This window comes from Nesterenkonia marinintestina, from assembly GCF_025420485.1.
GTDB classification, from domain to species: domain Bacteria; phylum Actinomycetota; class Actinomycetes; order Actinomycetales; family Micrococcaceae; genus Nesterenkonia; species Nesterenkonia marinintestina.
This window is the reverse complement of record NZ_JAOEFD010000007.1, coordinates 56,964-113,447: the sequence shown is the minus strand read 5'-3', so window position 1 is coordinate 113,447 and position 56,484 is coordinate 56,964. Positions and strand designations below refer to the sequence as shown.

Genomic DNA, 56,484 nt, shown 5'->3' with positions numbered 1-56,484 from the left:
GGTGGCCGCCGGCGCTCCGGGCCCACCTGCGGGGGATGAGCCGCCGGCCGAACTCGCCCGGGCCGAGCGCATGACCCTCGAGGTGGTGGCCTCCGGTGCGGGGCTGCTCGTGCTGCCCCTCTCCACGGCCCAGGCGCTGTCCCGCAAGGACGTGGTCGTGCGCAGGATCGAGGATCACCCCGGCTTCGACGTGGGGCTGTGCTGGCTGCGCGAGCGCGACGACGACGTCATCCAGGAGTTCATCGGTGTGACCCGCGGCCGACGCGCCGACTCGGCCCGCAGCACCTTGGAACCGACCGAGGGGACCGCCCCTGGGGCCTCGGCGAGGCGTGGGGCGGCGAAGGGTGGGGTGGCGAAGCCGAACTCGGGGAAGCGGGACTCGGGGAGACGGGGCTCGGGCTCTGCCCGGACGCCGCGGCGTCGGTCGGGAGGGCCCGGGAGGCGTCGACGCTGACGGCCGGGGTCCGCCCGGCCGATGACCAGCATGCGTCCGAAGAATGAGACGTCGTGACCCCCTGTTGACCCTGAACAGCATCGTGGACACATGCTGTGAAGCATGTCGCACGCACCGAACCGCCGATCCGAGGGAGCCCGCGCCGCCGCCGACGAGTCGCCGCGCAGCGCCACGATCGCCGTCACCGTCTTCCCGCTCCTGATCCTCGGCGGCGCCGCCGCCGCGCTGATCGCACCGGCCACCTTCGCCCCGCTGGGGGCAGGGGTCACCTACGCGCTGATGATCATCATGTTCGGGATGGGGCTGACGCTCACGCTGCCCGACTTCGCGCTGGTGCTGAAGCGACCGCTGCCGGTCCTCGTCGGGGTGCTGTTCCAGTACACCGCGATGCCTCTGCTGGCCCTGGGCATCGCGACGCTGCTCGGACTGCCGCCCGCGCTCGCCGCCGGGCTCATCCTCGTCGGCTGTGTGCCCGGCGGGACGTCGTCGAACGTCGTCACCTACCTGGCGCGCGGCGACGTGGCCCTCTCCGTCACGATGACCTCGGTCTCGACTCTGCTCTCACCGCTGCTCACCCCGCTGCTCACCCTGTGGCTGGCCGGCCAGTTCCTGCCGGTGCCGGCGGGGGACATGGCCTGGAGCATCGTGCAGATCGTGCTGATCCCGGTGGTGGCGGGCCTGGTGCTGCGACTCCTGCTGCCCCGACTGGTCGATGCCGTGCAGCCGGCCCTGCCGTGGATCTCCGTCGCGGGGATCACCTTCGTCGTGCTCGCCGTCGTCGCCGGGTCCACAGACGTGCTGGCCTCGGCCGGTCTCCTGCTGATCCTCGGGGTCGTGCTGCACAACTGCTCCGGATACGCGATCGGCTACCTGGCGGGACGGCTGACCCGCGGCGACGTGCCCACCAGGCGTGCGATCTCCGTGGAGGTCGGGATGCAGAACTCCGGTCTGGCCGCCGGGCTGGGTGCTCAGTACCTCTCCCCGGAGGCGGCCCTGCCCGGTGCGATCTTCTCCGTGTGGCACAACATCTCCGGCGGACTGCTGGCCTCCTTCTGGGGACGCCGCCGCGTCTGACCGGCTGCACGGCTCCACCCCCATCGGGGGAGAGAATTTCGGGGCGAATCGCCGAGATCGGCCACGAGGTTCGCTCCCTCGATGACCGAGTTCTGCTCCTTCGATGAGGGGAGTGCGAGTCGGGCTCTGGGCAGGAGTCAGGCGGGGAGGCGCGAGCGGAGGGCCTCCGCCGCGGCACGGGGGTCGGGGGCGTCGGTCACCGCCCGGACCACCACCGCGCGCCAGGCGCCGGCCTCGGTCACCTGGTCGACGTTCTCGACGTCGATGCCCCCGATCGCGAAGAACGGCTTGGACGGCTCGACGTCGACGGCCGCCCGCGGCAGCTCCAGCCCCACGGCGGCGCGACCCGGCTTCGTCGGGGTCTCCCACACCGGACCGGTGCAGTAGTAGCTGACCTCCGGGTCCTCGGCGGCGATCTGCACCTGCTCCGCCGTGCGGCAGGAGCGGCCGATCAGCACATCGTCGCCGAGGATCGAGCGGGCCTGCTCCGGGCTCAGGTCGTCCTGGCCGATGTGGAAGACGTCGACGTCGGCGATCACCGCCACGTCGGCACGGTCGTTCGCCGCAGAGAGGCCCCCGTACTCGTCGGCGACCTGCTTCAGGAGCCACAGCGCGGAGATCTCGGTCCGGACGGAGACCTGCTTGTCCCGGACCTGGACGATGTCGACGCCGCCGGCGTAGCAGTCCTCGAAGAATGCCCGCAGCGCGTCGAAGTCCAGCTCGTCCACGGGTCCCGCCTCGGGGGCGGTGATGAACCGCTGCAGATCCGTGCACACGTACAGCCGGACGGCCATCAGGCGCTCGCGGCGCAGCTGGCCGAGCTGGCCCGGTTGGGTCTGGTGCTGATGCTCCGGGTGTCCTGTAGTCATGCCGTCAGTCTAGTGCCGCGGCAGAATCCCAGGTCAGTGGGGTGGCGGAGGGCCCCGGCCGTGCGATCAGAGTCGCTTGACGACCTTCGCCGGATTCCCTACGGCGACGACGTCGGCGGGCAGGTCCTTCGTCACCACGGCACCCGCACCGACCACCGTGTTCGCCCCGACGGTGACTCCGGGCAGGACGATGACCCCGCCGCCGAGCCACACGTCGTCGCCGAGGGTGATGGGCTCCGCGCCCTCGACGCCGGCGCGCCGTTGGTCCACCTCGAGGGGATGGGTCGGGGTGAGCAGCTGCACGTTCGGACCGATCTGGCAGCGCTCCCCGATCCGCACCGGCGCACAGTCCAGCGCGGTCAGGCCGCTGTTGATGAACGTGCCCGACCCGATGCTGATGTTCCAGCCGTAGTCGACGCTCAGTCCGGGCCGGACGTCGACGTCCTCGCCGAGCGCACCCACCAGCCGGGCGAGCACGGTCCGCGCGGCGGCCTCATCGTCGACGTAGACGCGTGAGTATTCCTCCGCCAGCTTCAGCGCGGCGCGGTGCTCGGCATGGAGCTCGGCGTCGGGGGTGTACGGCTCACCGGCGAGCATGCGCTGCTTCGCGGTGCGGGGGGCCTCGGTCATCGGTCTCCTCAGGCTCGTCTGGGCGGTGCGTGCGCCTCGACTGTGCCGGCGGCTGCGCCGGTCGTCACGCCAGGAGTCTACGACCGACCCTGGGCGGGGTCGCCGCATTCCCCCCATAATGGGAGCATGAGCACCCAATCACTGATCAGTCCTGACCTCGCACGGGCCGGTCGGGCGCTCGCGCAGGTCTCCGCCGCCGTCATCGCCGACGCGGCGGACCTCGAGCGCGATCAGGTCCGTGAGTTCGAGAAGCGCCGTCGCCCGCTCCACGACGAGCAGATCCGTCGCCTGCAGGCCGCCCTCGAACGGTTCGGCGTCGTGTTCATCCCCGAGGACGACGACCACGGCTACGGGGTGCGGCAGAAGTTCAACTCCCGCAAGGTCCGTCAGATCGAGCGCTGGGAGGGTGAGGGCGGGCCCGTCGGCGACGACGACATCTGAGCAGCCCCCGACGCCCCCGCCGCAGCACGGCTGAGGCCGCCTGGGTTTCTGAGCTGGAAGCGGCCCTAGTTGCAGCCCATATGACTCAGGTAGCCAGGTGTCCGCGAGTGCGGCCAGTATCGCTTGCGTCTCCAGCGTCGGAGGAGACCATTGTCGCCGACGGGGCGGTCCCCGCGAGCAGCCCGAACGTGAGCCAGTAGGAGAGCTGGGCTGGCTTGCTAGAGTTCCGCCTATGGTGACTGGTGACTTGAAGAGCAGGATCGACCGCGTCTGGGACGCTTTCTGGTCTGGCGGTATCAGCAACCCGTTAGAGGTCATCGAGCAGATCACCTACCTGCTGTTCATCCGACGCCTCGACGACATCCAGACCCTGGCCGAACGCAAGGCGAGAGTGACGCAAGACCCTGTCGAGAACCGGGTCTTCCAGCCCGGTGATGATCACCTGCGGTGGGCCCAGTTCAAGAACACCTCGCCCGAGGTGATGTACAAGACCGTCGCCGATGAGGTCTTCCCCCTCTTGCGCGGCCTCGGCGACGGCACCACCTACAGCCAGCACATGAAGGACGCGCGGTTCACCATCCCGAACGCGGCGCTGCTGTCGAAGGTCGTCGACATGCTCGATGGCATCCCGATGGCCGACCGCGACACCAACGGCGACCTGTACGAGTACCTGCTATCCAAGATCGCTTCCGCCGGCGTCAACGGCCAGTTCCGCACCCCGCGCCACATCATCGACCTCATGGTGCAGATGACCGCGCCACAGCCCGTGGACGAGATCTGCGACCCGGCCTGCGGCACAGCGGGCTTCCTCGTTGCGGCAAGCGAGTACATCCGCGAAACTCACCCCGACGCGCTTCTGGACGACGGACAGCGCCGTCACTTCCATTCCTCGATGTTCCACGGCTACGATTTCGACTCGACCATGCTGCGCATCGGCTCCATGAACATGCTCCTGCATGGCGTGGACTCTCCCGACATCCGCTACCGCGACTCCCTCTCTGAGGGCGCCGCCGGCGACACGAACCAGTACTCGCTCATCCTGGCCAATCCGCCGTTCGCCGGTTCACTCGACTACGAGGCGACGTCCAAGGACCTGCAGCGGGTGGTCAAGACGAAGAAGACCGAGCTGCTGTTCCTCGCCCTCTTCCTCAAGCTGTTGAAGCCGGGTGGCCGCGCGGCCGTCATCGTGCCCGACGGCGTGCTGTTCGGCTCGTCGAAGGCCCACAAGGAGCTGCGCCGCATCCTGGTTGAGGACCAGAAGCTCGACGCAGTGGTGAAGCTGCCCAGCGGCGTCTTCCGGCCGTACGCCGGCGTCTCCACGGCCATCCTGTTCTTCACCAAGACCAACTCCGGCGGCACAGACGACGTCTGGTTCTATGACGTCCGCGCCGACGGCTTCTCCCTCGACGACAAGCGCAATCTGGTGGACACCAACGATCTCCCCGACGTGCTGACCCGCTGGCAGAACCTGGATGACGAACAAGACCGCGTCCGCACCGAACAGTCGTTCATGGTGCCGAAGGCCGACATCAAGGCCCAGGGCTACGACCTGTCGGTGAACCGGTACAAGGAGATCGTCCACGACGAGGTCGAGCACCGCGCGCCCATGGAGATCATCGCCGACATCGAGCTACTGGAGGACGAGATCTCCCAGGGCCTCGCCGAGCTGAGGTCGATGCTGTCGTGACCACCCTGGCAGATGTTCTCGACGTGGCCGGAGTCCCGGAACGGATCGTGCATCCGGCCAAAGAACGATTCGTGACCGTCAAGCTCAACGGTGGGGGTGCCATCCGGCGAGTGATCGGCGCCGGGAAGACCCCCGTCCCTTTCACCGGGTACCGAGTTCAAACGGGACAGTTCATCTACTCCCGCATCGATGCGCGCAACGGAGCATTCGCGATTGTTCCTGCTGAGTTGGACGGCGCTGTCGTCAGCAAGGACTTCCCGGTCTTTGAGATCCGCCGCAATCGAATCGACGATCGCTATCTCCAGCACTTCTTTGCGTCAGGACAACTCGAACAACAAATTCGGGCTAGAAGTCGCGGTGCGACCAATCGCCGACGCATCAAAGAGGACGAGTTCCTCGGTTTCCCGATAGCACTCCCGCCCCTCCCCGAGCAGCGCCGCATCGCCACGATCCTCGACCACGCCGACGCCCTCCGCGCCAAGCGCCGCCAAGTCCTCGCCCACCTCGACGCCCTCACCCAGTCGATCTTCAACGACATGTTCGCAAGCACGCCCCAGCATGCACGGCTAAAGGACATCGGTGTAGATTTCGTCAGCGGGAAGAATGTAATAGGAACAGAACTCGACGCGCACCCAACCAACCGTGTGATGAAGGTCAGCGCCATCTCTTCTGGGACCTTCGTGTCTTCAGAGTCTAAGCCGATGCCCAGTCAATACTCACCGCCAGAGAGCCATCGCGTTCAAGCTGGCGATATTCTTTTCGGCCGGGCTAGTGGCTCACTTGATCTGCTCGGCGCAACAACCGTTGTCAGGGGCGAACCGGAGGATCTCTTCCTTCCCGATAAGGTCTGGCGGCTTGTTGTCCGGCCACAAGGACCGGTTGAAGCGCCGTATGTGCTGGGAGTCCTTAGGTCTCCGGAGACGCGCGCTTTCATCCGGCACAACGCAAGTGGTGCTGCGGGTGTTCGCAACATCGGCAAAGCCAAACTCCTGGAGTGTACTGCTCCACTACCTTCGCTCGAGCACCAGCGAGAGTTCGCAAACCGCTTGGAAGCGCATCAGAAGCTTCGCGAACGGATCGAAATCGCTGCACACGCGGACGACGAGCTCTTCGTCTCGCTCCAATCCCGCGCCTTCCGAGGGGAGCTATGACCCATGCCCGTTGAGATGAGGATGTGGCGGATCGACGGCGACGAGCCGATGCCGTTGGTGACGTCGAGGCTCCCAGCCGAGAGTGACCTCCACGAGTTCCTCAAGCGCGACCCCTCGCTGCTCGGCGAGCGGCTACTAGTCATCGGCAGTGAGGTGATCACGCCCCACGGCCCACGCCTCGATCTACTGGCTATCGACGTCGACGGCAACCTGCACCTGCTGGAGCTCAAGCGCGACAAGACGCCCCGCGAGGTCGTCGCCCAGGTGCTCGACTACGGCTCGTGGGTGTCCACGCTCTCTCGCGAAGACGTGATCGACATCGCCACTCAACACCTCGCCCAACCGTTTGAGGCCGCGTTTGAGGACGTCTTCGGCAGCGCGCCGCCAGACGAGCTCAACGGCGACCTCAACCTCACCATCGTGGCCGCCGAGCTCGATGCCAGCTCGGAGCGCATAGTCAACTACCTGCGCGACTTCGGCGTCCCCGTCAGCGCTGTCTTCTTCTCCTACCTGGAGGATGACGGACGATGTTACTTGGCCCGATCCTGGCTCGTCTCCTCCGATGACGAGTCACCGACCGCGGCCGCGGGTAATAAGAAGAGCAAGCGTGCCCCCTGGAACGGAATGGACTGGTACGTCTCCTTCGGTGGCGATCGCGTGTGGGAGGACGCTCGCAGGTTCAATTTCATCTCCGCCGGTCAGGGCAAGTTCTACTCTCAGACCATCCGGTCACTCCCCGAGGGCGCGCGCGTCTGGGTCAACGTCCCCAGTACCGGATTTGTGGGCGTCGGCATCACCGTGAGGCCAGCGACGCGGTTCGAGGAGGCCCGGGTCCGCATCAACGGTCAGTGGCAACCACTGGACGGGCAGCAGCTCGCCACGGACTACCGCTTCGCGACGGCCGAACTCGACGATGACGATGCGGAATGGGTGGTCCCTGTCGAGTGGATCGACGCCCGCCCCCAGAGCGACGCCTATTGGGAGAAGGGCATGTTCGCCAGCCAGCACAGCGCATGCAAGCTGCGTCAGGAGTTCACGCTCGGACGCCTGGCCGCCCACTTCAATCTCGACGACGGGGAGTGAAAGTACGCCATGGGCAACTTCGACTTCGTCCGCCAGACGCTTCCGTCACTGCATGACGACTGCGCCCGGGCCGAGTCGTACCTGTCATCGGACCCACGCTCGGCGTGCTTCTACTCCCGCAGGGTGGTCGAGAAGGTAGTCGGCTACCTCTATGAAGTCCTCTCACTGCAGATCCCTTACCGCAACGACCTCGCGGCGAAGATCAGCGACCCCGGGTTTAAGGCCTGCGTGTCGCGGACCATCACGGAGAAGCTGACGGCGATCCGTCGCGTCGGCAACACCGCCGTTCACGACGCCCGCCAGATTCGACCTGACGTCGGGCTGACCGTGCTGCGGGAGCTGTTCCACGTGGTCGTGTGGACGTCGTACCATCACTCCCCAGCGCCGACGGCGGTGCCGCTCCACGCCCAGTTCGATCCGGAGCTGGCTGCCCAGGCCGCACCGCTCTCACGCGCAGAGGTGGCCCAACTCGCGGAGAAGTTCAAGGAACAGGACGAGGCCCACACCCGCGAACTCGCGGAGAAGGACGACCGGCTGGCCGGCCACGAGGCCGAGATCGCCGAGCTCAAGGCCCAGATCGCCGCAGCCCAAGCGGCAGCCGCACCCGACACGCGTGACTACGACGAGGCCGCCGCGCGCGACCTGTTCATCGATGTCCTGCTGCGCGAAGCTGGGTGGGCGCTGGACGAGGAGCGCGACCGCGAGTACCCCGTCACCGGCATGCCCAACGTTGGAGGCGAGGGATTCGTCGACTACGTCCTGTGGGGCACCGACGGCCTGCCCCTGGCTGTGGTGGAGGCCAAGCGCACCGCCAAGTCCGCCGAGGTCGGCCAACAGCAGGCCAAGCTGTACGCCGACTGCCTGGAGCGGCAGTTCGGCCGTCGTCCGGTGATCTTCTACACCAACGGCTACGAGCACCGGATCTGGGACGACGCCGGCGGGTACCCGCCGCGGGAGATCCAGGGCTTCTATACGCGGGACGAGCTGGAGCTCATGATCCAACGGCGCCAGACCAGGCTCCCGTTGTCGTCAGCGCAGGCGAACACCGATATCGCCGGCCGTCCGTATCAGGTGCGGGCGATCAAGGCTGTGGGCGAGGCGTTCGACCGGAAGCAGCGCGAGGCGCTGCTGGTCATGGCCACCGGCTCCGGCAAGACTCGCACCACCATCGCCCTCGTCGACCTGCTGCAGACGGCGAACTGGATCAAGCGAGTGCTCTTCCTCGCCGACCGCACGGCGCTGGTGAACCAGAGCGTCCACGCATTCACGGAGCATCTGCCCGGCTCGACGACGGTCAATCTCGTCACCGAGAAGGCGATCGAGGGTCGGGTGTACGTCTCGACTTACCCGACGATGATGAACCTCATCAACGAGATCGACCATGGGAAGCGCCGCTTCGGCCCGGGCTACTTCGACCTCATCGTCATCGACGAGGCGCACCGTTCCGTCTACGCCAAGTACGGCGCGATCTTCGACTACTTCGACTCGCTGCTGATCGGCCTGACGGCGACCCCCAAGGACGAGGTCGACCACAACACCTACCGGCTGTTCCATCTTGAGGATGGTGTGCCCACCGACAACTACTCACTCGACGAGGCCGTCGAGTCGGGCTACCTCGTGCCGCCGAAGGGCACCAGCGTCGGCACGAAGTTCCTACGCTCGGGCATCAAGTACGACGACCTCACAGACGAGGAGAAGGACCAGTGGGACGGGCTCGACTGGGGCGAAGACGGACCACCCGAGGCAGTGGGCGCGGAGGAGCTCAACCGCTTCCTGTTCAACGAGGACACCGTCGACAAGGTGCTCGAAACGTTGATGACGAAGGGCTACCGGGTCGCCGGCGATGACCGACTGGGCAAGACGATCATCTTCGCCAAGAGTCAGAAGCATGCCGAGTTCATCGAGAAGCGCTTCAACCTCAGCTACCCCGAACTCGCCGGCCACTTCGCCCGAGTGGTCACCCACAGCACGCCGTACGCGCAGTCACTGATCGACGATTTCTCGATCAAGGACAAGGCACCGCACATCGCGATCAGCGTCGACATGCTCGACACGGGCATCGACGTGCCCGAGGTCGTCAACCTCGTCTTCTTCAAGATGGTGCGCTCGAAGGCGAAGTTCTGGCAGATGATCGGACGCGGTACCAGGCTCTCCCCGGACCTGTTCGGTCCCGGTGAGGACAAGCAGGACTTCCTCGTCTTCGACTTCTGTGGCAATCTCGAGTATTTCAGTCATGACCTACCCGGATCACATGGACAGACGCAGAAGTCGCTCTCCCGGCGCCTCTTCGAAGCGCGACTCGGACTCGTCACGGCGCTCGGCGACGAAGAACCCGACCTGCGCTCTTCCACCGTGAAGACGCTGCACGAGGTCGTCGCCGGGATGAACCTCGAGAACTTCGTCGTGCGGCCGCACCGTCGGGCCGTCGAGAAGTATGCCTCTGCAGAGGCGTGGAACACGATCGGGCCTGAGGACTCCGAGGCGCTCCTCACGCTCGCCGGACTGCCGTCCTCGATGCATGACGACGACGAGGACGCCAAGCGCTTCGATCTCCTCATCCTGCGTCGCCAACTCGCCCAGCTCGACGGCGACGCTGTGCTGGCCGAACGGCTGCGAGAGACCGTTCAGGCCATCGCCGCCGCGCTGCTCGGCAAGACCGCGATCCCGAGCGTCGCCGAGCAGGCCGAGCTGCTGGAGTCCGTGGCCGGCGACGAGTGGTGGATCGACGTCTCACTACCGATGCTGGAGCTCGCCCGGATCCGAATCCGCGGCCTCGCGCGGTTTATCGAGAAGACGGCACGCAACCCGATCTACTCCGATTTCGAGGACACGATCGGCGAAGACGTCGAGGTCGTGCTGCCGCGCATCACCCCCGGCACCAACGTAGAGCGCTTCCGTTCCAAAGCCGAGGCCTACCTCCGTGAGCACCTCGACAACCTAGCCCTTCAGCGCCTGCGCCGGAACAAGCAGCTGACCCCTGACGACCTCACCGAGTTGGAGGCGATGCTGCTCGCTTCCGGCGGACAGCAAGTCGACCTCGACTGGGCCGAAGAGCAGACCGGCGGTCTGGGGATCTTCGTCCGCGGGCTCGTCGGTCTCGAGCGCACCGCGGCCATCGAGGCGTTCGAGAACTATCTGGACGGCACGAAGTTCACCGCCGACCAGGTCCGCTTCGTGAACCTCATCGTCGATGAGCTGACCCACAACGGAGTGATGGAGCCGGAGCGTCTCTTTGAGTCGCCGTACACCGACCACGCTCCCATCGGCCCCGACCACGTCTTTCCCGACGATGAGGTGGATGTCATCGTCGAGACGTTGCACCGTATCAAGCAGAGCGCGCTTCCTACCGAGGTGGCGTGACCATTGCCCCTGAACCCACGCTGGCGCGCTCCGAAACAGCTGGATCGCGTGGCCTGTCGAGACCCACGGTCCCGTCCTCTGAGGCGCTGATCAGCCTCGGCGGCTCGTCTGAACACCGCCTGGTGATCCGCGCGCCCGTCTGGATCCGGCGTCCTGACCCGTGTGTTAGCGTGCCGGCGCGTTGCGAACCACAGGGAGGACCTGAACGTGTCGAAGAAGCTGATCACGTCGCTGGCGCTCACCGCCGCCATGGTGGGTCTGGCCGCCTGTTCCGAGGCCCCGGAGGACCAGGCCGGCGAACCCGGCTCACAGGAGCAGGGCGCCGAAGAGGGCGGCATGCAGGACCAGGATATGCCCGAGCCCGATCTGGAGGGCATCCCCGACGTCGTCGCCGAGGTCGAGGGTGAGGAGATCACCGGCGATCAGTTCCGGATGATGTACGAGTCGCAGTTCCAGCAGGCCGCCATGCAGTCCCAGATGGCCGGCGAGGAGGTCGACCAGGACCAGCTGAAGGACGAGACGCTCGAGTCCATGATCGGTGCCCAGCTGCTCGTCGCCTATGCCGAGGACGAGGGCTACGAGGCCTCCGAGGAGGACGTCGACGAGATCCTCGAGCAGACTGCGGAGAGCTCCGGGGCGGACTCGGTGGACGAGATGCTCGAGTCGGTGGGCGAGGACGGTCCCTCGAAGGAGGAGATGCGCGCCGACGCCGCCGACCAGGTGCTGATCGACGAGGTCGTCGAGGACATGGACGTCGAGGAGCCCTCGGACGAGGAGGTCGAGGAGCTCTACGACCAGCAGTACGGACAGATGCAGCAGGAGGCGGAAGGCGGCGAGGATGCCGAGGAGGACTCCGAGGACGGGTCTGAGGGCGACGACGAGGAGCTCGGCCAGGGCCCCGTCGCTCCCGAGGACGGCGACTCGGAGGGTGATGCCGAGGGTGATGCCGAGGGAGGCGACGCCGAGGCCGAGCAGCCCGAGGTGCCGGAGCTCGACGAGGTCCGCGACGAGCTCGAGCAGAGCCTGATCCAGCAGAAGCGCTCCGAGGCCGTGATGGAGAAGGTCGACGAGCTGCGCGAGGACGCCGACGTCGAGACCCACCTCTGAGCCGACGCGCAGCGCCCCAGATTGCGCTTCCCGCCTCCGCTCCATACCGTGAGCCGTGACACAGAACTCACAGCGGAGGTGCGGCGATGGCGACGTACGGATGGATCGGACTGGGCAACATGGGTGCCCCCATGACGGCGAACCTGGTCGCCGCCGGACACACCGTCCGCGGATACGACCTCTCCCCAGAGGCTGCGGCCGCGGGCGAGGCCGCCGGAGTGACCATCGTCGACGGCGTCGCAGAGGCGGTCCGGGGCGCCGACGTCGTCATCACCATGCTCCCCAAGGGTGAGCACGTGCGCGCCGTGTTCGACGGCGACGACGGCATCTGGGCCCACGCGGACACGGCCACGCTGCTGATCGACAGCTCCACCGTCGACGTGGAGACCTCCCAGTTCTGCCACGACGAGTCCGCCCGCCGCGGATTCCGGTTCGTCGACGCCCCGGTCTCCGGAGGGATCTCCGGGGCCGCCGCGGCCACCCTGGCGTTCATGGTCGGCGGCGAATCCGAGGCGGTGGACGTGGCGTTCGGGTTCATCGAGCCCATGGCGGGGAAGACCATCGCCGCCGGCGGTCCGACCACCGGGACCTCGGCCAAGATCTGCAACAACATGATGCTGTTCATCGACCTGATGGCCGCCGCCGAAGGCTCCCAGCTCGCCGACCGGCTCGGCCTGGATCCCAAGGTGTTCTGGGAGATCGCCTCGGTCTCCTCCGGGCGGTCCTGGGCCCAGCAGACCTGGTACCCGATGCCCGGCATCATCGACTCCTCGGCCGCGAACCGGGACTACGACGCCACCTTCCGCGCCGACCTCGCCCTGAAGGACATCAGCCTGGCGCTCGACGCCGGCGAGCTCACCGGCGTCACCCTCGAGGCCGCGCAGCTGGCGCAGAGCCGGTTCCGCCGGCTCGTCGACGAGGGCCTGGCCGACAAGGACTGCTCCCTGATCGCGAAGTACGTCTCACCCGACGGCACCGCCCCCGGCTACGAGGGCACAGGGACCGTCACCCCCATGCGCGACGCGGACTGAGCGGCCATGACCCTCGGCCTCGTCGGGATCATCGTCTCCCTGATCCTGCTGATCACCCTGGCCTACCGGGGCGTGACCATCGTCCTCGCCGCGCCGCTCTGCGCCCTGGTGGCCCTGCTGTTCTCGGGCGCACCCGTGCTGGCGAACTACACCGAAGTGTTCATGCCCGCGCTCGCGAACTTCATCGGTCAGTACTTCCCGATGTTCCTCACCGGGGCGATCTTCGGCCGGCTGATGACGATGGCCGGCTACGCCCGGGACATCGCGCAGACGATCACGCGGTGGCTGGGGCCGAAGCGCGCGATCCTCGCCACGGTGCTGACCACCGCGCTGCTCACCTACGGCGGGATCAGCGTCTTCGTCGTCGTGTTCGTGATGTTCCCGCTGGCCCGCGAGCTCTTCCGCCAGGCGGACATCCCGCGCCGGCTCATCCCCGGAGCCATCGCCCTGGGTGCGCTGACGTTCACGATGACGGCGATCCCCGGATCCCCGCAGGTGCAGAACATCATCCCCGGGCAGGCGTTCCAGACCAACACCTTCGCCGCTCCCGGCCTCGGGATCCTGGGCGGGACACTGATCTTCGTGCTCGGGATGCTGTGGCTGGAGCACCGCAGGCGTCGGCTGGCTCGGCGCGGGGAGCGATTCTCCGATCCGACGGCGATCGAACGCCGTGAGGGGGCGGTCGCCTCGGTCGGGGGGACCTCCACGGTGTCCACGACGACGTCCACGCCGGCATCCGGCACGTCGACGCGGGAACAGCCCACGACGACGGGATCTGAGGACGACCCGACGTCCGAGCCGACGGCGCCTGCGGATGCCGAGGACTCCGGGGAGCGGACCCTGGTGCCGCCGAACCGAGTGGTTCCGTTCATCCCGGTGCTGCTGGTCTTCCTGGTGAACTTCGGCTGCACCGTATGGCTCTTCCCGGCGATGGACTGGAGCCACCTGCAGGAGGAGCAGTTCGGCGGGATCACCCTCGACGACCGTCAGGGGATCTGGGCGGTGCTCTGCGCGCTGCTCACCGCCATCCTGAGCATCCTGCTGATGAACGCCCCGCGCCTGCGGACCCTGCTGCGCGGACTCGCCGACGGCGCGAAGAACGCGATGATGCCGATCTTCAACACCGCCTCCGAGGTGGGCTACGGCGCCGTCGTCGCCTCGCTGGCGGCGTTCGTGATCATCCGCGACGGGATCTTCGCCGTCTCGGACAACGCCCTGATCGCCTCGGCGATGTCCACCTCGGTGATCGCCGGCGTCACCGGTTCGGCCTCCGGCGGCATGACCATCGCCCTCAACGCGCTGGGGGAGGAGCTGCAGGCCCTGGCCTCCGACCAGGGCATCAGCATGGAGGTCATGCACCGGATCACCGCCATGGCCTCCGGCGGCCTCGACTCGCTGCCGCACAACGGGGCGGTGATTACGCTGATCATCGTCTGCGGTATGACCCACCGCGAGGCCTACAAGGACATCGGCGTGATCTCCCTGGTCATCCCCGTGACCGTGACCATTGCGCTGATACCTTTGGCGCTGGCCGTCGGCACCTTCTGAGGGCACACCGGACGACCTGCAGGAAGCGACGCCGGAGGGCCGGACGGTTCACCGGCGCGGGCCGACCGCCGCCGACGACCCGGAGTCCCACGGTGTGCGGACGGAGTCACGGGTCAGATCGGCGACCGAGGACGCCCCCATCAGCATCATCGAGACCCTGACCTCCTCGGCCAGCAGATCGATGACCCGATCCACGCCCTGGCGCCCGCCGGCCATCAGCCCGTACAGATAGGCCCGCCCGATCATCGTGAAGTCGGCCCCCAGTGCCAGCGCGGTGATGACGTCGTTGCCCGACATCAGGCCGGAGTCGTAGATCAGCGGCACGTCGGGACCCACCGCGTCACGGATCTCCGGCAGGGCGCGCAGCGGGACGGGGGCACGGTCCAGCTGGCGTCCCCCGTGGCTGGAGACCACGAGTCCGTCGGCACCGACGTCGAGGGAGCGGTGCGCGTCGTCGACGGTCACCACCCCCTTGACGAACAGCCGCCCCGGCCAGACCTCCCGGATCCACCGCAGGTCCTCGAGGCTCAGGGTCGGATCGAACATCGCATTGATCAGGTTCGGCAGGTCCTGGGTCGTGTCCGAGAGTGAGGCGAAGGTCAGCGGATCGGTGGTCAGCAGGTTGTACCACCACTCCGGCCGGTGGGACGCGTCGAGCAGGGTCCGCACGCCCAGCCGCGGAGGGATCGTCATCCCGTTGCGGACGTCCCGCAGCCGCTGCCCGGCCACCGGGGTGTCCACGGTGACGAGCAGGGTGTCGAAGCCGTTCGCCCACGCCCGCTCGATGAGGCCCAGGGAGGCCTCACGGTCCTTCCACAGGTACAGCTGGAACCATCGCTGGCCCATCCCGGAGACCCGAGCGACCTCCTCCACCGAACGGGTGCCCATGGTGGAGAGGGTGAACGGGATCCCATGGGCGGCCGCGGCCGCGGCGCCGGCGTCCTCCCCCTCGGCATGCATGAATCGGGTGAAGCCGGTCGGCGCGATCCCGAAGGGCAGGTCGGCACGCTGACCCGAGATATGCACAGAGGTGTCCACCTCCTCGACGCCGTGGAGCATCCGCGGAAGCAGCTCGCAGGAGGTCATGGCCTCCCGCGTGCGACGTGCGGTGAGCTCGTCGACCGCGGCACCGTCCACGTAGTCGAACGCCGGACGAGGGGTGCGCCGCCGGGCGATCGCCCGCAGGTCGTGGACGTCGGCCGCCCGGCTCAGACGGGCGCGGCGGCGATTCGGATCGATGGGGCGGAACTGCATCAGAGGACGGAGCTCCGAGACGCGGGGAAGACGACGGGACAGAGTCATAGGGGTCAGATGGACCTTTCCAGAGAGGGCGGGGAGCGGGGCCGGGATCAGAGGTGCTCGTCGCGGTTCCGGGACGCCATGATCGCCAGGGCAGAGATCAGGCAGCCGACCGAGACGACGATCGCGGCCGCGATCACCGCCCCGTCGAAGAGCTCGATGATCCACGCCAGCGTCAGCGGCGTCAGACCGGCGACGATGGCGCCGTTGAGCTCTCGGGTCATCGCGATGCCGCTGTAGCGCTCCCGCGCCGGGAAGAGCCCGGCCAGGAATGCGCCCTGTCCGCCGGCGGTCATCGCGATGACGATGCCGTATCCCAGCGAGATCATCAGTCCGGCGATGAAGGCATCCCCACCGGCCAGCGCCGAGAACAGCGGGAAGGCGAAGACGACCCCGAGCGCCGAGCCGATGCCGAACACCCTGCGAGCGCCGATCCGGTCGGAGGCCCAGCCTCCGAAGGGCGTGCCCACGACGCCGAACAGCGTGCCGATGGTGACTGCGGCCAGCGCCGAGCTGCGCTCCAGCCCCACCGCCTCCGAAGTCATCAGCGACAGGGCGAACACCGCCATCGCGTAGTTCAGCGCGTTGTGGCCCGTCATCGCCAGGAAGCCGAGGAGCAGGGGCCGCTTCTGGGTGCGCAGCAGCTCGGCGGCGGGCACCTTCTGGCGCTCCCCGCGCTCGCGGGCCTTGGTCAGCGCCTCCACGTACTCCGGGGTCTCCTCCAGGTGGCGTCGGATGAACACAGCCAGGGCGAAGAGCACCACAGAGGCCAGGAACGGCACGCGCCAGGCCCAGTCGAGCAGGACGTCGTCGCCGAGCGCTGAGACCAGCAGGAACGCACCGGTGGCCAGCGCCATACCGGCCGGCGGGGTGGCCAGGACGAATGACGTCAGCAGTCCGCGCCTCTTGGCGGGTGCGAACTCGGCGACGATGGTCATCGCGCCGGCGAGCTCGGCCCCGGCGCCCATGCCCTGGATGAGTCGGAAGACGACCAGCAGGATGGGGGCGGCCACGCCGATGGCGGCGGTGGTCGGCAGCAGCCCGATGGCCACGGTGGCGATGCCCATCAGGAGGATGGTGAGCATCATGGCCGGGCGACGCCCGTAGCGGTCGCCCAGGTGGCCGATGAGCACACCTCCCAGGGGACGGGCGACGAAGCCGACGGCGAAGGTGGCGAAGGCCGCCAGGGTGGCACCGGGTCCGACGTCGGCGAAGAACAGCGGCCCGATGACCAGGCCCGCCGCCGCGCCGTAGAGCGCGTAGTCGTACCACTCGATCAGGGTGCCTGTGACGGCGGCGAAGAGGGCGCGACGCCCGCTGGGCGTCATCCGGTCTGCGGAGTCGGACGGGCGCGCTCCCGGGTCGGCGTCGACCGGGGAGGCCCCTTCGGAGGGAGAGATACTCATGAAAGATATTTCTAGCATGCTGTGATACACTTCACAAGTGTCCCCGACCAGTCGTGCTCCCTCTCTGACGGACCGTCACACCGAGTCGCTGCGTCGGATGATCCTCACCGGCGAGCTGCGTCCCGGTGAGGTCGTCGTCGAACCTCGGCTGGCCGAGCTCTTCGAGTCCTCCAAGACACCGGTCCGCGAAGCTCTCAAGCGCCTCGCCGACGAGGGACTCATCTCGGTCCTCCCCAAGAAGGGGTATCTGGTCCGTCCGATGACGCCCCAGGACCTCGCCGAGGTCCTCGACATGCGGATGCTCCTGGAGCCCCATGCGGCGGCAGAGGCCGCCCGGCTCGCCGACGGAGCCGTGATCGAACGCCTCCGCGACCAGCTCCAGCGTCAGGACACGGTGGGGGAGGACGACCCCCTGGGGCGCACCGAGCACGCCCGCTGCTTCCATTCCGAGATCGCCCGAGCCGCCCGCAGCACCCGCCTGGAGGCGGTGCTGCTGCGGTGCTTCGAGGAGATGGTCCGCGCCCACCACGTGCTGCCCGAGCTGCGCGAACATCTGGTGCTTCCCGACGAGATCGACGAGCACGAGGAGATCCTCAGCGCCATCGCCGAAGCCCGGCCCGAGCGGGCCGAGACCGCGATGCGCAGGCATCTGCGCACCATCCACGGCTCCATCAGCGCACGGATGACGGCCGGCTCCTCCCTCTGGAGGACCTGAGGACCCGACGACGGTCCCGACGTCGTGCCCCGGCCCCGGACCGGAATATCCTGGGGCCATGCGCTCGCCCATCCAGCAGCACCTCGAGGAGCTGCACGCCGAGATCCAGGGGCACCGGGAGGGGTCGCCGTATATGGTGCACCCCGTCGGCCGGGAGCCGGACCCCGAGGACTTCGGCATCTGTCTGGCCACCGTGGACGGTCACGTGTACTCCGTCGGCGTCGCCGACGAGGAGTTCTCCATCCATTCGATCTCCAAGCCGTTCACCTACGCGCTGGCGCTCTCCGACCACGGATCGGAGGCGGTGGACGCCAAGGTCGACGTCGAACCCTCCGGCGACCGGTTCAACGAGATCTCGCTCGCCCCGGAGACCGGCCGTCCGGCGAACTCGATGATCAACGCCGGGGCGCTCGCCGTGGCCTCGATGATCAAGGGCTCGGGCGGAAAGTCCGCCCAGCGGCGCATCTACGAGACCTACTCGCGCTTCGCCGGACGACGGCTCAGCAGCAGTCCGGCGGTCTACGACGTCGAGATCCGCAGCAGCGACCGCAACCACGCCCTGGCCTACCTGCTCAGCTCCTTCGGCATCATCGACGACGACCCTACCCGGGCCCTGGAGCTCTACCTGCGCCAATGCGCGGTGCAGGTCACCTGCCGGGACCTGGCGATGATGGCCGCGACCCTGGCCGGCGGCGGCACCCACCCGCTGACCGGAGAACGCGCCGTGGACTTCGGCTGCGTCGAACGGGTCCTCTCGGTGATGATGACCTCCGGGATGTACGACGACGCCGGCGCCTGGGTCGCCGACGTCGGCATGCCGGCGAAGTCCGGGGTCGGGGGAGGCACCCTCGCGGTGCTGCCCGGCCAGGCGGGACTGGCCGTCTACTCCCCGCCGCTGGACGCCCACGGCAGCAGCATCCGGGGACTCGAGGTCTGCCGGCGACTGTCCAAGGACATGGAGATGCACTTCGTCCGAGCCGCACCCAGCGGACGCGCCGCCGTGGTGCCCTCCTCCGCGGTGGTCGAGATGCCCTCCCGGATCCGCCGGACCGACGCGCAGGACGAGGTGCTCGACCGCTTCCACGAGCTGGTGCGCATCGTCGAGGTCACCGGGGACCTGTTCTTCGCCGGCGCCGAATCCCTGGTCCGGACGGTCTCCGACCTGGAGGACGAGGTGGAGATCATCGTGGTCGACCTGCGTCAGGTCAACGACGTCGGAGACCTGGCGCTGCAGATGATCGCGACCCTGGTCGACCGGGCGGAGGCCGAAGGACGCACCCTCGCCCTCGTCGACTCCCGCGGCGTGCTGGCCGGATCCGCCCTCATCGAGGACCGCGGGCTGCCGACCTTCCCCAGCCGCGGCCCCGCGGTGGAGTTCTGCGAGGACAGGCTGCTGCACGCCTGCGGACAGCGCGTCGAGGAGCCGGTCCGGGTCCCCGTCGTCGACTCTCCGGTCCTCGCCGACCTCTCGGAGGACGACCGGCACCGGCTCAGCCGGTATCTGGAGGACCAGGACTACGCCGACGGGGACATCATCCGACGCGTCGGTCAACGGTTCGGCGGTGTGCACTTCATCGTCTCCGGGCGGGTCAACACCATCGCCGCCGACCCCGAGGGCAACAGGGTCCGGCTCAACACGCTGAGCGCCGGGATGACCTTCGGCGAGCTGGCCCTCGGCAGCGAGGACCGTCAGGAGACCACCGAGAAGGCCGTGGGCGACGTCGAGGTCGCCGTGCTCACCCCGCAGCGCCTCGACGACCTCGAATCCGAGGACCCGCAGCTCGCCGTCAGGCTGTGGCGCGCCCTGACCCGTGACGCGTATCTGCTGGTGGACCGGTATCTGCGGGAGAGCGCCGTCCGGGTGGACTACTGAGGCTCCTCGCCGAACCCCGGCCCTGCCCCCTGCTCAGGCCTCGGCGAAGCGCCCCACCGTGATCTCCGGATCGACGCCGGACAGCGCCTCCGAGAACATGCGGAAGTAGGCCAGCTCCTCACGGGTGCGCAGCGGAGGACGGATCACACCGGCCTCGGCGTCGAACTCCTCCGCGCTGACCGCCTCCTCGTAGTGGGCGCGCAGCACGTCGTCCATCCCGGTTCCCTGGCCGAACTGCTCCTTGCGACGCCACAGGACCTCGTCGGGCAGCCAGCCGTCGAACGCCCGACGCAGCAGCCACTTGGCCGGCCGCTCCTCGGTCACCAGCTTCCATTCCGGGGGAAGGGCCATGGCCAGCTCGACCATGTCCAGGTCCAGGAACGGCAGGTGGGGCTCCACGCCCAGCGCCCCGGCCACCCGGTCCACCCGCTGGAGCCCGCCGATGTGCATACCCTGCATCGTCTCGATCAGCTCCGAGTGCAGGGCGTCGCCGGCCTCATGGCGGCCGAAGTGGGTGTATCCGGCGAACAGCTCGTCGGCGCCCTCGCCCACCAGGACGATCTTCGCCTGCTGGGCGGCCAGCTGGGAGACGAAGAAGTTCGGGACCGTCGAGTGGACCAGCGTCGGGTCGAAGGACTCCAGGCGGGCGATGACCTTCGGCACCAGGTCGACGGCGTCCTCGGCGGTGTAGACCAGCTCCTGGTGCTCGGTGCCGCAGTGCTCGGCGACCAGCCGTGCGGCCTCCAGGTCGCGGCTGCCCTCCAGTCCGGCGGCGAAGGTCCGCAGCGTCTGCCCCTCGGGGAGCAGGTGGGCGGCGATCGCGGTGACGATGCTGGAGTCCACGCCCCCGGAGAGCAGGATCCCCACCGGCTGGGGCGCCTCCAGGCTGCGGGCCACCGCGCGGATCAGCGTGTCCCGCACGGCGTCGAACACCCATGCGGGCGGGTCCTCCTCCGGGGAGCGGCTCTGCAGCAGCACCGGGGCGGTGCCGGGGAAGCCGCGGATCGGGATCAGCCCGTCCTGCGGGGTCCACACGTGTCCGGGAGGGAAGGGTTCGACGCGGGGCCTGTCGTCGACGTCGAAGGCCTTCAGCTCGGAGGCGAACACCGTGGTCGCACCGTCGTCGGCCTCGGTCCTCACCCAGTACAGCGGGGCGAGCCCGAGCACGTCGCGTCCGACGGCGAAGCGGCCGTCCTCGGCGGCGAGGACCAGGGCGAAGGGACCCCAGAGCTGCTCGAAGGCCTCGGTGCCGAGGTCGTCGAAGAGCAGCAGGGCCGCCTCGAGGTCGGATTCGGTGCGGAAGCGGTCGGTGCCGAGCCTCTCGCGCAGGCGCCGGTGGTTGTGGACGGTGCCGTCGCCGACCAGGGCGATGCCGCGGTCCGCCCCGCCGGTCACCGGCTGGTCCCCGCGTTCGGGATCGACGATGGAGAGGTACCGGCAGCCCAGCCAACCGCTGTCGCAGCTCACCTCGCCGGCACCGTCCGGGCCGCGGTGTGTGAGCCGGTCGAGCATCCGGCGTCCGCGGGCGGGGTCGAAGGGACCGTGGGCTGCTGCGATGCCTGACATGAGCGTCCTTCTGTCGGCGATGGGCCGGGGGATCCTGATATCCTCGAGACGCGGTTCCGATGGGGCCGCGAGGCGGATGTAGCTTAATGGTAAAGCTTCGGCTTCCCAAGCCGACGACGCGGGTTCGATTCCCGTCATCCGCTCCATGTCTGCTCTGACTCTCAGCGACGCGCTGAGCCGGGCCGCAGGGCACGGACTCAGCCTCGACGAGGCCGGCGCCGCAGCGGTGGACTCCGGTCTCGACTTCTTCGTGGTCATGGCCTCCGACGCCGCCGGCATCCGGTGGGTGCTGCGCCTGCCCCGCCGCGACGACGTCGTCGCCTCCGTGGACACCGAGGCCCGGCTGCTGGACCTCGTCGCCGAACACCTCACCGTCGCAGTGCCCGACTGGCGCATCCGCGGCGAGGACCTCGTGGCCTATCCCATGCTCCCCGGCAGCCCCGGGCTGACCATCGGCGACGACGGCCCCGAATGGCACGTCGATCCCGGGTCCCGCCGCTATGCGGTGGACCTCGGGCGCATCCTCGCCGACCTGCACCGGGTGCCCGTCGAGGAGGCCCGCGGCACCGGTGTGCCGGTGCGCAGCCCCGACGAGGTCCGCGAGCAGTGGCGGGAGAACGTGGAGGCGGTGGCCGCGGAGTTCACCGTCGAGGACCGGATGCTCGCCCGCTGGCGGCGCTGGATCGACGACGACTCGTTCTGGCCCGAGCGCACCGTGCTCACCCACGGAGAGATCTACCCGGCCCACACCACCCTCGACGTCGAAGGGTCCATCGTCGGGATCCTCGACTGGACCACCGCCCGGGTCGACGACCCCGCCCGAGACCTGATGCACCAGCACATGACCGCGCCGCAGGAGACCTTCGAGCTCACGCTGGGCGCCTATGAGCAGGCCGGCGGACACCTGTGGCCCCGGGTGCGGGAGCACTGCGGAGAGTACGTCGCCGCCGCACCCGTGGGCTACGCGCTCTTCGCGATGACCACCGGCTCCGACTCCCACCGACGGTCGGCGCAGACCATGCTCGACGTCGGACTCTGATCCGACGGGCGGCCGCCGGCCCCTCAGCCGTCCTGCAGCCAGGTGGCCGCGGCGGCGACGATCTCCTCCGGGGTCCGGGCGACGTCGAAGACCCGGCCGTCCTCGTCCTCGGCCAGCGGCTCCAGGGCGGCGAACTGGCTCTGCAGCAGCTCCGCCGGCATGAAGTGCCCGCGCCGGCCGCCCAGACGTTCGGTCAGGACCTCCATATCCGCGTGCAGATGCACGAACCGGGCCTCCGGGGCGCCCTCACGGATCAGATCCCGGTAGGAGCGCTTCAGGGCGCTGCACGCCACGACGAGTGGACCGTCCTGGGCCCCGTCGTGCAGCTGCTCGGCGATCTCCCGGAGCCAGGGGAGCCGGTCGTCGTCGTCGAGGGGCCGACCGGCGGACATCTTCTCGATGTTCTCCGGCGGGTGCAGGGTGTCGCCGTCGAGGAACTCGCCGTCCAGCTCCTCGGCCAGCAGCTCGCCGACCGTGGACTTCCCGCAGCCGGACACACCCATCACCACCACAGGCCGTGCACCGGCGTGCGCACCGGGTCCGGGGCCCTGGGGTGGGGTCATACCAGGGACACCGCCCCGTAGATGACCAGCACCATGGCGAAGCCGACCACAGACTGCAGGGTCTGCTGCATGGTCCAGACCTTCAGGGTGGTCTTCACGTCCATGTCCATCAGGCGCCCGACGAGCCAGAAGCCGGAGTCGTTGACGTGGGAGGCGATCACCGAGCCGGCGGCCGTGGCCAGCACGATGCAGGCGACCTGCAGCTCGTTGAAGTCCCCGCCGATCACCGCAGGGCCGGCGAGTCCGGCCGCGGTGACCAGGGCGACGGTGGCCGAGCCCTGGGCGAGACGGATCGCCGCGGCGATCAGATAGGCGGCCAGGATGACCGGCATGCCCGTGCCGGCGAGGGAGTCGGCGATGGCGTCACCGATGCCGGAGGCCTGCAGCACCCCGCCGAACATGCCGCCGGCGCCGGTGATGAGGATGACCGAGGCGACCGGGCCGAGGGAGGAGTCCACCAGCTTCTCCAGAGCGGTGCCCTGCTCGCCGCGGCGGTAGCCGAGCACGATCATCGCCAGGACCAGGGTGATCAGCAGGGCGATGGGGGTGTTGCCGAGGAACATCAGCGCCTGGACCCACAGGTCGCCGTCGTCGACGACGCCGGCGGCGGCCAAGGTGTTGAACCCGGTGTTCAGCAGGATGAGGGTCATCGGGGTCAGCAGCAGCAGGACGATGGTCAGCACCCGCGGCGGATTCGTCGGCTGGTCCTCGTCGACGTCGCCGAACAGCGTCGGCACCGGGATGAGGTGACGGCGACCGACGAAGAGGCCCCACATGTACCCGGCCACGTGCCACAGGGGGTAGGCGATGACCAGGCCGACCAGCAGCACCAGGCCGATGTTGGCCTCATAGAACTCGGAGGCCGCCACCGGTCCCGGGTGCGGGGGCAGGAAGACGTGCATCACGGAGAACGCCGCGGCGGAGGGCATGCCGAAGGTCAGCACGGAGCGGGCGGAGACGCGGCGGGCGACGGCGAAGATGATGGGCAGCATCATGACCAGCCCGGCGTCGAAGAACATCGGGAAGCCGAGCAGCAGGGAGGCGATGCCGAGCGCGAAGGGTGCGCGCCGCTCGCCGAAGGTGCCGATCAGACGGTCCGCCAGGGCCTTGGCCCCGCCGGAGTGTTCGATGAGGCGTCCGAGCATGGCGCCGAGGGCCACCAGCAGTGCGACACCGGCGAGTGTGGATCCGAACCCGTCGGTGAGCACGTCGATGATCTGGTCGGTGGGCACCCCGGAGACGATCGCGGTCAGCACCGAGACGATGATCAGGGCGACGAAGGCGTGCACCCGGAAGGCGATGATCATCACCAGCAGCAGGGCCACCGCACCGACCGCGATGCCCAGCAGGGGAGCGGCCCCCAGCGTCTGTGTCCAGTCCTCCATGCGAGTCCCCCTCAGGTCTCGAGACGCGGCGGCACCTCAGTGTGCCGGGGTGTGTGAGCAGTGCGATTGTCGCACGATTCACAGTCGCGGGGATCGGTCAGCGGGCGAGGCGGTGGTGGGCCGGGATCCTGACGGTGGTGGTCACCGCGGTCACCCCCGGCGTGCGCGGGGTGGAGCTGAAGCCGAAGCGGGTGGGTGGGTCGACGTCGACGAGACCGCCCATGTCGGCACCGTCCCAGCGCGCCCGGGAGGTGCGCAGGGGGTGGAGGTCCGTGGCGGCGTACCATTCGAGCCGACCGTTGCCGGCGGAGCCTACTGTCCGGACGCCGGGCATGATGCGACGGGCGACCTGGTCGGTGACCCGTGCGGTGGGCAGCGCCCGGGCGACGGGGCCCGGGATCGCGCGGAACAGGTGCCCCAGGGGCGCCCGCGCGCCGATCGTGAACCTCCAGTCCAGCGGGCCGGCCGTGAGTTCCCACACCGAGCCGCGCCGGGTGCCGCTGCGGGTCAGGACGACGTCGACGATTCGGACCTCGTCGAAGCGATAGGTGGTGGAGACGAACTCTGCGACCCACTCGTCCGGGGCCAGCAGCGTCCGACGACCGTCGGCGCGCTCGACCATGACATCGGCGAAGGGACCGTGCGGAGTCCGGGACCAGCAGCCGAGCACGAGCCGGGTGCCGGAGGCGGTGCCCGCACCGACGATGTGACCGTCGAAGCGCAGGTCGGTGCGGCGGCTCATGGACGGATCCTACCGAGCGGGCGGGAGACGTCGGCGAAGCTCCTCGCGGTGAGCCGACCCACCCGTCGTCCCACGACTCACGCCGAGCGGGACACCAGATGTCTCGGCAGGTCCTCCGGGGTCACCAGGACCGCGTCGGCGATGCGTGCGGCGGTCGGACTGGCCCACTGGCATTCGGTGATCAGCCCGAACTCAGGGTCGTGGTGGGAGGGCATGCGCGAGAAGCCCGTCGGATCGAGGATGTAAACGACTCCGGGTGAGAGACGCGGAGCTCCCTCGTCGTCGACGTCGAAGTCGAGCATGATTCGGCGCCGCTCCGGTGTGCCCACGGCGGCCCCGGGGTAGAAGCAGGCGCTGCGGAAGTGCCGCGACTCCTCATCCCGGACGGCATAGGCGATCGCCCAGGTGGGATCCTCCGTCGCGAAGACCGCGGTCTGCTTCGAGTAGTCGTCCGCGCTGAGGTCGAAGGGTGCTCGCGGTTCCAACTGGGTGAGGCCCGGCGTGCGGGAGCCGTGCAGTAGGGCGCCCCCATCCGCAGCGGCAGCCAGGCGCCGCCACCGGTCGCCGCCGGAGGTGGGCGCCGCCGTCGTGCGACTCTGCGAGGACATGGGGCGACACTACTCAACCGAGGACGAGACCGTCACGGCCTACCATCAGGACATGAAGTCCTCACCCGAGCATCGGCCGCGCAGCTGAGGAGAGGAGCATCGTCGATGGACACCGTCGTCTATCCCGCACGTCTGATCCGCACCATGGATCCGGCCGTCCCCACGGCGGAGGCCGTGGCCGTCCGCGGGGACCGCATCCGCGCGGTGGGCACCGTCGAGGAGCTCATGGAGTACCCGCACGCCCGCCTCGACCGGCGCTATGAGGACGCGGTGCTGCTGCCGGGGTTCGTCGAGGCGCACAGCCACGCCGGCACCGGCACCGTCTGGCAGGACGTCTACGTCGGGATGCTGGACCGCACGGACCCTGAGGGCCGGTTCTGGCCGGGCTGCACGACCGTCGACGAGGTCCTCGACCGGCTGTGTCGGGCCGCCGACGAGCTGCCCGACGCCGAGACGCCGCTGCTGGGCTGGGGGCTGGACCCCCTTCACCTGGGCGGAGCCCCCTTGGCCGCGGCCGAGCTCGACCAGGTGTCCGACGTCCGGCCCATCCACGTGATGCATGCCAACGCTCACCTCTGCGCCGTCAACAGTGCGACGATGCGTCGCTTCGGCATCGATTCCGGCACCGACGTCCCCGGCGTGATCACCGACGACCGCGGAGAGCCGACCGGTGTGCTCCAGGAGTTCGAGGCGATGGCGCTGGTCGGCGAGCTCCTCGAGGGGCGAGGGCCTCTGACCATCGATGCGACGGCGCTGCGCCGGTTCGGACAGGCCGCGGTCAACACCGGTACGACCACCCTCACCGACCTGGGCACCACACGGCTGATGGACGACGACGGGGTCGCGCTCTACCGCGACGTCGTCGACGAGAGCTACCCGGCCCGGCTCAGCGTCTTCCACTTCGGCGCCGGGGTGGGCGACCCCTCACGTCCGCTCCCGGAGGCGGCCGCCCGGCTGGGCGAACTGGCCGGCACGAACACCGACCGTCTCCGATTCGGCCATGCCAAGCTCATGCTCGACGGCTCCATCCAGAGCTTCACCGCTCGGCTCATGGAGCCCGGCTACTACGGCGACCAGCCCAACGGAATGTGGAACGTGACCGCCGAGGAGTACTACGAGGCGTTCGCGGCCTTCCACCGCGCAGGAGCACTCATCCACGTCCACTGCAACGGAGACGAGGCCACCGAGCTCTTCCTCGACACCCTCGAAGCCGTGCTGACAGAGCACCCGCGCCCCGACCACCGTCACACCTGCACGCACTCACAGATGACGACTCCCTCCCAGTACCGGCGGATGGCCGCGCTCGGTGCCTGTGCCAACGTCTTCGCGAACCACATCTGGGCCTGGGGCGACCAGCACCTCGACATCACCCTCGGCCCGGACCGGGCACGACGGATGAACGCGGCGGCGACCGCGATCGCCTCCGGGGTGCCGATCTCGCTGCACTCCGACAGCCCGGTCACCCCGCTGGGACCGTTGGCCACCGTGAAGCACGCGGCGACCCGACTGACCATGTCCGGCCGGGTGATGGGGCAGCGCGAGCGGATCAGCGTCCAGCAGGGACTCGAAGCGATGACGGTCGGTGCCGCACACATGCTGAAGATGGACCACGAGGTCGGGGCGATCCGACCGGGCATGTACGCCGACTTCGCAGTGCTGGAGCAGGACCCGCTCGATGTGCCTCCCGAGGACTTGGGCGATGTGCCGGTGAGGGGCACCGTGGTGGGTGGGGCCCACCACGCGGCCGCCGGCGACTCGCACCTCTGACGTCCCTCGGCCGACTGTCTCGGGCCCGGTCGACCTCTGCGGCGCCTTGACCGTCGCCACTAGACTGGAGGACGGACAGAATTCCGTGGGAGCCCGGGACGGCCGGGCTGAGAGGGCGAATCCGCCGACCACTCGGACTCGATGCGGCTAGGGCTGAGGACGCCCGAACCGTCGTGAGGAGGAAGCCATGCACGTCGCAGTCGTCGGCGCCGGCGTCATCGGCCTCCTCACCGCCTGGGAGCTCATCCGCAGCGACCACCGGGTCACCGTCGTCGCCCCCGAGATCGGACACGAGGCCTCCTACGCCGCCGCCGGGATGCTCGCACCCGTCAGCGAGGTCCAGTACGGGCAGGACCGACTCTGGGCCATCATGGCCGCCGCTCGGGCGGAGTACCCCGACCTCCTGGCCTCGCTCTCCGAAGCGACCGACGCACCCACCGGGTTCCACGAGAACGGCACCCTGCTGCTGGCCGCCGACCGCTCCGACCGCGACGCCGTCGCCCGACTCGTCGATGTGCAGCAGGCCCACGGCATGGACGTCGCCCCGCTGACCGGCACCGCGCTGCGCCGCCGGGAACCGAGCCTCGCCCCCGGCCTGGCCAAGGCCTGGGAGGTGCCCTCCGACCACCAGGTCGACCCGCGGATGCTCATGCGCTGCACCGTCGACGCCCTCACCGACGCCGGCGCCGAGTTCGTCACCGCACGGGTCACCGAGGTCGGCACCGTCGACGACGGGCTCCGGGTCTCCCTCGCCCCGGCCGACGCCGACGTCGCGCCCCTCGACCGCACCGGATCCGAGACCCTCACCGCAGACAAGGTCCTGCTGGCCCCCGGGCTCGGCTATGGAGACATCGCCGGACTCCCTGACAGCACACCTCTGGACCTCCGTCCCATACACGGCGACGTGCTCCGGCTCCGCGTGACCGAGGACCAGCTCATGTCCGGCGAGCAGCACATCGTGCACGCCACCGTGCGGGCGCTGGTCGCCGGCCGATCGGTGTACCTGGTGCCGCGCGCCGACGGCGGACTCGTGGTCGGAGCCTCCTCCCGCGAGGACGGCCTCACCGGGACCCGGACCGGCGCAGTCCAGGAGCTTCTCGACGACGCCGTCCGCGTCCTCCCCGCCGTCCGAGAGACCGAGCTCGTCGAGGTCACCACCCGCGCCCGTCCCGGCACCCCCGACGACATCCCCTACCTCGGCCGGCTGCCCGACCACGACGACGTCGTCGTCTCCACCGGCTACTCCCGCCACGGCATCCTGCTCGCCCCGCTCGCCGCCCGCCTCGGAGCCGCACTGCTCACCGGGGCCGCGCTCGACGAGGACGACCGCCGGATGCTCGACCACATGAGCCCCACCCGACGCACCCGCGGCTGACCGCCGCAGACCAGGAGCGCACGATGCCCACCATCACCCTCAACGACGAGACCGTCGACCTGCCCGCCGAGGCCACCGTGGCCGACGCGGTCACCCACACCACCGGACGCGAGCTCCACGACGACGGACGCCCGACCGACGGACGCCGCCTCGGCGTGGCCGTCGCCCTCGACGGCGCCGTCGTGCCCCGCAGCACATGGGCCACCACCGCCGTCGAGGACGGCCAGACCCTCGAGGTCGTCACCGCCGTGCAGGGCGGCTGAGCCCCGCGGCCGTGAGCCCTGCGCCCGAGTAACCCGCCGCCGAACCGTCCCCCTGGAGACCCCATCGATGACTGACATGACCCCGCCGCCGGTGCAGATCGGTGACTACACCCTCGAGAAGCGCCTGATCATGGGCACCGGCGGCATCACCGACCTCGACGCCCTCGAGACCGCGCTCATCGCCTCCGGCACCACCCTGACCACCGTGGCGATGCGCCGCTACAGCCCGGAGACCAAGACCTCCGTGTTCGCGATGCTGGAGCGCCTGGGCATCGACGTGCTGCCCAACACCGCCGGCTGCTACACGGTGCGGGACACCGTGCTCACCGCCGAGCTCGCCCGCGAAGCCCTGGAGACAGACCTCATCAAGGTCGAGGTCATCGCCGACGAGCACACCCTGCTCCCCGACGTGATCGAGACGCTCGAAGCCACCGAGCAGCTGGCCGACCGCGGCTTCACCCCGCTGGTCTACACCATCGACGACCCGGCCACCGCCCTGCGCCTCGAGCAGGCCGGCGCCGCGGCCGTCATGCCGCTGGGCTCCCCGATCGGTACGGGCCTGGGGATACTCAACCCGCACAACATCGAACTCATCGCCTCCCGCGCCTCCGTGCCGGTGGTCCTCGATGCGGGCATCGGCGCGGCCTCCGAAGCGGCCGAAGCCGTCGAGCTCGGCTGCGACGCCGTGCTCGTCGCCTCCGCCGTCACCCGGGCCGAGAAGCCCGCCGCCATGGCCCATGCCGTGCGCCTCGCCGTCGAAGCCGGGTACCACTCCGCCGCGGCCGGACGGATCCCGCGGCGCACCCACGCGGTGGCCTCCTCCGCGATGGAAGGGCGCATCGGCACCGTCGACGACCTCCCCGAGGACAGGACCTGAAGGACCCCATGACCACTCACCACAGGCTCGTCACCCCCACCCGCACCGTCGAGGACCTCTCGGCCTCCCAGCTCGAGCGCTTCCAGCGGCACCTCTCGCTGAACGGATTCGGCGTCGAGGCCCAGCTGAGCCTCCTGGACGCCCGGGTCCTCGTGATCGGCGTCGGCGGCCTCGGCGCCCCCATCCTCACCTACCTGGCCGCGGCAGGCGTCGGGACCATCGACGTGGTCGACCATGACGTCGTCGACCGCTCGAACCTCCACCGCCAGGTCATCCACTCCGAGCACGTCATCGGAGAGTCCAAGGCCTCCCACGCCGCCGAGGTGATGCGCGGGCTGCACCCGGAGATCGTGATCCACGAGCACCACGAGCCGATCAGCGCGGCGAACGCCCTGACACTCGTCGCCGACTGCGACGTCGTCGTCGACGGCTCCGACAACTTCGCCACCCGCTACGTCGTCTCCGACGCCTGCGAGATCGCCGAGAAGCCGCTCATCAGCGGATCCATCCTCCGCTTCGCCGGCCAGGTCAGCCTGTTCTGGTCACGCCCCCGGCTGCCCGGATGGGACGACGGACCCGGCCCCACCTACCGCGACCTCTACCCGGAGGCCCCCGACCCCGGGGAGGTTCCCACCTGCGCCGAAGCCGGGGTCCTCGGCGTGCTGCCCGGAGTGGTCGGCACCCTGATGGCCACGGAGACCATCAAGCTGATCGCCGGCATCGGGAGGACCCTGCTCGGCCGAGTCCTGGTCTACGACGCCCTGACCGCCACCTTCCGGGAGATGGCGCTGACCCGAGACCCGGACCGCGAACCGGTCACCACCATCGGCGCCGACGTCGCCGCCCCGGACGAGCCGCACGAGTCGGACGAGACCGACACCCAGGAGGACGCGATGCGCATCAACCCGTTCACCGGTGACCCCTTCGCCCACGACGAGGTCACCCCGCGAGAGGCCGCGACCGCCCTGCGCGACGGGCGCGCCTCCGGAGTGCTCGACGTCCGAGAAGGGTGGGAGCACTCGATGGGGCACCTCGACGGCGCACAGAACCTCCCGCTCAGCGAGATCCGCCGAGGCCTCCCCGAGATCCCCGGGCTGGCCGAGGCCACCGAGGAGAAGCCGCTGTATGTGCACTGCAAGGCCGGCGTGCGCTCGCGGGAGGCCGTGGACACCATCCTGCGCGCGCACCCGGAGGCTCCGCTGCGCAGCATCATCGGCCCCTACACCGAGGTCCAAGACGCCCTGTAGTCCCACCCCGCACATCGAGTCCCCGATCTCTGCAGCATCTGAGGCCGATTCCGGCCCGACACGCCGCTGAGATCGGGGACTCGATGTGGGTCAGGAGGGGATCACCAGGAGATCGCCCGCGGCTGCGCCACCGCCTTCAGGCCCTCCACGCCGAACTCCAGCCCGAACCCGGAGCTCTTCGCCCCACCGAAGGGCACGCGCGGATCGATCGCCCCGTGCTTGTTGATCCACACGGTCCCCGCCTGCAGCCGAGACGCCACCTCGCGGGCCCGGTCGATGTTCGGACTCCACACCGAGGCGCCGAGGCCCACCTCGACCCCGTTCGCCCGGGCGACGGCGTCGTCGAGGTCCGAATACCGCATGATCGGCAGCGCCGGACCGAACTGCTCCTCGGCCACCAGCGGGTTCTCGTCGTCGACGTCGGCGACCAGCGTCGTCGGGTAGAAGTTCCCGGCCTGGGACTCGTCCGGATCGCCGCCGAGCAGGATGCGGGCCCCGGAGCTCCGGGCGGCCTCCACCAGCCGGGCGACGATCTCGTACTGGGACCGGTTCTGCAGCGGGCCGAGCACGTTCTGCTCCTCCAGCCCCACCCCCATCGGCATCTGCCGGGCGATGTCCACCAGCGCCTCGCAGACCTGGTCGTACAGCGAGTCCGGCACGTAGAGCCGCTTCATCGCCGCACAGGTCTGTCCGGTGTTGATGAACGCCCCCCAGAAGAGCCCCTCGGCGATGGCGGCCGGGTCGGCGTCGTCGAGGACGATGCCGGCGTCGTTCCCGCCCAGCTCCAGTGTCAGGCGTGTGAGGTTGTCGGCGGCGGCACGCATGATCGCCTGTCCCGTGGACACCGATCCGGTGAAGGTGATCTTGTCGAACCCCTCGTGCGAGGTCAGTGCCGCGCCCAGCTCACCGTCGCCGGTCAGGACCTGCAGCACGCCCTCGGGGAGGACCTGGTTCATCACCGCCGCCAGCGCGAGCACCGAGAGCGGGGTGTGCTCGGAGGGCTTGAGCACCACCGTGTTCCCCATCCGCAGCGACGGGGCGATCTGCCAGATCGAGATCAGCATGGGCCAGTTCCACGGCCCGACGGCTCCGACGACGCCCAGCGGCATCCACTCCAGCTGGGCCGTGCCGGAGTCGTCGTCGACGAGGGTCTCCGGTTCGATGGGGAAGGCCGCGTTGGCGCGGGTCCAGGCCGCGCAGCCGCCCACCTCGAAGCGGGCGTTGGGTCCGTTCAGCGGCTTGCCCTGCTCGCGGGAGAGCAGCTCCGCCAGCGCCTCGGCGGAGGCCTCGATCGCATCGGCCGCCGCGTTCAGCGCAGCGCTGCGCTCCTCGTGGGTCTTCGCCGCCCACGCGGGCTGCACCTCGCGGGCCCGGACGACGGCGGCGTCGAGGTCGCCGACGGAGCGCTGCGGCACGCCGCCGATCACCTCACCGGTGGCGGGGTCCTTCGACTCCCAGCCGCTGTGCGCGTCGGTCACGGCCTCCAGCAGGCCCTGGTAGGTGGTGAGGTCGGGAGTCTGGGCGTTCATGGGTGTCCTTCCGTACTGTCGTTCCTGGGGTGGTCGACGCGGGCTCGGCGTGCCGGCTCGGAGCGGATTCTGTGACGGACATCGTGGCCTCCTGCGCAGGATGTCGGGCATGTGATCTGTGCCACATGGTCGTCACTGTAGACCCGGAGGGGAGTGCTTGTCACTGTTTCTCTCCCGATGGAGAAGAAAATTGTCCGCTCTGCTCCGCGGTCGTCAGCTCGTCGCGGCGGTCAGGAGTCTCAGCTGGAGCTGCAGCTGAGACTCCAGCTCCTCCGGGGAGTAGCGTTCGGGCTCCATCACGGCGGTGATCTGGGCTCCCAGCATCCACGTCAGCAGGGCGTCGGACACGATCTCGAGGTCGAGGCTTCCGAGCAGGGGTGAGTCCTCACGGGCCTCGCTCAGCCAGGAGATCAGCCAGCGACGCCACTGACCCATAGCCGCGTTGTTCGCCGCGGCCCTCTCCGGCCGGTGTGCGGCCTCCTGCCAGAACGGGATGACGACCCGGGCCTCGTCGAGCCGGGTGTCGTCGAGCGGGAGCACCTCGCGGACGAAGGCTTCGACCGCCTCCAGTCCGCTCAGGCCTGCGGTGCTGCGCCGGGCACGTTCGTTGGTGCGTTCGAAGACGTAGGTGTAGGTGGCCTCGATGAGGTCCGTCTTGGTCGGGAAGTAGGGCTTGAGCGCCCCGTTGGCGAAGCCGGCCTCGGTGGCGATCTGGCGCATCGTGGCTCGGTCCAGGCCGTGGCGGGCGATGATCCGCCAGGTGGTGCGCACCAGCTCCTCCCGCCGCGCCGCGTGGTCGACGATCTTCGGCATCCCGCGCCCCCTCTCTGGTGGGATCTCGGCCCATCCTGTCATCCGGGCGGGCAGGCATTGTGTTCTACACCCGTAGAGAATACTGTGAGCCAGACCACAGAGGCTTCATCGGAGGACGATCGGCATGCGCCCCACCCCCTACGCCCAGCAGACCCCGGAGGAGATCGGCCGCGTCCGCGAGCTGCTCACGGAGGACGGGCTCTTCGGCGACACCGTCCGCATGGCATACCTCGGCCTGCTCGACCCGCCGCGGGGTACGGCTCCCGACGCCGAGGTGCCCCGCCGCTTCCGAGTCTTCCTGCTCGACGTCGCCGGAGGGCGGCCCCGCGACGTCGTCGTCGACCTCACCGCCGAGACGATCGAATCGGCCACCGAGCTCGACACCACCGCCACCGGCGAGCTGCCCATCATGGAGGAGGAGTTCGAAGCCGTCGAGGAGATCCTCTCCACCGACCCGGACTGGCTGGCCGCCCTCGAGAGGCGCGGCCTCGACGTCGCCGCGGTGCGCGTCGCCCCCCTCTCGGCCGGGGTCTTCGAGTACCCCGAGGAGAGGGGCCGCCGGATCCTGCGCGGCCTCGCCTTCCTCCAGCACCACGAGGCCGACAGCGCCTGGGCCCACCCGATCGACGGGCTGGTCGCCTACGTCGACGTGACGAACCGGGCCGTCGACCAGGTCCTGGACCTCGGGATCATGCCGATCCCCGAGGAGCACGGCAACTACACCGAACCGGACCTCACCGGCCCGCTGCGCACCTCCCAGCGTCCCATCGAGATCACCCAGCCGGAGGGCCCCTCCTTCACCGTCACCGACGGCAACCACGTCGAGTGGGAGCGCTGGAGCCTCGACGTCGGATTCGACATGCGCGAAGGCCTCGTCCTGCACAACATCGCCTTCGACGACGGCGAGCGCCGTCGCCGCATCCTCGACCGGGCCGCGATCGCCGAGATGGTCGTCCCCTACGGCGACCCCTCACCGGTGCGGTCCTGGCAGAACTACTTCGACACCGGGGAGTACCTCGTCGGCCAGTGGGCCAACTCCCTCGAGCTGGGCTGCGACTGCCTCGGTGAGATCACCTACCTCTCGCCCTGGGTGGTCACCAACACCGGTGAGCCCCGTCAGATCCGCAACGGCATCTGCATGCACGAGGAGGACTGGTCGGTGCTGGCCAAGCACTCCGACCTGTGGTCCGGTGTGGCCTACACCCGGCGCAACCGCCGCCTGGTGATCAGCTTCTTCACCACAGTGGGCAACTACGACTACGGCTTCTACTGGTACCTGTACCTCGACGGCACCGTCGAGTTCGAAGCCAAGGCCACCGGGGTCGTCTTCACCTCCGCCGTGCCCGAGGGCTCCACGGACTTCGCCTCCGAGATGGCCCCCGGCCTCGGGGCCCCGTTCCACCAGCACCTGTTCTCCGCACGTCTGGACTTCTCCCTCGACGGCGGGCCGGGACGCGTCGAGGAGGAGGATGCGGTCCGGCTGCCGATCTCCGAGACGAACCCCCGCGGCAACGCCTTCACCCGCAGGCGGACCCTGCTCGCCAGCGAGCAGGAGGCGGTCCGCGACGCGGACCAGTCCGTCGGACGCACATGGGTGGTCACCAACCCCGAGTCCGCCAACCGACTCGGCGAACCGGTGGGCTACAAGCTGCACCCGGTGGGGCTGCCGACCCTGCTCGCCGCCGAGGGGTCCTCCATCCACCGCCGGGCCACCTTCGCCTCCAAGGCGCTGTGGGTCACCCAGCACCGTGAGGAGCAGCGGTACCCCACCGGCGACTTCCCCAACCAGCACTCCGGCGGCGCGGGACTGCCGGCCTGGATCGCCGAGGACCGCAGCCTCGACGGCGAGCAGCTCGTCCTGTGGCACAGCTTCGGGCTGACCCACTTCCCGCGGGTCGAGGACTGGCCGATCATGCCGGTGGACACCGTCGGGTTCAAGCTGCGGCCGGAGGGGTTCTTCGACCGATCCCCGGTCCTCGACGTGCCGCCGCCGGCCGCGCACACCCAGGGCGGATGCTGCGGCACCGAGGAGTCGGCCGGCTGCGGGTGCCACGGAGGAGCGGGCTGACTGCGCTGACTGAGAGGCCCGGCGGTTCGCCGGGCCCGTCGGGCGGCCCCGAACACGGCCGATCCTCCAGGCGTCGTCCAGGAGACATCCACCCTGTGCTTCTAGTCTGACGGTATGAACATCCCTGCGGCCCAGCCGTTCGTGCCGGTCCTCGTCGGCAACGACGTCGGCTCCTATTCGCTGGCCCGGGAGTTCCACGAAGCCTACGGGGTGAAGTCCGTCGTGGTGCCCACCGCCGGATGCGGCAACCTGCGGCACTCCTCCATCCTGAGGCTCTTCCGCTCCTCCCGTGAACCGCGCCGCGACGACGTCCTCGACAGGCTCGCCTCCGTCGCCGCCGAGCTCACCGACCACGGAGAGTCCCCTCGACCGCTGCTGCTCATGGTCGACGACGACGAGCTGGTGCGCACCGTGGTGGACCGACGGCAGGAGCTGGGCGTACTGGGCTACACCATCCCGTACCCGAATCCGCTCGTCCTCGACCAGATCGCCTCCGAGGACACCCTGGCCGCCGCCTGCGCCGACGTCGGACTCGCCCGCCCACGGGTGGTGACCTATGACCTCGCCGAACACACCGCACAGCGGGCACGAGGGTTCGCCCGCGACGAGCTGCCCGCGGCAGGGCTGAGCTTCCCCGTCGACCTGCGCCACGAGGGCCGGACGCAGCTGCGCGCCGCGGAGGATCCGGAGGCGCTCGTCGCCGCGCTCGAGGAGGCCGCAGGGAGCGGCGCATCGGGCAGGATGTTCGTCGTCGAACGCATCCCGGGCCCCGACTCGCTGCTGCGACTGGTGACCTGCTTCGCCGACCAGACGGGTGCTGTGCGGCTGAGCGCCCACGGCGAGGTCATCGTCGAACAGCGCACCCCGGGCCAGGAGGGCCGGACCCCGGCGGTGCTGGCCGCCCGCGACGAACACGTCGAAGGGCTGGCCGCGGCCCTGCTGCGACGGCTCGGGTGGCGCGGCTTCGCCGTGCTGACCCTGAAGGTCGACCCGCGGGACGACACCGCCAAGCTGATCGGCATCAGCCCCCGGCTCGGCCGCGACCACCACTACCTCACCGCCGCCGGCATCAATCCGGTGCGCTTCGCCGTCGAGGAGCACCTCAACGGCGGCCTCGCCGGCCTGGACACCGCCGCGACCTCCTACTCCGCCCTGTACACGACGCTTCCGCTGCCCCTGGTCCGCCGCTACGCCGACACCGACCAGCGCCGACGGATCGCACTGATGATCGACCGGGACGCCGTCGTCGACCCCTTCCGCTACGAGGCCGACTCCGGGCTGCGCCGCCGCCTGCGCCGCCGGATGGGGCGGGCGCGGGCGTACCGGGACTTCCGACGCTTCCCGCCGCCGACCGCCTGATCCCCGGCCGTGACGGACCTCCCTGCGGTACCTTGGACCCCGTGAGTGCTTACCTCGGAGTCATCGGAGAGTGCCTGGTCGACGTCGTCCACTCGGAGACCCAGGCACCCAAGGCGCACGTCGGCGGAAGCCCGCTCAACGTGGCCGTCGGTCTGGCCCGGCTCGAGCACGACGTGCTGTTCGCAGGCCGACGCGGTGACGACGAATACGGACGGATGATCGCCCGCAGTCTGCGCGCCCAGGGCGTGACCGCGCTGCTGGAGCCCGACGAGACGCCGACCTCGGTGGCCGAGGCCACGCTCGACCCCACCGGCCAGGCCAGCTACGAGTTCTCACTCGACTGGACCCTGCCTCCCTCCGACGAGCTGGACGAGCTGATCGACTCGGCCACGGCCCCCGTCGGGCTGGACCTGCTGCACGCCGGCTCCATCGGAGCGATGATGCGACCGGGCGAGGCCACCGTCCGCGATCTGCTGGCACGCCGCCGGGAGACCGCGACGATCAGCTACGACCCCAACTACCGCCCCTCGATCATCCCGAACCGGGAGGAGGCGCGACGACAGGTCGAAGAGTGCCTGGCGCTGGCCGACGTCGTCCAGGCCTCCTCCGACGACGTCGACCTGCTCTACCCGGAACGCAGCTACGAGGAGACCATGCGTGCCTGGGCCGAGCTGGGTCCGGCGCTGCTCATCCTCACCCGCGGAGGCTCCGGCGCGCTGGCCCTCGCCGCGTCCGGGACCGTCGAAGTGCCGGCCGTGGGGGTCGACGTCGCCGACACCGTCGGTGCCGGGGACTCCTTCATGGCCGCAGTGCTCTCCTCCCTGCGCGGACTGGGTCTGCTGGGCGCGTCCAACCGGCCCGCCCTGCGTGGGATCTCCTCCGAGGACGTGCACGGGGTCCTGACCGCCGCCGCGCAGGCCGCGGCCCTCACCTCCTCCCGGTTCGGCGCCCAGCCGCCCACGGCCGCCGAGCTCGGCGCCGCGCTGCGGGCCTCGGGCGCGCGCGAGGTCGGGGAGGTCGGCCCTGTCTGAGCAGCAGCGGACGTCGCTGACCGGCACCCGACTGGTCGCCAGCGACATCGACGGCACCATCCTCAGCTATGGGCTGACCGAGTCCGGTCGGATCACCGATCGGACGGTGGAGGCCTTCGCCCGGGTGCGGGACCTCGGACTGCAGGTGGTGCTGGTGACCGGACGGCCGGTGCGCTGGCTGCGCCCCGTGGCAGAGGCCCTGGGCGGGATCGGCCCGGTGATCTGCTCCAACGGTGCGGTGGTCTACGACTTCGAGGAGGGGCGGCTGCTGCACGAGGATCCGATGGTCACCGAGGTGCTGTTCGAGGCGGTGGAGCGCATCCGTCGACTCGACCCGCAGGTCACCTTCGCCGCAGAGACGCTGCGGAGGATCCACGCCGACCCGACGTTCATGCAGGGGTCGCTGTTCTTCCAGGAGGAGCGACGACGCGCCGCCGGGGTCACCGAGGACATGCTGCGGCTGGGTCCCGTCGAGGAGACCCTCGACGAGTCGTCCGACGACCGGGTGGTGAAGCTGCTGGCGAAGACCACCTCCGTCGACCCGGACGTCTTCCTCGGGCAGGTGCACGATTCGGTGGGCGACCTGCTGAAGGTGACCCACTCGGCCCCGGGGGTGAGCCTGCTGGAGCTCTCCGCCCGCGGGGTGGACAAGGCCTCGGCGCTGCGCCGCTTCGCCGACGGCCGCGCCATCGGCCGGGAGCAGGTCATCGCGTTCGGGGACATGCCCAACGACATCGAGATGCTGCAGTGGGCCGGACGGTCCTGGGCCGTGGGCTCGGCGCATCCCATGGCACGCTCCGCCGCCGACCACCTCACGCGGTCCTGCGAGGACGACGGCGTCGCCGCGGTGCTGGAGGACCTGCTCGCCGGGGGAGACGGGGTCATCGATGTCTGAGCACGACGACGGCGCGGACGCACAGTTCCGCCGGCACATCCCCTACCTGATGAACACCCATGAGGGGCCCCTGCACGGGCGACCCCTGGGGCTGGCCCACCGGGGCGCGGCGCGCGAGGTGCAGAACACCATGGCCGCGTTCTCCCGGGCGGTGGGGCTGGGCTTCCGGTACCTCGAGCTCGACGTCCGCACCGCGGCCTGCGGGACGCTCGTGGTCTTCCACGACGAACGCCTGGATCCCACCACCGACGCCGAAGGTCCGCTGGCCCACTGGACGTGGGAGCAGCTGCAGCAGGTGCGGCTCGGCGGGGAGCCGCTGGCCCTGTTCGAGGACGTCCTGCTCCGGTGGGACGATGTGCGGCTGAACGTCGACCTCAAGGACGAGGCCGCGGTGGACCCGTTCGTCCGGCTCGTCGAACGGCACGGAGCCCACGACCGCGTCCTGGTGGCGAGCTTCTCGGACGCCCGTCGCCGTCGTGCCCAGCGGCTGCTGTCCCGACCGACGGCCGGCTCGGGCGGTACGCGGTCCACCGCCCTGTGGGTGCTCCTCGGACCGGTCGCCGGGCTCCTCGCCCGGGTGACCGGGGACGCGGGGTCGCGCGCGCTGCGTCGGCTCTCGGGAGACGTCGACTGCCTGCAGGTGCCGCGTCGCCACGGGCGGATCACGGTGGTGACCGAGGAGTTCGTCCGCCGCTGCCACCGGGCCGGGCTTCAGGTGCACGTATGGACCGTGGACGACGCCGAGGAGATGCGCGAGCTGCTGGCGATGGGCGTCGACGGGATCATCACCGACGAAGCCGAGACCCTGGCCGCCGTCCTCACCGAGCACGACGCCTGGCCCCAGCGTCCGTCCGGTCCCTGATGCGCCGAGCCGCCTGCTGCCTCCGGGGAGTGTGGCGGGAGGGCCGGAGGGTAGAGTGTGGGCCGTGTCGGACCAGGCTGTCATCTCGTTCTGGGCTCTCAGCGCCCTCGCCGTCGTCTCCCTCGTCTGGGCGCTGATCGTGCTGCTCCGAGACCGGGACATGCCCCCGCTGCGCGGCGCGGTCTGGGCGGTCCTGATCTTCGCGATCCCCGTGCTGGTGCCGGTCGGCTTCCTCGTCTGGACCTATACGATCCGCGCACAGGACCGTCGACGGACCACCGGTCCGACGGCCACGGACCCATGAGCCGGACAGCAGAGGACCCGCCGATCGTGAGCGGACCCGCCGACATGTCGGCGGGAGGACTCACGATGGGCGGGTCCTGCGGATGAGGCGGGGAGCGGAGCTCAGTCCTCCTCGATGATGAGCGGGTACACCCCGTTGTCGTCGTGGACCTCACGGCCGGTGACCGGGGGGTTGAAGACGCACACCATGCGCATCTCCTCCTCGACCTCGACGCGGTGCTTCTCGTAGCCGTCCAGCAGGTAGAGGAAGCCGTCGGTGATCGGGTACTTCTCGCCGGTCTCCCGGTCGGTCAGCGTGCCCTTGCCGCCCACGCAGTAGACGGCCTCGACGTGGTTGGCGTACCAGAAGTCGTTGGAGGTGCCGGCGCGCAGCGTGGTCTCGTGCAGCGAGAAGCCGACCTTCTCCTTGGCGAGCACCATGCGGCGGGAGCGCCAGTTCGGCTCGTCGATGTCGCGGTCGGTGCCGTTGAGGTCATCGATGTGCAGGGTGTACATACGGGGTTCTCCTGTCAGACGGGGAGGTGGGGGACGCCCAGAGGCTGGGCGCGGATCAGTGCGGGGCGCGCAGGCGGCTCGGCTCACCGGAGTTCCCGGTGGCGGCCAGGGTCGACTCCTCGATGATCTGCAGGCCCTTCTGCAGGTCTTCGGAGCTGATGGTCAGCGGCGGCATGACCTTGATGACCTCGTCCTTCGGCCCGGAGGTCTCCAGCAGCATGTTGCGCTTGTAGCACTCGGCCGCCACCTTCCCGGCGGTGTCCGGGTCCGGATAGCAGATGCCGGTGAGGAACCCGCGGCCGCGGACGGTCGCACCCTTGACGTGGCCGGCGATCTGCTCCAGTCCGGTGTGCAGCTCGTCGATCTTCCCGGCCAGCTCCTCCTGGAAGGAGTCGTCCGACCAGAACAGCTCGAACGCTCGGGCGCCGGTGATGAACGCCATGTTGTTGCCGCGGAAGGTGCCGTTGTGCTCTCCGCCCTCCCAGACGTCCAGCTCCGGCTTGAACAGGGTCAGCGCCAGCGGCAGTCCGTAGCCGGAGATGGACTTCGACACGCAGACGATGTCCGGCACGATGCCGGCCTCCTCGAAGGAGAAGAACCGACCGGTGCGTCCGCAGCCGGCCTGGACGTCGTCGACGATGAGCAGGATGTTGTGACGCTTGAGCAGGTCGGCCAGACCCTTCAGCCAGTCCATGCGGGCCGCGTTGAGCCCGCCCTCGCCCTGGACGGTCTCGACGATGACGGCCGCCGGCTTGTCCACACCGGAGCCGGAGTCCTCGAGGACCTTCTCCAGCCAGATGAAGTCGGGGATGTCGCCGTCGAAGTAGTCGTCGTAGGGGATCTTCGAGGAGTTGGTCAGCGGGATCCCGGCGCCGCGGCGCTTCATGGAGTTTCCGGTGACCGAGAGCGCGCCGAGGGTCATGCCGTGGAAGGCGTTGGTGAAGGACAGGATGTGCTGACGGCCGGTGACCTTGCGGGCCAGCTTCAGCGCGGCCTCGACGGTGTTGGTGCCCGTGGGGCCGGGGAACATGACCTTGTAGTCGAGGTTCCGCGGCTTGAGGATGATGTCCTGGAAGGTCTGCAGGAACCGGCGCTTGGGCGGAGTGTTCATGTCCAGCGAGTGGGCGACACCGTCGTTGGCGACGTAGTCCACGACGAGATCCCGCAGCTCCGGGTGGTTGTGGCCGTAGTTCAGTGCGCCGGCCCCGGAGAAGAAGTCGAGGTAGCGGCTGCCGTCCTCGGTGGTCTGGTAGGCCCCGGACGCCTTCTCGAAGACGGCCGGCCAGTTCTTGGAGTAGCTGCGGACCTGGGACTCGCGGGTCTCGAAGATCTCTGTGGACATGTCTCGTTCCTCCGTGCCGCGACGGGGCGTCGCAGCGATGTCGATGGTGATGTCGATGGTGATGGTCGGATCAGGTCTGGGGGCGACGGCGACGGCGCCCGGCGGGATTCTGTGGGACGTCGACGACGTCGCGGCCGGATCGGCGGATCAGGTCTCGGCGTGCAGCGGCTCCACGGTGTAGAGGTCCTCGGCGGCGTGGGCCTCGCCCGACTCCTCTGCGGAGGGGAAGACCTCCTCGCCGAAGAGGTCGCTGCGGGTGATCTCGGCTCCGTGGTGGCGGGCCAGTGCGGTGAACAGGGCGATCGACGCCTCGTTGTCGGAGGTGATCGTGGTCTCCAGGCGGGAGGCGGCGGTGCGGTCGACGAGGCCGAAGAGCATCTTCTTGGCCAGGCCGCGCCCCCGGAAGTCGGAGTCGACGCCGACCTGCCAGACGAACAGGGTCCGCGGGTCCTCGGGGCGGACGTAGCCGGAGATGAACCCGGCCAGCTGTCCGTCGACCAGGGCGACCACCGAGGTCGCGGCGAAGTCGCGGGCCCACAGGATGTAGGCGTAGGGCGTGTTGAGGTCCAGCACCCCGGTCCCGCGGGCCAGGCGCCACATTCCGGCGCCGTCGTCGACGGTCGGGACGCGGATCTCGATCGTCTCGCCAGAGCCGTTCTGGGTCGGATCCGTCGGTGCGGCGGCAGGGTCGGTGTGCGACATCATGCTCAGCCTAATGGGCGGTGACGAGGAATCAACCCTCAGACCGGCGGGCGGACGGGGCTGAGAGGGGTGCTCGAGGCGGGTGCGGCGTTCTGCGCAGCATTTCGACCGCCTCAGCGGCTCTGCGATGCCGCGGATGCCGTCGGGTCGCCGGGAAACTCCCGAGAAAAGACCACACTGTTATTCTGCCGTGATGCCTATCAGGCTGACCGCATTGATCGGCCTGCGACCACCCTCACATCGAATCGTCCCACGGCGTCCTGCGGGGCCGCTGTGCGGCGCGGGACGCGGCTAGACTTGCCTGCGGTCGGGACACGCACCGCGACGGACACATCACTCACCCTGGGGGAACGCATGACCTCTGAGCGCAGGAGGATCCTGCCCGGCTTCGGCTGGGACGTATACGGCGACGGACGACGGATCCGCCCCGGCGACGTCGTCGCCCCCGACCAGCGCCTGAGCTGGGGCCGGACCACCGGCATCGGCCTGCAGCACGTGGTCGCCATGTTCGGCGCCACCTTCCTGGTCCCCCTGATCACCGACTTCCCACCCTCGACGACGCTGTTCTTCTCCGGCATCGGCACCCTGCTGTTCCTGGTGATCACCGCCGGGCGCGTGCCCTCCTACCTGGGGTCGTCCTTCGCGTTCATCGCCCCGGTGACCGCGGCCACCGCGATGCACGGCATGTCCGGAGCGCTCGGCGGGATCATCATGGCGGGGGCCGGGCTCTTCCTCGTCGGGCTGGCGGCCCACCTGGCCGGCACCCGATGGATCCAGGTGCTCATGCCTCCGGTGGTCACCGGCTCCATCGTCGCGCTGATCGGACTGAACCTCGCCCCGGCCGCATGGGACAACGTCGACGCCGCACCGGTGACCGCGACGGTCACCATCGTGGCGATGCTGCTCTCCGGTGTGCTCTTCCGCGGCCTGCTGGGCCGGCTGTCGATCCTGGTCGGGGTGGTGATCGGCTACGTCGTCGCGGTGCTGCTGGGCGAGGTCGACTTCTCCGACGTGGGCGACGCCGCCTGGTTCGGTCTGCCGGAGATGACGGCGCCGACCTTCCACCTCTCGGTGGTGGGGCTCTTCGTCCCCGTGGTGCTGGTCCTGGTGGCAGAGAACGTCGGCCACGTGAAGTCGGTGGCGCTGATGACCCGCCGAGACCTGGACCCGGTGGCCGGCCGCGCGCTGATGGCCGACGGCGTGGCCACGATGCTCGCCGGATCCGGCGGCGGCTCGGGCACCACCACCTACGCCGAGAACATCGGAGTGATGGCCTCCTCGCGGGTGTACTCCACCGCCGCCTACTGGGTGGCCGGGACCTTCGCGATCCTGCTGGGGCTGATGCCCAAGGTCGGCGCCGTGGTGGCCACCGTCCCGGCGGGCGTGCTCGGCGGCGCGGGCACCGTGCTCTACGGGATGATCGGCATCCTCGGGGTGCGGATCTGGGTGCAGAACCGGGTCGACTTCGCCAACCCCATCAATCTGGCGGTCGCCGGCGTGCCGCTGATCATCGCGATCGCCAACTTCACCATGGTCTTCGGGGACGTGGTCTTCGAGGGCATCGCGCTGGGCAGCTTCGCCGCCCTGGCCATCCACCACGGGATGAGCTGGGTGGCGCGGCTGCGCGGCACCGACCCCGGCACCGAGGTCAGCGAGGAGGACGACCCGCGGGAGGTCTACGCGACCCCGGTCAACGCCGACGATCTCGAACAGGACCGTGACGCCCCCGCCCCCTGATATCGACCGGACTCGGAGACGAAGCCGGGCACAGGGGTGTGCAACAGCGCCGGGTGTGGTTAGGGTGATGGTGTCCGAACGATGCTCCGGACCTCCGAGGAGGGACGGAGCATCGGCTGAGCTGACGAAAGGAGTTCGTATGGGACTCGGAGATAAGTTCAACGACGCCAAGGACAGCGCCCAGGACAAGGCTGGCGACGCCAGCGACAAGCTGGGCGAGTTCGCGGGCAAGGACGACAAGGGCGGCGACAAGAAGGACGACAAGAAGTGATCGTCCCTCGATGACGTCGGCCGGTCCCTGACCGCCGAGACGGACGCCGGATCACAGGCCCTTCACGGGTCTGGGGTCCGGCGTTCTGTCGTCGTGGGACCAGGGCGGCCGGTGCGGCCGGTCCGGCCGGGAGCGGCGGCCTCAGGACCTCTCGGTCATGGTCGCCGCCACGGCGAGGAGCAGCTCCTCGGAGCCGCGGCGTCCGATCAGCTGCACCGACCAGCTCAGACCTTCGGCGTCGGTCAGCACCGGGACGCTGACGGCCGGCAGGCCCAGCACGTTGATCACCGAGGAGTACGGGGTGAACCGGCACTGGGCCTCGTAGTTCTCCGCCGGGTCCAGGGAGGTGAACCATCCGATCTCCGGCGGGGCCGTGGCCAGCATGGGGGTCATCAGGAGGTCTGCGTCGCCGAGGACCGACTCGGCGTCCCTGGCGGCGCGCTGCAGCCGCCCGACGGCCGCGGCCGTCTCCTCCGGAGGTCTCGACCGAGCGAGATCCAGGAAGTAGCGGGTCAGCGGCTCCAGCAGCTCCTCCTGGTCGGCGGTGAACGGCGAGGCGGCCAGCCCCGCGGTCCACAGGGCGCGGAAGCGGCGGTGGTAGTCCTCGGGCCACAGGCGGGACCGGTGACGACCCCGGGCGCGGTCGGCGTCGACGACCCGGTGGCCCAGACCGCGCAGCAGCTCGGCCCCGCGTCCGTAGGACCGTCGCGCCTCCTCGGCCAGCGGGACCTCCAGGTCCGGGGAGAACGGGGCGTCCACGGTGGTGCGCACCCGCAGCGCCGGCAGCCCCTCCGCCAGGGCCCGGCGCACTGCGGCCATGGACGGTCCTTCGGCCATGCCCTCGGCGGTGGGCCGGAACCGGGATCCGGCCATCACGTCGAACAGCAGTGCGGCGTCGGAGGCCGAGCGTGCGAGGGGACCTGACACCATCAGGTTCCGCACGTCGTCGCGGTGCGGGTCGTCGGGCATCCGTCTCCGGCCGGGCTTCAGCCCCACCAGACCGCAGGCCGCCGCCGGGATGCGCACCGAGCCGCCTCCGTCGGACCCGGGGGCGAAGGGGAGCATCCCCGACGCCACCGCCGCGGCGCCGCCGCCGGTGGAGCCCCCGGCGGTCCGGGCAGGGTCCAGCGGGTTCCTGGCGGGCGCACCGATCCGGTTCTCGGAGTAGCAGGGGAGCCCGAACTCGGGGACCTGGGTCTTCCCCACACTGATCGCCCCGCCGCGGTGGACCCTTCGGGGGAGAGGGTCGTCGGCGGCGGCCACCGGGTGGTCCAGCGCCGCTGTGCCGAAGGTCGTGGGCATGCCGGCGACCTTCACCAGGTCCTTGAACGCGGTGGGCAGCCCCAGCAGCGGGTGGGTGCCGGTCAGCTCCCGCAGTCCGCCGGTGCGGCGGAGCATCGCCCGAACCTCGTCGGTCTGCCGGGCCTCGACCGTCGCGGCCTCGGCGTCGACGGTCAGATAGGCCCCCAGCCGATCATCTGCGGCCGCAGAGGCGGCGGCGGAGACCATGTCCGTCGCCGAGACCTCCCCGGCGAAGAAGGCGGCCCGCAGTGCGGCCGCGGAGGAGCGGAGCAGGTCGAGGTCGGGCGCGGCGGGACTCATGGCCCCACCCTATGCGTCGGCGGCGATACAGTGCTGTGCAGAGCCGTGCAGTGCTGTGCAGAGTCCACTCGTCCAGGAGGTTGTCATGTCCGACTACGAGACCGTCCGAGCGGCCGACGTGCCCGCCGACGCCACGCTGCTCGACGTGCGGGAGGACTACGAGTTCGAGGCCGGTCACGCTCCCGGAGCGGTCCACATCCCGGTGGACCGGATCCCCGAACGCTTCGCCGAGGAGATCGACCCCGACGACGACGTCTACGTGACCTGCCGCACCGGCGGACGGGCGGTGCGCATCACCCAGTGGCTGACCGGGCAGGGCTACAGTGCGATCTTCGTGGCCGACGGGATGGGGGGCTGGCTCGAGGCCGGACGTCCCCTGGAGTCCTCCACCGGTGAGGACCCGGTGATCCGGTGACCCTGATGCGCTACGCCTATCTCGGTCCCTCCGGGACGTTCACCGAGGCCGCGCTGCTGCAGGTCCCCGGCGCCGACGTCGCCGAGCGGATCCCGGCCCCCTCGGTGCCGACGGCCCTGGCCATGGTCGAGCGCGGTGAGGCCGATGCCGCGATGGTCCCGATCGAGAACTCGGTCGAGGGCGGGGTCACCGCCACGCTCGACGCGGTCTCGGTCGCCCACCGGCTGCACATCGTCGGCGAGTCCCTGGTGCCGATCACCTTCGTCCTCGCCGCACGTCCCGGCACAGCGCTCTCCGAGGTCACGTCCGTGACCACCCACACCCACGCCTGGGCGCAGGTGCGCGGCTGGGTCGAGGAGCACATCGGCGACGTCGACCTCCTCCCGGCCTCCTCCACCGCAGCGGCCGCGGGCGAGGTGCTGGAGGGGCGGACCGAGGCCCGGGCCGCCGTCTGTTCCCCGCTGGTGGCCGAGCAGCTCGGACTGCAGGTGCTGGCCGAGGGCATCGAGGACGTCTCCGGGGCCGTCACCCGGTTCGTGCTGGTCTCTCGGCCGGGACCGGTGCCGGAGATGACGGGGGCCGACAAGACGACCCTGATGATCCCGCTGCCCCAGGACCGGGCCGGTGCGCTGATGGAGCTGCTCGAGCAGTTCTCCACCCGCGGGGTGAATCTGTGCCGCATCGAGTCCCGGCCGACCGGGGGAGGACTCGGACAGTATTTCTTCTCCCTGGACCTGGAGGGACACGTCCGCGAGGCCCGGGTGGCCCAGGCGCTCGCCGGAGTCCACCGCTGCGCGCCCGGCATCCGCTTCCTCGGCTCCTATCCGCGGGCGGACCGCAGGTCTCAGCACGTGACGGAGGACGTCAGCGACTCGGCCTTCGACGCCGCCGAGCGGTGGATCGGCTCGATCACCGAGGGGACGGTCCAGGACCGGGAGGTCAGGAACCCGTCGACGGAGGGCTGAGCACCTCGGCCAGGGTCTGCCGCCGGGCGGGCAGCCGCAGCACGCCGTTGACCTGCACCGCCCCCGCGCGCACGCCGGCCTCGACGCGGACGACCTCGCCGAGCGCGTCGCCGTCGATCTGGAAGGGCATCGGCTCCTGGCTCTCCAGCACCGCGGTGCGCCCCTGGCGGACCTGCATCACCGGAAGCTCCGCGGAGGACCGGGTCACCGTCTTCGCCACGATCCGTATCCAGTCCCAGAGGTGGCGCGGGGTGAACAGGACCGTGTCGAGGCGTCCGTCGTCGAACCGGGCCGAGGGCACCAGCACCATGCCGGCCTGCAGCGACCCGCAGTTGGCCAGCAGCACGGAGCGCACCTTGTGGGGGCGCGGCGGCTCGTGGTCCACCGAGAAGGTCACCGGATGGCGGTGGCCGATCAGATGCCGTGCACCCGCCTCCCCGTAGGCCAGCCAGCCGGCACGCTCCTTGAGCACGTCGCGGGTCCCTCCCATCACCTCGGCGTCCATCCCGGCGCCGGCGATCACCAGCGAATGCTCGTGCACGATGGCGCCGTCGAGGTGGGTGAGTGCGAGGTCGACGATGTCCACGGCGGACCCCGGCCCGTGGAGGGCCTCGTCGATGCAGGCTTCGAGGTCGTGGTACGGCAGGCCGATGTTGCGGGCGAAGAGGTTCCCCGTGCCCATGGGGATGACGCCCAGGCTCACCGGCCCGTCGGCGAGGGCGGCGGCCACCTTGCGCACGGTGCCGTCGCCCCCTGCGGCCAGCACCACGTCGGCCCCGTCGGCCACGGCCTCCCGGGCCATCGAGTAGCCGGGGTCCGAGGCGGTGGTCTCGTAGATCATCGGGGCGCCGATGCCGGCGCGGCTGCAGGCCCGGTGCACCTGGCGGGCGACCGTCGTCGCCTCCGCCTTGGTCGGATTCAGCACCAGCCCCACCCGGCGCCGGTCCTGGGCGGCCGCGGCGGCGCGCTCCTGGGCCTCCTGCTCCCGTAGATCCTGCAGCTGGGCCAGGGAGCTCCGGAGCCGCCGGTTCGAGATCAGCGCGCCGACCATCACGGCGACGGCGACGACGGCGAGCAGCGCGGCCACCCCGAGCAGCACCTGCAGTTCCTGGACACCCATTCGGCTCAGTCTAGCCCTCCGGTTCGGGCTAACCTGGTCCCATGATCGACATCAAGCACCTGATCGAGGAGCCGGAGCTGTACCGCGCGAGCCAGCGCGCCCGAGGGGCCGACGAGTCGCTGATCGAGCGGGCCGTCTCGGCCCACAGCGCCCGCAGCGCCTCGATCACCCGGTTCGAGTCCCTGCGCGCCGAGCAGAAGTCCTTCGGCCGGCGCGTGGCCCAGGCGGAGGGGGACGAGAAGCAGGCTCTGCTGGCCGAGGTGAAGGACCTCTCGGAGCAGGTGAAGGAGGCGGAGGCCTCCGCCAAGGCCGCGGAGGCTGAGCTCGCCGAGATGCAGCGCGCCGTCCCCAACCTCATCCACGACGGCGTCCCGCCCGGCGGCGAGGAGGACTCGGTGGTGCTGCGCCACGAGGGCGCGCCCCGCGACTTCGAGGCCGAGGGGGTCTCGGTCCGCGACCACCTGGACCTCGCCGAGGCGCTGGACGCCGTCGACATGGAGCGCGGGGCCAAGGTCTCCGGGGCCCGGTTCTACTTCCTCAAGGGAGTCGGCGCCCGACTGGAGCTGGCCATGATGCAGATGGGCCTCGACCAGGCGCTCGAGCACGGCTTCACCCCGATGATCACCCCGACCCTGGTGCGTCCGGAGACCATGCAGGGCACCGGCTTCGACGTCGAGCACGACGACGAGATCTACCGTCTGGAGCGCGACGACCTGTACCTGGTGGGCACCTCGGAGGTCTCCCTGGCCGGCTACCACGCCGACGAGATCCTGGAGCTGTCCCAGGCTCCGCTGCGATACGCCGGGTGGTCCACCTGCTATCGGCGCGAGGCCGGCTCGCACGGCAAGGACACCCGAGGGATCCTGCGCGTCCACCAGTTCAACAAGCTGGAGATGTTCGTCTACTGCTCCCAGGAGGAGTCGAAGGCCGAGCATGAGCGGATGCTGGCCTGGGAGGAGACGATGCTGCGGAAGATGGAGCTGCCCTACCGGGTGGTCGACATCGCCGCCGGCGACCTGGGCATGTCGGCGGCTCGGAAGTTCGACTGCGAGGCGTGGGTCCCCTCCCAGGGCACCTACCGCGAGCTGACGTCGACGTCGGACTGCACGACCTTCCAGGCGCGGCGGCTGAACATCCGGGAGCGCACGGTCAAGGACGACGGGTCCAAGGGCCCCACCCGTCCGGCAGCCATGCTCAACGGAACCCTGGCCACCACCCGCTGGCTGGTGGCGATCCTGGAGAACCACCAGCAGGCCGACGGCTCGGTCCGTGTGCCGGAGGCGCTGCGTCCCTACCTCGGCGGACTGGAGGTCCTCACCCCGGTGAGGTGAGGCTCATCAGGCTGTCGGCGCTTCTTCTGAATCGCTAAGATGTGGAGCGGCGGCAGGCAGCACCGCCTGGCGCCCCGCCTCACCGAAGGAGAGCGACCATGGCAGACCGCAACGCCGACTACACCGTCCCCGGCCTGGCGAAGGAGAACGGGCACGAGATCGCCGGGCTCCTCCAGCAGCGCCTCAACGCGCTCAACGACCTCCATCTGGCGCTGAAGCACGTGCACTGGAACGTCACGGGTCCGAACTTCATCGCCGTCCACGAGATGCTCGACCCGGAGATCGAGAAGGTCCGCGGCTTCGCCGACGAGGTCGCCGAACGCATCGCCACCCTCGGCGGCACGCCCTCGGGACGCAGCGGCCAGATGGTCGCCGAACGGTCCTGGGAGGACTACCCGCTGGGACGGGCCAGCACTCAGGAGCACCTCACGGAGGTCGACAAGGTCTACGACGGCGTCGTCTCGGACCACCGTCAGGTGATCGCCAAGGTCGCCGACACCGACCCGATCACCGAGGACCTGCTCATCGGTCAGACCAAGGACCTCGAACTGTTCCAGTGGTTCGTGCGCGCCCACCTCGAGCGCTCCTGAGCCGCCCTCCGTCCACCTGCCGTTCTTCCGCCGATGGGACCATCCGGCATAATGTCCTACTCCGGCGCCCTGCGCAGCACGGCGTCGGCGGACCAGACCGCAGACCCCGAACGGACGGCGCTCCTCTATGACCACCACGGACACGAACCAGACCGGCCGGATCTCCGTGCCCGCCGCGGGCGACGGGGGCAGCCACGTCCATCGTCGTGGTCGGGCCATGGTCTGCCTCGACGTCGACGGCACCCTGGTCGACCACGACGGTCACATGTCCGACGCCGTGCGCAGGACGGGTCGTGAGGTCGTCGCGGACGGGCACACGGTGGTCGTGTCCACCGGGCGCTCGCTGCCCGCGGTGCTCCCGGTGGTCGAGGCCCTGGGCGTGACCCAGGGGTACGCGGTCTGCTCCAACGGAGGGGTGACCGTACGCATCGACGCCTCGCTGCCCGACGGCTACGAGGTCATCTCCCGCCACGTCTTCGACCCCGCCCCGGCCCTGGAGGCGCTCGCCGACCGCCTGCCCAACGCCCGCTACGCGGTGGAGACCGCCGACGGCGGGTTCCTCTCCACCGAACGGTTCCAGGACATGTCCTTCGGCCTGATGGCCGAGGGGGTCACCTTCCAGGAGCTCACCCAGGTGGAGGCGGTGCGGCTGGTGGTCAACTCGCACACCGCGACCAGCGAGGAGTTCGCCGAGGCCGTCGGGGGCATCGGTCTGCAGGGCGTGACCTACTCGGTCGGATGGTCGGCCTGGCTCGACGTCGCAGCGGCGGGAGTGACGAAGGGATCCTCCCTCGAGGCGCTGCGCGAGCGCCTCGGGGTGCCGATCACCGACGTGGTCGCCGCAGGGGACGGGCGCAACGACATCGAGATGCTCGTCTGGGCCGGCCGCGGCGTGGCGATGGGCCAGGCGCCGGAGGAGGTCGTGCGGGCGGCCGACGAGCAGACCGACCACGTCGACGACGACGGCCTCGTGCCGGTGCTGCGCCGCGTGCTCGACGGTGACTACGGCTCGCGCGACGCCGTCGCCGACTGACCGCCGGCCCACCCGAAAGCACCTCAGCGTCCCCCAGCCACGCCCTCACCCCACCCCGAACCGTGCGTCTACCCCGAATGCACACGTCCCCCGCGAATCCGCGGGGGACGTGTGCATTCGGGGTAGACGCTTGCGGTGTGGAGGTGTGGACGGGTGTGAGGAGGTGGGGACGGGTGTGAGGAGGTGGGGTCGGTGAGGTGCGCGGCCGATCAGGCGTAGAGGTCGGCGAGGCGTCCTACGGCGTCTGCGCCCACCACGTCGCCCGGGAGCAGCGGCACGGTCTGCACCTCCATCTCCGGCAGGAGCTCACGCAGCGACTCCACATGCCGCAGCTCCTGCTCCCGACGACGGGCCAGGTACTCCCCGGCGTCGTCGGGGGACAGCCGGTTGACCACCAGCCCGCCCACGCGGACTCCGCTGCCCTGCAGGTCGGTGACCAGCTCCGCCGACTCCAGCACCGGCAGCCGCTCCGGAGTGAGCACGACGACGAAGGCGCACCGCCGCTCGTCGCGCAGGACGTCGCGCAGCTGTTCGAAGCGGGTGCGACGCCGGGTGAGCACCGCTCGGATCCGACGGTCGCGCTGGGTCGCCGGGTCGTCGTCGCGGTCCAGCGCACGCACTGCGGCGCCGAACCGTTCGGCCCGGTCCCGCCGCGCGAGCAGCCCCTCGGTCCACACGGTCATCGTCTCGGGCAGCGCCATCAGCCGGGCGGTGTGGCCCGAGGGCGCGGTGTCGAACACGATGAGGTCGTAGTCGTCCAGGGACTGCTCCACCAGCTCGGCGATCCGCTCCAGCAGCGCCGACTCATGCGTGCCCGGCGAATCCTCGGCCATGCGCAGATGCTCGTCGACCTGTCGGTGCAGATGCTCGGGCATCATCGACCGCAGCGTCTGGCCGACCTCCCGCACATGGGCGCGCACCGTGCGGCGCGGGTCCACCTCGACGGCGTCGAGCCGCCCGGCAGACGCGCCGTCCCCGTCGGCGTCCCGGAACAGGGTGACGACGTCGTCGCCGATCTCCCGCTCCCACAGGTGCCCGATGTTGTGGGCCGGGTCCGTGGAGACCAGCAGGACCCGGCCGCCGGCGCGTGCACGGTGCAGGGCCACGGCCGAGGCGGTGGAGGTCTTGCCGACCCCGCCCTTGCCGCCCAGGAACAGGACCTGGACCGAGCGGCTCAGTGCGTTCAGCAGCATGAGAGTCCTTCGATGGGCAGATCCTTCATCCCCTGGCGGATGTGCCAGTCGTGCATGCGGTCGAGCATCTCGGGCAGCAGCTCCAGGGTCGCCCCCGAGGCCGGGTTGGGGATGCCCAGCGCCTCGGAGAGGACCAGCATCATGAACAGGTCCTCCTCGTCGCGTCGGGCGCGGGCCATCGTCCGACGGTACGGCGCGACGTAGAACTCCTCGAGCCCGCGGGAGAGCCCGCGCAGCCCGTCCCGGAGGCGGGCCAGCCCTGACGCGGCCATCGGCTCAGCGCTCCCGGCTCGGCAGCTTCTCGGCCTCGGTCAGCAGCTCGTCGTCCTCGGGCTCCTTGGGCTCCTTGGCGACCCGACCCATGGCGATGGCCGACTCCACCAGGACCCAGGCGGCGGCGATGATGATGACGACGTCGATGCCCAGCAGCAGCCACTCGCCGTCGGCGTAGAAGGTGCCCAGCTGCACGAAGGCGGCCCAGGCGCTCACGATCAGGACGAACAGCGCCGGGATCAGCACCGGCAGGAACGGCCGTCCCTTGCGCATCAGCATGATCGTCACGATCATCAGCGTCAGCGCGGCCAGCAGCTGGTTGGTGGTGCCGAACAGCGGCCAGATGAGCATGCCGCCGGAGCCGTCCCCGCCCTGCGAGAAGGTCAGCGCCAGGGCGATGCCGACGGTGACGATCGTGGCCACCACGGTGTTCAGCCGGATGCCGGCCAGCTGACCGATCTCCTGCACCACGAACCGCTTCAGGCGGACCCCGGTGTCCATGGTCGTCGCGGCGAAGAGCACGGCCATGGTGGCGAGGATGGTGGCCGAGAGGCCCTCGGGGATCCCCAGACCGGCGTTCATGATCGCCCCGCCGCCCTCGACGAAGACCGGCACGCCGCCGGAGGAGAAGGACTCGTAGACCGACTCCCAGTCCTGCAGCGACTGGAACCCGGCCGTCGTCGCGATGATGGCGCCCAGGGCGAGCAGGCCCTCGCCGACGGCGCCGAAGTAGCCGACGAACCGGGCGTCGGTCTCCCGGTCGATCTGCTTGGACGAGGTGCCCGATGCCACGGTGCCGTGGAACCCGGAGATCGCCCCGCAGGCGATGGTGACGAACAGCAGCGGCACGATCGACGGGGTGTCGGCGGGGACGTTCTCGTTCCAGGCGGGGGCGACGAGCGTCGGCGTCGCGATCAGGACCGAGCCGTAGAGGATCCCCAGACCGATGAACAGCTGGATGCCGTTGATGTAGTCGCGCGGCTGCAGCAGGACCCACACCGGGAGGACTGAGGCGATCGCGGCATAGACGAACAGCAGCACGATCCAGACGCCCTCGGGGGCCAATCCCATGACCTGGTCCGGCAGCTCGACGGGGAAGCGGTCGCCCAGCAGGATGAGTCCGTAGAGGGCCACGACGCCGACGACGGACACCAGGGCCAGGTTCATCCGGAAGCGGTAGATCGCCTGTCCCACCAGCAGGGCCACGACGAGTGCGCCCCAGGTGGGGATGACGGCGCCGGGCTGGGCGACGAGCAGTCCGGAGATCACCACGGCGAAGGCGGCGACCACCATGAGCAGCAGCAGGAAGATGACCACCAGGAACAGGTTCCTGCCGCGGGCGCCGATGTAGCGGCCGGACAGGGTGCCGATGGACTGCCCCTTGTTGCGGGTGGAGGCCCACAGGGCCCCGAGGTCGTGCATGCCGGCCAGGAAGATCGTGCCGAAGACGACCCACAGGAAGGCCGGCAGCCATCCCCAGATGACTGCGACCGCGGGTCCCACGATGGGAGCCGCGCCGGCCACGGAGGTGAAGTGGTGTCCCCAGAGGATGTACTTGTTGGTGGGGACGAAGTCGACGCCGTCGTCGAACTCGTGGCTGGGGGTGCGGAACTCGGCGTTGAGCTTGTAGACCTTCTTGGACAGGAACTTCGAGTACAGGAAGTAGCCGGCCAGCATCATCGTCACGCCGATGACGGCCAGCACCAGTGAGTTGACGCCGTCCATAGTGACTCTCCCTCTGAGACGGACGGACACGCCGTCCTCCTCAGAGCGTCGGCCGTTCCCCGGCGACCGAACGGAGGGCGCTGTCCGGTGCGATATGTGTGATCGTCGTCATCGTACCGCGTCGAGGGGTGAGCATGCCGCCTGCGGCGGCCGTCGGATCACGGCCGCCGCAGGGGGTGGGTTCGCGGGCTCAGCGCCGCTGATCGGGTGCTATCGTGCTCAGCGCTCCCGGCTCGGCAGCTTCTCCGCCTCGGTGAGGGCCTCCTCGTCCTCGGGCTCCCTCGGCAGGTGGCGGGCCCGGCTCATCGCGATGACCGCCTCCACCAGCACCCAGGCGGCGGCGACGATGATCGCGACGTCGATGGAGAGCAGCAGCCACTCGCCGTCACGGAAGAAGGTGCCCAGCTGGACGAACGCGGCCCAGGCGCTCATCACCAGGACGAACAGTCCGGGGATGAGCACCGGCAGGAACGGCCGTCCCTTGCGCATCAGCATGATGGTGAGGATGACCAGGGTCAGCGCCGCCATCAGCTGGTTGGTGGTGCCGAACAGCGGCCAGATCAGCAGACCGCCGGAGCCGTCGCCGCCCTGGGAGAAGGTCAGCGCCAGTCCGAGGCCGGTGGCCAGCAGGGTGGAGACCACAGTTCCCAGCCGGATGCCGGCCAGCTGGCCGATCTCCTGGATGACGAACCGCTTCAGACGCATGCAGGTGTCCATGGTCGTCGCGGCGAAGAGCACGGCCATGGTCGCGAGGATGGTGGCCGAAAGTCCGGCCGGGATGCCCAGGCCGGCGTTCATGATCGCCCCGCCGCCCTCGACGAAGACCGGCACGCCGCCGGAGGAGAACGAGTCGTAGACAGCCTCCCAGTCCTGCAGCGACTGGAACCCGGCGGTGGTGGCCAGGATGGCGCCCAGGGCGAGCAGGCCCTCGCCGACGGCGCCGAAGTAGCCGACGAACCGGGCGTCGGACTCCCGGTCGAGCTGCTTGGAGGTGGTGCCGGAGGCGATGACCCCGTGGGCTCCGGAGATCGCCCCGCAGGCCACGGTGACGAACAGCAGCGGCACGATCGACGGGGTGTCGGCGGGGACGTTCTCGTTCCAGGCCGGCGCCACCACGGTGGGGGTGGCGATCATGACCGAGCCGTAGAGGATCCCCAGACCGATGAACAGCTGGATGCCGTTGATGTAGTCGCGCGGCTGCAGCAGCACCCAGACGGGCAGGATCGAGGCGACGGCCGCGTAGACGAACAGCAGCACGATCCAGAATCCCTGCGGGTTCATCCCCAGGACCGGGTCGGGCAGCTCGATCGGGTATCGGTCACCGATCACGATGAGCGCGTAGAGCGCGGCCACACCGACCAGGGAGACGACCATGAGGTTCATCCGGAACCGGTAGATCGCCTGGCCGACGCAGACGGCGACGATCAGCGCGCCCCAGGTGGGGATCACGGCGCCGGGCTGGGCGACGAGCAGTCCGGAGATCACCACGGCGAAGGCGGCGACCACCATGAGCAGCAGCAGGAAGATCACTGCGAGGAAGAGGTTGCGGCCCCGAGCGCCGATGTAGCGCCCGGACAGGGTGCCGATGGACTGGCCCTTGTTGCGGGCGGAGGCCCACAGGGCGCCCAGGTCGTGCATGCCGGCCAGGAAGACCGTGCCGAAGACGACCC

At 69.9% G+C, this 56,484-nt stretch carries 52 protein-coding genes and 1 tRNA gene (2 of these 53 running past the window's edge); 33 read left to right on the top strand and 20 right to left on the bottom strand.

All coding sequences use genetic code 11. The annotated features are described in order from the left end of the window. Both N7E59_RS07415 and N7E59_RS07410 read left to right on the top strand, forming a co-directional pair. Nucleotides 1-454 carry the 3' portion of a LysR family transcriptional regulator substrate-binding protein gene (locus tag N7E59_RS07415; RefSeq protein ID WP_261624282.1) on the top strand. Its footprint begins 353 nt before the window's first position, so the window shows 454 of its 807 coding nt (coding positions 354-807); its start codon lies off the left edge, out of view; its stop codon occupies nucleotides 452-454. Nucleotides 455-556: 102 nt separating this feature from the next. Next, entirely contained in the window at nucleotides 557-1,528 is a 972-nt protein-coding gene (locus N7E59_RS07410; protein WP_261624281.1) for a bile acid:sodium symporter family protein, read from the top strand. Nucleotides 1,529-1,665: 137 nt separating this feature from the next. Here the strand turns inward: N7E59_RS07410 and thiE are convergent, their stop codons facing one another. Further along, nucleotides 1,666-2,397 carry a thiamine phosphate synthase gene (thiE, locus tag N7E59_RS07405; protein WP_261624280.1) on the bottom strand — a complete coding sequence of 244 codons (732 nt, stop codon included), beginning with the start codon at nucleotides 2,395-2,397 and terminating at the stop codon, nucleotides 1,666-1,668. Nucleotides 2,398-2,463: 66 nt separating this feature from the next. Continuing rightward, nucleotides 2,464-3,027 (bottom strand): sugar O-acetyltransferase, encoded by a 564-nt coding sequence (locus tag N7E59_RS07400; RefSeq protein ID WP_261624279.1) that lies wholly within the window; start codon nucleotides 3,025-3,027, stop codon nucleotides 2,464-2,466. Between the two features lie 126 nt (nucleotides 3,028-3,153). On the opposite strand from N7E59_RS07400, the gene N7E59_RS07395 reads away from it, so the two are divergent. From N7E59_RS07395 to N7E59_RS07360, 8 genes are all read left to right on the top strand, one after another. Beyond that, nucleotides 3,154-3,468: a hypothetical protein gene (locus N7E59_RS07395; RefSeq protein ID WP_261624278.1), complete on the top strand. Its 315-nt coding sequence runs from the start codon at nucleotides 3,154-3,156 to the stop codon at nucleotides 3,466-3,468. A gap of 232 nt (nucleotides 3,469-3,700) precedes the next feature. After that, nucleotides 3,701-5,155, top strand: coding sequence for a type I restriction-modification system subunit M (locus N7E59_RS07390; protein ID WP_261624277.1), 1,455 nt, complete (start codon nucleotides 3,701-3,703; stop codon nucleotides 5,153-5,155). Beyond that, complete coding sequence (locus N7E59_RS07385) at nucleotides 5,152-6,306, top strand: restriction endonuclease subunit S (RefSeq protein WP_261624276.1); 1,155 nt, start codon at nucleotides 5,152-5,154, stop codon at nucleotides 6,304-6,306. Before N7E59_RS07390 ends, N7E59_RS07385 begins: the two co-directional genes overlap by 4 nt. A 3-nt stretch (nucleotides 6,307-6,309) precedes the next feature. Beyond that, on the top strand, nucleotides 6,310-7,389 hold the full coding sequence (locus N7E59_RS07380) for an endonuclease NucS domain-containing protein (RefSeq protein ID WP_261624275.1): 1,080 nt from the start codon (nucleotides 6,310-6,312) through the stop codon (nucleotides 7,387-7,389). 9 nt (nucleotides 7,390-7,398) lie between these two features. Next, nucleotides 7,399-10,749, top strand: coding sequence for a DEAD/DEAH box helicase family protein (locus N7E59_RS07375; protein ID WP_261624274.1), 3,351 nt, complete (start codon nucleotides 7,399-7,401; stop codon nucleotides 10,747-10,749). 207 nt (nucleotides 10,750-10,956) lie between these two features. Beyond that, entirely contained in the window at nucleotides 10,957-11,856 is a 900-nt protein-coding gene (locus N7E59_RS07370; RefSeq protein ID WP_261624273.1) for a SurA N-terminal domain-containing protein, read from the top strand. Nucleotides 11,857-11,942: 86 nt separating this feature from the next. Further along, nucleotides 11,943-12,887, top strand: a complete 945-nt coding sequence (mmsB, locus tag N7E59_RS07365; protein ID WP_261624272.1) for a 3-hydroxyisobutyrate dehydrogenase — start codon at nucleotides 11,943-11,945, stop codon at nucleotides 12,885-12,887. A gap of 6 nt (nucleotides 12,888-12,893) precedes the next feature. After that, nucleotides 12,894-14,435: a GntP family permease gene (locus N7E59_RS07360; protein WP_261624271.1), complete on the top strand. Its 1,542-nt coding sequence runs from the start codon at nucleotides 12,894-12,896 to the stop codon at nucleotides 14,433-14,435. Between the two features lie 48 nt (nucleotides 14,436-14,483). Here the strand turns inward: N7E59_RS07360 and N7E59_RS07355 are convergent, their stop codons facing one another. Together N7E59_RS07355 and N7E59_RS07350 are read right to left on the bottom strand one after the other, a co-directional pair. Beyond that, nucleotides 14,484-15,737 carry an alpha-hydroxy acid oxidase gene (locus tag N7E59_RS07355; protein ID WP_261624270.1) on the bottom strand — a complete coding sequence of 418 codons (1,254 nt, stop codon included), beginning with the start codon at nucleotides 15,735-15,737 and terminating at the stop codon, nucleotides 14,484-14,486. 47 nt (nucleotides 15,738-15,784) lie between these two features. Next, a complete protein-coding gene (locus N7E59_RS07350) occupies nucleotides 15,785-17,140 on the bottom strand; it encodes an MFS transporter (protein WP_261624269.1) in 1,356 nt (451 codons plus the stop codon). Between the two features lie 37 nt (nucleotides 17,141-17,177). Here N7E59_RS07350 and N7E59_RS07345 point away from each other — a divergent pair, with 37 nt between their 5' ends. Beyond that, nucleotides 17,178-17,855, top strand: a complete 678-nt coding sequence (locus N7E59_RS07345) for a GntR family transcriptional regulator (RefSeq protein ID WP_261624268.1) — start codon at nucleotides 17,178-17,180, stop codon at nucleotides 17,853-17,855. Nucleotides 17,856-17,913: 58 nt separating this feature from the next. After that, nucleotides 17,914-19,728 carry a glutaminase A gene (gene glsA / locus N7E59_RS07340; RefSeq protein ID WP_261624267.1) on the top strand — a complete coding sequence of 605 codons (1,815 nt, stop codon included), beginning with the start codon at nucleotides 17,914-17,916 and terminating at the stop codon, nucleotides 19,726-19,728. A 33-nt stretch (nucleotides 19,729-19,761) separates the two neighbouring features. Here the strand turns inward: glsA and N7E59_RS07335 are convergent, their stop codons facing one another. Beyond that, nucleotides 19,762-21,294, bottom strand: coding sequence for an asparagine synthase-related protein (locus N7E59_RS07335; RefSeq protein WP_261624266.1), 1,533 nt, complete (start codon nucleotides 21,292-21,294; stop codon nucleotides 19,762-19,764). 72 nt (nucleotides 21,295-21,366) lie between these two features. Between N7E59_RS07335 and N7E59_RS07330 the strand changes: the two genes are divergently transcribed. Beyond that, a tRNA-Gly gene (locus N7E59_RS07330) sits at nucleotides 21,367-21,440 on the top strand. Next, a complete protein-coding gene (locus N7E59_RS07325; protein ID WP_261624265.1) occupies nucleotides 21,440-22,333 on the top strand; it encodes a macrolide 2'-phosphotransferase in 894 nt (297 codons plus the stop codon). The genes N7E59_RS07330 and N7E59_RS07325 overlap by 1 nt, the downstream gene beginning before the upstream one ends. A gap of 23 nt (nucleotides 22,334-22,356) precedes the next feature. On the opposite strand, the gene N7E59_RS07320 is transcribed toward N7E59_RS07325, so the two are convergent. The 4 genes from N7E59_RS07320 to N7E59_RS07305 form a co-directional block, all read right to left on the bottom strand. Further along, nucleotides 22,357-22,896, bottom strand: a complete 540-nt coding sequence (locus N7E59_RS07320; protein ID WP_261624264.1) for a gluconokinase — start codon at nucleotides 22,894-22,896, stop codon at nucleotides 22,357-22,359. Further along, nucleotides 22,893-24,281, bottom strand: coding sequence for a GntP family permease (locus N7E59_RS07315; RefSeq protein WP_261624263.1), 1,389 nt, complete (start codon nucleotides 24,279-24,281; stop codon nucleotides 22,893-22,895). The genes N7E59_RS07320 and N7E59_RS07315 overlap by 4 nt, the downstream gene beginning before the upstream one ends. A gap of 97 nt (nucleotides 24,282-24,378) precedes the next feature. After that, a complete protein-coding gene (locus N7E59_RS07310; protein WP_261624262.1) occupies nucleotides 24,379-25,023 on the bottom strand; it encodes a hypothetical protein in 645 nt (214 codons plus the stop codon). A gap of 77 nt (nucleotides 25,024-25,100) precedes the next feature. Further along, nucleotides 25,101-25,631: a hypothetical protein gene (locus N7E59_RS07305; RefSeq protein WP_261624261.1), complete on the bottom strand. Its 531-nt coding sequence runs from the start codon at nucleotides 25,629-25,631 to the stop codon at nucleotides 25,101-25,103. Between the two features lie 105 nt (nucleotides 25,632-25,736). Here N7E59_RS07305 and N7E59_RS07300 point away from each other — a divergent pair, with 105 nt between their 5' ends. The 5 genes from N7E59_RS07300 (at nucleotide 25,737) to moeB (ending at nucleotide 31,160) form a co-directional block, all read left to right on the top strand. Next, a complete protein-coding gene (locus N7E59_RS07300; RefSeq protein WP_261624260.1) occupies nucleotides 25,737-27,398 on the top strand; it encodes an amidohydrolase in 1,662 nt (553 codons plus the stop codon). Nucleotides 27,399-27,585: 187 nt separating this feature from the next. Beyond that, complete coding sequence (thiO, locus tag N7E59_RS07295; protein WP_261624259.1) at nucleotides 27,586-28,773, top strand: glycine oxidase ThiO; 1,188 nt, start codon at nucleotides 27,586-27,588, stop codon at nucleotides 28,771-28,773. Between the two features lie 23 nt (nucleotides 28,774-28,796). Continuing rightward, nucleotides 28,797-29,036 carry a sulfur carrier protein ThiS gene (gene thiS / locus N7E59_RS07290; RefSeq protein WP_261624258.1) on the top strand — a complete coding sequence of 80 codons (240 nt, stop codon included), beginning with the start codon at nucleotides 28,797-28,799 and terminating at the stop codon, nucleotides 29,034-29,036. A 67-nt stretch (nucleotides 29,037-29,103) separates the two neighbouring features. Further along, nucleotides 29,104-29,913 carry a thiazole synthase gene (locus N7E59_RS07285; protein WP_315943000.1) on the top strand — a complete coding sequence of 270 codons (810 nt, stop codon included), beginning with the start codon at nucleotides 29,104-29,106 and terminating at the stop codon, nucleotides 29,911-29,913. 8 nt (nucleotides 29,914-29,921) lie between these two features. Next, nucleotides 29,922-31,160 (top strand): molybdopterin-synthase adenylyltransferase MoeB, encoded by a 1,239-nt coding sequence (moeB, locus tag N7E59_RS07280; RefSeq protein ID WP_261624257.1) that lies wholly within the window; start codon nucleotides 29,922-29,924, stop codon nucleotides 31,158-31,160. Between the two features lie 101 nt (nucleotides 31,161-31,261). Here moeB and N7E59_RS07275 read toward each other — a convergent pair whose 3' ends face one another. Both N7E59_RS07275 and N7E59_RS07270 read right to left on the bottom strand, forming a co-directional pair. Continuing rightward, nucleotides 31,262-32,689 carry an aldehyde dehydrogenase family protein gene (locus N7E59_RS07275; RefSeq protein WP_261624256.1) on the bottom strand — a complete coding sequence of 476 codons (1,428 nt, stop codon included), beginning with the start codon at nucleotides 32,687-32,689 and terminating at the stop codon, nucleotides 31,262-31,264. A gap of 213 nt (nucleotides 32,690-32,902) precedes the next feature. Next, nucleotides 32,903-33,502 (bottom strand): TetR/AcrR family transcriptional regulator, encoded by a 600-nt coding sequence (locus N7E59_RS07270; RefSeq protein ID WP_261624255.1) that lies wholly within the window; start codon nucleotides 33,500-33,502, stop codon nucleotides 32,903-32,905. A gap of 124 nt (nucleotides 33,503-33,626) precedes the next feature. On the opposite strand from N7E59_RS07270, the gene N7E59_RS07265 reads away from it, so the two are divergent. From N7E59_RS07265 to N7E59_RS07240, 6 genes are all read left to right on the top strand, one after another. Then, on the top strand, nucleotides 33,627-35,570 hold the full coding sequence (locus N7E59_RS07265; RefSeq protein WP_261624254.1) for a primary-amine oxidase: 1,944 nt from the start codon (nucleotides 33,627-33,629) through the stop codon (nucleotides 35,568-35,570). Between the two features lie 114 nt (nucleotides 35,571-35,684). Continuing rightward, nucleotides 35,685-36,929, top strand: a complete 1,245-nt coding sequence (locus N7E59_RS07260) for a hypothetical protein (protein ID WP_261624253.1) — start codon at nucleotides 35,685-35,687, stop codon at nucleotides 36,927-36,929. A 41-nt stretch (nucleotides 36,930-36,970) separates the two neighbouring features. Continuing rightward, entirely contained in the window at nucleotides 36,971-37,960 is a 990-nt protein-coding gene (locus N7E59_RS07255; protein WP_261624252.1) for a carbohydrate kinase family protein, read from the top strand. Continuing rightward, nucleotides 37,953-38,855 carry an HAD family hydrolase gene (locus N7E59_RS07250; RefSeq protein ID WP_315943002.1) on the top strand — a complete coding sequence of 301 codons (903 nt, stop codon included), beginning with the start codon at nucleotides 37,953-37,955 and terminating at the stop codon, nucleotides 38,853-38,855. The genes N7E59_RS07255 and N7E59_RS07250 overlap by 8 nt, the downstream gene beginning before the upstream one ends. Further along, nucleotides 38,848-39,717, top strand: coding sequence for a glycerophosphodiester phosphodiesterase family protein (locus N7E59_RS07245; RefSeq protein ID WP_261624251.1), 870 nt, complete (start codon nucleotides 38,848-38,850; stop codon nucleotides 39,715-39,717). Before N7E59_RS07250 ends, N7E59_RS07245 begins: the two co-directional genes overlap by 8 nt. 64 nt (nucleotides 39,718-39,781) lie before the next feature. Further along, nucleotides 39,782-40,021, top strand: a complete 240-nt coding sequence (locus tag N7E59_RS07240) for a hypothetical protein (protein ID WP_261624250.1) — start codon at nucleotides 39,782-39,784, stop codon at nucleotides 40,019-40,021. A 101-nt stretch (nucleotides 40,022-40,122) separates the two neighbouring features. On the opposite strand, the gene N7E59_RS07235 is transcribed toward N7E59_RS07240, so the two are convergent. Beyond that, nucleotides 40,123-40,515 (bottom strand): ectoine synthase, encoded by a 393-nt coding sequence (locus N7E59_RS07235; protein WP_261624249.1) that lies wholly within the window; start codon nucleotides 40,513-40,515, stop codon nucleotides 40,123-40,125. A gap of 55 nt (nucleotides 40,516-40,570) precedes the next feature. Beyond that, a complete protein-coding gene (ectB, locus tag N7E59_RS07230) occupies nucleotides 40,571-41,857 on the bottom strand; it encodes a diaminobutyrate--2-oxoglutarate transaminase (protein ID WP_261624248.1) in 1,287 nt (428 codons plus the stop codon). Here ectB and N7E59_RS07225 point away from each other — a divergent pair. After that, complete coding sequence (locus N7E59_RS07225; protein ID WP_261624247.1) at nucleotides 41,856-42,038, top strand: hypothetical protein; 183 nt, start codon at nucleotides 41,856-41,858, stop codon at nucleotides 42,036-42,038. The two genes, ectB and N7E59_RS07225, sit on opposite strands and share 2 nt — an antisense overlap. Here N7E59_RS07225 and ectA read toward each other — a convergent pair. Then, on the bottom strand, nucleotides 42,005-42,559 hold the full coding sequence (gene ectA, locus N7E59_RS07220) for a diaminobutyrate acetyltransferase (RefSeq protein ID WP_261624246.1): 555 nt from the start codon (nucleotides 42,557-42,559) through the stop codon (nucleotides 42,005-42,007). The genes N7E59_RS07225 and ectA overlap by 34 nt on opposite strands. Before the next feature lie 354 nt (nucleotides 42,560-42,913). Here ectA and N7E59_RS07215 point away from each other — a divergent pair, with 354 nt between their 5' ends. Together N7E59_RS07215 and N7E59_RS07210 are read left to right on the top strand one after the other, a co-directional pair. After that, nucleotides 42,914-44,296, top strand: a complete 1,383-nt coding sequence (locus N7E59_RS07215) for a uracil-xanthine permease family protein (protein WP_261624245.1) — start codon at nucleotides 42,914-42,916, stop codon at nucleotides 44,294-44,296. Between the two features lie 139 nt (nucleotides 44,297-44,435). Beyond that, a complete protein-coding gene (locus N7E59_RS07210; protein WP_261624244.1) occupies nucleotides 44,436-44,567 on the top strand; it encodes a hypothetical protein in 132 nt (43 codons plus the stop codon). A gap of 141 nt (nucleotides 44,568-44,708) precedes the next feature. Here the strand turns inward: N7E59_RS07210 and N7E59_RS07205 are convergent, their stop codons facing one another. Continuing rightward, the gene (locus N7E59_RS07205) at nucleotides 44,709-46,169 is read right to left on the bottom strand and encodes an amidase (RefSeq protein WP_261624243.1); all 1,461 of its coding nucleotides are present in this window, start codon (nucleotides 46,167-46,169) and stop codon (nucleotides 44,709-44,711) included. 85 nt (nucleotides 46,170-46,254) lie between these two features. On the opposite strand from N7E59_RS07205, the gene N7E59_RS07200 reads away from it, so the two are divergent. Both N7E59_RS07200 and pheA read left to right on the top strand, forming a co-directional pair. Next, nucleotides 46,255-46,584 carry a rhodanese-like domain-containing protein gene (locus N7E59_RS07200; protein WP_261624242.1) on the top strand — a complete coding sequence of 110 codons (330 nt, stop codon included), beginning with the start codon at nucleotides 46,255-46,257 and terminating at the stop codon, nucleotides 46,582-46,584. A gap of 5 nt (nucleotides 46,585-46,589) precedes the next feature. Next, complete coding sequence (gene pheA, locus N7E59_RS07195) at nucleotides 46,590-47,549, top strand: prephenate dehydratase (protein ID WP_261624325.1); 960 nt, start codon at nucleotides 46,590-46,592, stop codon at nucleotides 47,547-47,549. Here the strand turns inward: pheA and N7E59_RS07190 are convergent. Continuing rightward, nucleotides 47,524-48,669 (bottom strand): diacylglycerol/lipid kinase family protein, encoded by a 1,146-nt coding sequence (locus tag N7E59_RS07190; protein WP_261624241.1) that lies wholly within the window; start codon nucleotides 48,667-48,669, stop codon nucleotides 47,524-47,526. The genes pheA and N7E59_RS07190 overlap by 26 nt on opposite strands. 41 nt (nucleotides 48,670-48,710) lie before the next feature. Here N7E59_RS07190 and serS point away from each other — a divergent pair, with 41 nt between their 5' ends. The 3 genes from serS (at nucleotide 48,711) to N7E59_RS07175 (ending at nucleotide 51,623) form a co-directional block, all read left to right on the top strand. Then, complete coding sequence (gene serS, locus N7E59_RS07185) at nucleotides 48,711-50,000, top strand: serine--tRNA ligase (protein ID WP_261624240.1); 1,290 nt, start codon at nucleotides 48,711-48,713, stop codon at nucleotides 49,998-50,000. Nucleotides 50,001-50,098: 98 nt separating this feature from the next. Further along, nucleotides 50,099-50,590, top strand: a complete 492-nt coding sequence (locus N7E59_RS07180; protein WP_261624239.1) for a Dps family protein — start codon at nucleotides 50,099-50,101, stop codon at nucleotides 50,588-50,590. A 127-nt stretch (nucleotides 50,591-50,717) separates the two neighbouring features. Further along, entirely contained in the window at nucleotides 50,718-51,623 is a 906-nt protein-coding gene (locus N7E59_RS07175; RefSeq protein WP_390905022.1) for an HAD family hydrolase, read from the top strand. A gap of 209 nt (nucleotides 51,624-51,832) precedes the next feature. On the opposite strand, the gene N7E59_RS07170 is transcribed toward N7E59_RS07175, so the two are convergent. From N7E59_RS07170 to N7E59_RS07155, 4 genes are all read right to left on the bottom strand, one after another. Next, the gene (locus N7E59_RS07170; RefSeq protein ID WP_261624238.1) at nucleotides 51,833-52,816 is read right to left on the bottom strand and encodes an ArsA family ATPase; all 984 of its coding nucleotides are present in this window, start codon (nucleotides 52,814-52,816) and stop codon (nucleotides 51,833-51,835) included. Beyond that, nucleotides 52,807-53,088, bottom strand: coding sequence for a cory-CC-star protein (locus tag N7E59_RS07165; RefSeq protein ID WP_261624237.1), 282 nt, complete (start codon nucleotides 53,086-53,088; stop codon nucleotides 52,807-52,809). The genes N7E59_RS07170 and N7E59_RS07165 overlap by 10 nt, the downstream gene beginning before the upstream one ends. A gap of 4 nt (nucleotides 53,089-53,092) precedes the next feature. After that, nucleotides 53,093-54,814 carry a carbon starvation CstA family protein gene (locus tag N7E59_RS07160; protein ID WP_261624236.1) on the bottom strand — a complete coding sequence of 574 codons (1,722 nt, stop codon included), beginning with the start codon at nucleotides 54,812-54,814 and terminating at the stop codon, nucleotides 53,093-53,095. 219 nt (nucleotides 54,815-55,033) lie between these two features. Further along, nucleotides 55,034-56,484: the 3' portion of a carbon starvation CstA family protein gene (locus tag N7E59_RS07155; RefSeq protein WP_261624323.1), read on the bottom strand. It continues 262 nt past the right edge of the window; only the last 1,451 of its 1,713 coding nucleotides appear in the window; its start codon lies off the right edge, out of view; the stop codon is at nucleotides 55,034-55,036.

Coding starts and splice junctions, on each gene's coding strand:
- N7E59_RS07410 (WP_261624281.1), top strand. CDS start 557: ATGTCGCACGCACCGAACCGCCGATCCGAGGGAGCCCGCGCCGCCGCC.
- thiE (WP_261624280.1), bottom strand. CDS start 2,397: ATGACTACAGGACACCCGGAGCATCAGCACCAGACCCAACCGGGCCAG.
- N7E59_RS07400 (WP_261624279.1), bottom strand. CDS start 3,027: ATGACCGAGGCCCCCCGCACCGCGAAGCAGCGCATGCTCGCCGGTGAG.
- N7E59_RS07395 (WP_261624278.1), top strand. CDS start 3,154: ATGAGCACCCAATCACTGATCAGTCCTGACCTCGCACGGGCCGGTCGG.
- N7E59_RS07390 (WP_261624277.1), top strand. CDS start 3,701: ATGGTGACTGGTGACTTGAAGAGCAGGATCGACCGCGTCTGGGACGCT.
- N7E59_RS07380 (WP_261624275.1), top strand. CDS start 6,310: ATGCCCGTTGAGATGAGGATGTGGCGGATCGACGGCGACGAGCCGATG.
- N7E59_RS07375 (WP_261624274.1), top strand. CDS start 7,399: ATGGGCAACTTCGACTTCGTCCGCCAGACGCTTCCGTCACTGCATGAC.
- mmsB (WP_261624272.1), top strand. CDS start 11,943: ATGGCGACGTACGGATGGATCGGACTGGGCAACATGGGTGCCCCCATG.
- N7E59_RS07360 (WP_261624271.1), top strand. CDS start 12,894: ATGACCCTCGGCCTCGTCGGGATCATCGTCTCCCTGATCCTGCTGATC.
- N7E59_RS07355 (WP_261624270.1), bottom strand. CDS start 15,737: ATGACTCTGTCCCGTCGTCTTCCCCGCGTCTCGGAGCTCCGTCCTCTG.
- N7E59_RS07350 (WP_261624269.1), bottom strand. CDS start 17,140: ATGAGTATCTCTCCCTCCGAAGGGGCCTCCCCGGTCGACGCCGACCCG.
- glsA (WP_261624267.1), top strand. CDS start 17,914: ATGCGCTCGCCCATCCAGCAGCACCTCGAGGAGCTGCACGCCGAGATC.
- N7E59_RS07335 (WP_261624266.1), bottom strand. CDS start 21,294: ATGTCAGGCATCGCAGCAGCCCACGGTCCCTTCGACCCCGCCCGCGGA.
- N7E59_RS07325 (WP_261624265.1), top strand. CDS start 21,440: ATGTCTGCTCTGACTCTCAGCGACGCGCTGAGCCGGGCCGCAGGGCAC.
- N7E59_RS07320 (WP_261624264.1), bottom strand. CDS start 22,896: ATGACCCCACCCCAGGGCCCCGGACCCGGTGCGCACGCCGGTGCACGG.
- N7E59_RS07315 (WP_261624263.1), bottom strand. CDS start 24,281: ATGGAGGACTGGACACAGACGCTGGGGGCCGCTCCCCTGCTGGGCATC.
- N7E59_RS07310 (WP_261624262.1), bottom strand. CDS start 25,023: ATGAGCCGCCGCACCGACCTGCGCTTCGACGGTCACATCGTCGGTGCG.
- N7E59_RS07305 (WP_261624261.1), bottom strand. CDS start 25,631: ATGTCCTCGCAGAGTCGCACGACGGCGGCGCCCACCTCCGGCGGCGAC.
- N7E59_RS07300 (WP_261624260.1), top strand. CDS start 25,737: ATGGACACCGTCGTCTATCCCGCACGTCTGATCCGCACCATGGATCCG.
- thiO (WP_261624259.1), top strand. CDS start 27,586: ATGCACGTCGCAGTCGTCGGCGCCGGCGTCATCGGCCTCCTCACCGCC.
- thiS (WP_261624258.1), top strand. CDS start 28,797: ATGCCCACCATCACCCTCAACGACGAGACCGTCGACCTGCCCGCCGAG.
- N7E59_RS07285 (WP_315943000.1), top strand. CDS start 29,104: ATGACTGACATGACCCCGCCGCCGGTGCAGATCGGTGACTACACCCTC.
- moeB (WP_261624257.1), top strand. CDS start 29,922: ATGACCACTCACCACAGGCTCGTCACCCCCACCCGCACCGTCGAGGAC.
- N7E59_RS07275 (WP_261624256.1), bottom strand. CDS start 32,689: ATGAACGCCCAGACTCCCGACCTCACCACCTACCAGGGCCTGCTGGAG.
- N7E59_RS07270 (WP_261624255.1), bottom strand. CDS start 33,502: ATGCCGAAGATCGTCGACCACGCGGCGCGGCGGGAGGAGCTGGTGCGC.
- N7E59_RS07265 (WP_261624254.1), top strand. CDS start 33,627: ATGCGCCCCACCCCCTACGCCCAGCAGACCCCGGAGGAGATCGGCCGC.
- N7E59_RS07260 (WP_261624253.1), top strand. CDS start 35,685: ATGAACATCCCTGCGGCCCAGCCGTTCGTGCCGGTCCTCGTCGGCAAC.
- N7E59_RS07245 (WP_261624251.1), top strand. CDS start 38,848: ATGTCTGAGCACGACGACGGCGCGGACGCACAGTTCCGCCGGCACATC.
- N7E59_RS07235 (WP_261624249.1), bottom strand. CDS start 40,515: ATGTACACCCTGCACATCGATGACCTCAACGGCACCGACCGCGACATC.
- N7E59_RS07225 (WP_261624247.1), top strand. CDS start 41,856: ATGTCTCGTTCCTCCGTGCCGCGACGGGGCGTCGCAGCGATGTCGATG.
- ectB (WP_261624248.1), bottom strand. CDS start 41,857: ATGTCCACAGAGATCTTCGAGACCCGCGAGTCCCAGGTCCGCAGCTAC.
- ectA (WP_261624246.1), bottom strand. CDS start 42,559: ATGTCGCACACCGACCCTGCCGCCGCACCGACGGATCCGACCCAGAAC.
- N7E59_RS07215 (WP_261624245.1), top strand. CDS start 42,914: ATGACCTCTGAGCGCAGGAGGATCCTGCCCGGCTTCGGCTGGGACGTA.
- N7E59_RS07210 (WP_261624244.1), top strand. CDS start 44,436: ATGGGACTCGGAGATAAGTTCAACGACGCCAAGGACAGCGCCCAGGAC.
- N7E59_RS07205 (WP_261624243.1), bottom strand. CDS start 46,169: ATGAGTCCCGCCGCGCCCGACCTCGACCTGCTCCGCTCCTCCGCGGCC.
- N7E59_RS07200 (WP_261624242.1), top strand. CDS start 46,255: ATGTCCGACTACGAGACCGTCCGAGCGGCCGACGTGCCCGCCGACGCC.
- pheA (WP_261624325.1), top strand. CDS start 46,590: ATGCGCTACGCCTATCTCGGTCCCTCCGGGACGTTCACCGAGGCCGCG.
- N7E59_RS07190 (WP_261624241.1), bottom strand. CDS start 48,669: ATGGGTGTCCAGGAACTGCAGGTGCTGCTCGGGGTGGCCGCGCTGCTC.
- serS (WP_261624240.1), top strand. CDS start 48,711: ATGATCGACATCAAGCACCTGATCGAGGAGCCGGAGCTGTACCGCGCG.
- N7E59_RS07180 (WP_261624239.1), top strand. CDS start 50,099: ATGGCAGACCGCAACGCCGACTACACCGTCCCCGGCCTGGCGAAGGAG.
- N7E59_RS07175 (WP_390905022.1), top strand. CDS start 50,718: ATGACCACCACGGACACGAACCAGACCGGCCGGATCTCCGTGCCCGCC.
- N7E59_RS07170 (WP_261624238.1), bottom strand. CDS start 52,816: ATGCTGCTGAACGCACTGAGCCGCTCGGTCCAGGTCCTGTTCCTGGGC.
- N7E59_RS07165 (WP_261624237.1), bottom strand. CDS start 53,088: ATGGCCGCGTCAGGGCTGGCCCGCCTCCGGGACGGGCTGCGCGGGCTC.
- N7E59_RS07160 (WP_261624236.1), bottom strand. CDS start 54,814: ATGGACGGCGTCAACTCACTGGTGCTGGCCGTCATCGGCGTGACGATG.